This is a genomic window from Clostridium sp. (genome assembly GCF_030532265.1).
In the GTDB taxonomy this organism is placed as follows: Bacteria; Bacillota; Clostridia; order Clostridiales; family Clostridiaceae; genus Clostridium.
Genome location: NZ_JAUNLM010000011.1, coordinates 1 through 55,363 on the forward strand (window position 1 = coordinate 1; position 55,363 = coordinate 55,363).

The 55,363-nt window shown below is 27.1% G+C and carries 57 protein-coding genes and 1 other annotated feature; of the genes, 14 read left to right on the forward strand and 43 right to left on the reverse strand.

Annotated features, from left to right (window positions below; genetic code table 11):
• A partial coding sequence (locus Q4E08_RS04240; protein WP_303128816.1) for an SPFH domain-containing protein occupies positions 1 to 508 on the reverse strand: 508 nt, incomplete at its 3' end.
• A gap of 2 nt (positions 509 to 510) precedes the next feature.
• Positions 511 to 942, reverse strand: coding sequence for an NfeD family protein (locus Q4E08_RS04245; RefSeq protein WP_303128818.1), 432 nt, complete (start codon positions 940 to 942; stop codon positions 511 to 513).
• A gap of 274 nt (positions 943 to 1,216) precedes the next feature.
• On the opposite strand from Q4E08_RS04245, the gene Q4E08_RS04250 reads away from it, so the two are divergent.
• Positions 1,217 to 3,124, forward strand: coding sequence for an NAD(+) synthase (locus tag Q4E08_RS04250; RefSeq protein WP_303128820.1), 1,908 nt, complete (start codon positions 1,217 to 1,219; stop codon positions 3,122 to 3,124).
• Between the two features lie 138 nt (positions 3,125 to 3,262).
• Here the strand turns inward: Q4E08_RS04250 and Q4E08_RS04255 are convergent, their stop codons facing one another.
• Positions 3,263 to 3,640, reverse strand: coding sequence for a PH domain-containing protein (locus tag Q4E08_RS04255; RefSeq protein WP_303128822.1), 378 nt, complete (start codon positions 3,638 to 3,640; stop codon positions 3,263 to 3,265).
• 28 nt (positions 3,641 to 3,668) lie between these two features.
• On the reverse strand, positions 3,669 to 4,325 hold the full coding sequence (locus tag Q4E08_RS04260) for a deoxynucleoside kinase (protein WP_303128824.1): 657 nt from the start codon (positions 4,323 to 4,325) through the stop codon (positions 3,669 to 3,671).
• Positions 4,326 to 4,598: 273 nt separating this feature from the next.
• Between Q4E08_RS04260 and Q4E08_RS04265 the strand changes: the two genes are divergently transcribed.
• Positions 4,599 to 6,170, forward strand: coding sequence for a DEAD/DEAH box helicase (locus Q4E08_RS04265; protein ID WP_303128825.1), 1,572 nt, complete (start codon positions 4,599 to 4,601; stop codon positions 6,168 to 6,170).
• A gap of 319 nt (positions 6,171 to 6,489) precedes the next feature.
• Here the strand turns inward: Q4E08_RS04265 and Q4E08_RS04270 are convergent, their stop codons facing one another.
• From Q4E08_RS04270 to Q4E08_RS04295, 6 genes are all read right to left on the reverse strand, one after another.
• Positions 6,490 to 6,624: a hypothetical protein gene (locus tag Q4E08_RS04270; protein ID WP_303128827.1), complete on the reverse strand. Its 135-nt coding sequence runs from the start codon at positions 6,622 to 6,624 to the stop codon at positions 6,490 to 6,492.
• A 96-nt stretch (positions 6,625 to 6,720) separates the two neighbouring features.
• Positions 6,721 to 7,575, reverse strand: coding sequence for an NAD(P)/FAD-dependent oxidoreductase (locus tag Q4E08_RS04275; protein WP_303128828.1), 855 nt, complete (start codon positions 7,573 to 7,575; stop codon positions 6,721 to 6,723).
• Between the two features lie 10 nt (positions 7,576 to 7,585).
• Positions 7,586 to 7,900: a thioredoxin gene (gene trxA / locus Q4E08_RS04280; RefSeq protein WP_303128829.1), complete on the reverse strand. Its 315-nt coding sequence runs from the start codon at positions 7,898 to 7,900 to the stop codon at positions 7,586 to 7,588.
• Positions 7,901 to 8,052: 152 nt separating this feature from the next.
• Positions 8,053 to 8,724 carry an ABC transporter ATP-binding protein gene (locus Q4E08_RS04285; RefSeq protein ID WP_303128831.1) on the reverse strand — a complete coding sequence of 224 codons (672 nt, stop codon included), beginning with the start codon at positions 8,722 to 8,724 and terminating at the stop codon, positions 8,053 to 8,055.
• The gene (locus Q4E08_RS04290) at positions 8,717 to 9,478 is read right to left on the reverse strand and encodes an ABC transporter permease (RefSeq protein ID WP_303128833.1); all 762 of its coding nucleotides are present in this window, start codon (positions 9,476 to 9,478) and stop codon (positions 8,717 to 8,719) included. Before Q4E08_RS04290 ends, Q4E08_RS04285 begins: the two co-directional genes overlap by 8 nt.
• Positions 9,453 to 10,445, reverse strand: a complete 993-nt coding sequence (locus Q4E08_RS04295) for an ABC transporter substrate-binding protein (RefSeq protein WP_303128835.1) — start codon at positions 10,443 to 10,445, stop codon at positions 9,453 to 9,455. Before Q4E08_RS04295 ends, Q4E08_RS04290 begins: the two co-directional genes overlap by 26 nt.
• Positions 10,446 to 10,650: 205 nt before the next feature.
• On the opposite strand from Q4E08_RS04295, the gene Q4E08_RS04300 reads away from it, so the two are divergent.
• Entirely contained in the window at positions 10,651 to 13,263 is a 2,613-nt protein-coding gene (locus Q4E08_RS04300; protein WP_303128837.1) for a calcium-translocating P-type ATPase, PMCA-type, read from the forward strand.
• Between the two features lie 29 nt (positions 13,264 to 13,292).
• On the opposite strand, the gene Q4E08_RS04305 is transcribed toward Q4E08_RS04300, so the two are convergent.
• Positions 13,293 to 14,126, reverse strand: a complete 834-nt coding sequence (locus tag Q4E08_RS04305) for a S1 RNA-binding domain-containing protein (protein ID WP_303128839.1) — start codon at positions 14,124 to 14,126, stop codon at positions 13,293 to 13,295.
• A 13-nt stretch (positions 14,127 to 14,139) separates the two neighbouring features.
• A complete protein-coding gene (locus tag Q4E08_RS04310) occupies positions 14,140 to 14,640 on the reverse strand; it encodes a gamma carbonic anhydrase family protein (RefSeq protein ID WP_303128840.1) in 501 nt (166 codons plus the stop codon).
• Between the two features lie 119 nt (positions 14,641 to 14,759).
• Between Q4E08_RS04310 and Q4E08_RS04315 the strand changes: the two genes are divergently transcribed.
• Positions 14,760 to 15,746: a histidinol phosphatase gene (locus Q4E08_RS04315; RefSeq protein ID WP_303128841.1), complete on the forward strand. Its 987-nt coding sequence runs from the start codon at positions 14,760 to 14,762 to the stop codon at positions 15,744 to 15,746.
• Positions 15,747 to 15,774: 28 nt separating this feature from the next.
• Here the strand turns inward: Q4E08_RS04315 and Q4E08_RS04320 are convergent, their stop codons facing one another.
• Positions 15,775 to 16,098: a hypothetical protein gene (locus tag Q4E08_RS04320; RefSeq protein ID WP_303128842.1), complete on the reverse strand. Its 324-nt coding sequence runs from the start codon at positions 16,096 to 16,098 to the stop codon at positions 15,775 to 15,777.
• Between the two features lie 267 nt (positions 16,099 to 16,365).
• Here Q4E08_RS04320 and Q4E08_RS04325 point away from each other — a divergent pair, with 267 nt between their 5' ends.
• On the forward strand, positions 16,366 to 16,833 hold the full coding sequence (locus Q4E08_RS04325) for an Lrp/AsnC ligand binding domain-containing protein (protein ID WP_303128844.1): 468 nt from the start codon (positions 16,366 to 16,368) through the stop codon (positions 16,831 to 16,833).
• A 72-nt stretch (positions 16,834 to 16,905) separates the two neighbouring features.
• Positions 16,906 to 17,109, forward strand: coding sequence for a DUF378 domain-containing protein (locus Q4E08_RS04330; RefSeq protein ID WP_303128846.1), 204 nt, complete (start codon positions 16,906 to 16,908; stop codon positions 17,107 to 17,109).
• Positions 17,110 to 17,150: 41 nt separating this feature from the next.
• Here Q4E08_RS04330 and feoB (Q4E08_RS04335) read toward each other — a convergent pair whose 3' ends face one another.
• The 6 genes from feoB (Q4E08_RS04335) to Q4E08_RS04360 all read right to left on the reverse strand — a co-directional run bounded on the left by feoB (Q4E08_RS04335) (position 17,151) and on the right by Q4E08_RS04360 (position 22,839).
• Entirely contained in the window at positions 17,151 to 19,157 is a 2,007-nt protein-coding gene (gene feoB, locus Q4E08_RS04335) for a ferrous iron transport protein B (RefSeq protein ID WP_303128908.1), read from the reverse strand.
• Between the two features lie 17 nt (positions 19,158 to 19,174).
• Positions 19,175 to 19,390: a FeoA domain-containing protein gene (locus Q4E08_RS04340; RefSeq protein WP_303128849.1), complete on the reverse strand. Its 216-nt coding sequence runs from the start codon at positions 19,388 to 19,390 to the stop codon at positions 19,175 to 19,177.
• A 12-nt stretch (positions 19,391 to 19,402) separates the two neighbouring features.
• On the reverse strand, positions 19,403 to 19,621 hold the full coding sequence (locus Q4E08_RS04345; protein ID WP_303128851.1) for a FeoA family protein: 219 nt from the start codon (positions 19,619 to 19,621) through the stop codon (positions 19,403 to 19,405).
• A gap of 19 nt (positions 19,622 to 19,640) precedes the next feature.
• Positions 19,641 to 19,892: a hypothetical protein gene (locus tag Q4E08_RS04350; RefSeq protein ID WP_303128852.1), complete on the reverse strand. Its 252-nt coding sequence runs from the start codon at positions 19,890 to 19,892 to the stop codon at positions 19,641 to 19,643.
• Positions 19,893 to 20,112: 220 nt separating this feature from the next.
• Positions 20,113 to 21,858, reverse strand: a complete 1,746-nt coding sequence (locus Q4E08_RS04355) for a phosphoenolpyruvate carboxykinase (RefSeq protein WP_303128853.1) — start codon at positions 21,856 to 21,858, stop codon at positions 20,113 to 20,115.
• A gap of 267 nt (positions 21,859 to 22,125) precedes the next feature.
• A complete protein-coding gene (locus Q4E08_RS04360; protein WP_303128854.1) occupies positions 22,126 to 22,839 on the reverse strand; it encodes a 1-acyl-sn-glycerol-3-phosphate acyltransferase in 714 nt (237 codons plus the stop codon).
• 135 nt (positions 22,840 to 22,974) lie between these two features.
• Here Q4E08_RS04360 and Q4E08_RS04365 point away from each other — a divergent pair, with 135 nt between their 5' ends.
• Positions 22,975 to 23,844: a ComEC/Rec2 family competence protein gene (locus Q4E08_RS04365; protein ID WP_303128856.1), complete on the forward strand. Its 870-nt coding sequence runs from the start codon at positions 22,975 to 22,977 to the stop codon at positions 23,842 to 23,844.
• A 32-nt stretch (positions 23,845 to 23,876) separates the two neighbouring features.
• Here the strand turns inward: Q4E08_RS04365 and Q4E08_RS04370 are convergent, their stop codons facing one another.
• Together Q4E08_RS04370 and Q4E08_RS04375 are read right to left on the reverse strand one after the other, a co-directional pair.
• Positions 23,877 to 24,620: a ribonuclease H-like domain-containing protein gene (locus Q4E08_RS04370; protein WP_303128857.1), complete on the reverse strand. Its 744-nt coding sequence runs from the start codon at positions 24,618 to 24,620 to the stop codon at positions 23,877 to 23,879.
• A 14-nt stretch (positions 24,621 to 24,634) separates the two neighbouring features.
• The gene (locus Q4E08_RS04375) at positions 24,635 to 25,366 is read right to left on the reverse strand and encodes an HAD-IB family hydrolase (protein ID WP_303128859.1); all 732 of its coding nucleotides are present in this window, start codon (positions 25,364 to 25,366) and stop codon (positions 24,635 to 24,637) included.
• A 206-nt stretch (positions 25,367 to 25,572) separates the two neighbouring features.
• Here Q4E08_RS04375 and Q4E08_RS04380 point away from each other — a divergent pair, with 206 nt between their 5' ends.
• The 3 genes from Q4E08_RS04380 to Q4E08_RS04390 are packed head-to-tail and all read left to right on the forward strand — an operon-like array spanning position 25,573 to position 27,736.
• Entirely contained in the window at positions 25,573 to 25,794 is a 222-nt protein-coding gene (locus Q4E08_RS04380) for a ferrous iron transport protein A (protein WP_303128860.1), read from the forward strand.
• A 30-nt stretch (positions 25,795 to 25,824) separates the two neighbouring features.
• Positions 25,825 to 27,588, forward strand: coding sequence for a ferrous iron transport protein B (gene feoB / locus Q4E08_RS04385; protein ID WP_303128863.1), 1,764 nt, complete (start codon positions 25,825 to 25,827; stop codon positions 27,586 to 27,588).
• A 16-nt stretch (positions 27,589 to 27,604) separates the two neighbouring features.
• A complete protein-coding gene (locus Q4E08_RS04390; RefSeq protein WP_303128865.1) occupies positions 27,605 to 27,736 on the forward strand; it encodes a FeoB-associated Cys-rich membrane protein in 132 nt (43 codons plus the stop codon).
• Between the two features lie 34 nt (positions 27,737 to 27,770).
• Here Q4E08_RS04390 and Q4E08_RS04395 read toward each other — a convergent pair whose 3' ends face one another.
• Both Q4E08_RS04395 and argS read right to left on the reverse strand, forming a co-directional pair.
• Positions 27,771 to 28,889 (reverse strand): AI-2E family transporter, encoded by a 1,119-nt coding sequence (locus tag Q4E08_RS04395; RefSeq protein ID WP_303128866.1) that lies wholly within the window; start codon positions 28,887 to 28,889, stop codon positions 27,771 to 27,773.
• A gap of 190 nt (positions 28,890 to 29,079) precedes the next feature.
• A complete protein-coding gene (gene argS / locus Q4E08_RS04400; protein WP_303128868.1) occupies positions 29,080 to 30,774 on the reverse strand; it encodes an arginine--tRNA ligase in 1,695 nt (564 codons plus the stop codon).
• 55 nt (positions 30,775 to 30,829) lie between these two features.
• Positions 30,830 to 31,054 (reverse strand) — a binding site (T-box leader).
• Positions 31,055 to 31,201: 147 nt separating this feature from the next.
• Here argS and Q4E08_RS04405 point away from each other — a divergent pair.
• Positions 31,202 to 32,713 carry a Ppx/GppA phosphatase family protein gene (locus Q4E08_RS04405; RefSeq protein ID WP_303128870.1) on the forward strand — a complete coding sequence of 504 codons (1,512 nt, stop codon included), beginning with the start codon at positions 31,202 to 31,204 and terminating at the stop codon, positions 32,711 to 32,713.
• A 40-nt stretch (positions 32,714 to 32,753) separates the two neighbouring features.
• Here the strand turns inward: Q4E08_RS04405 and Q4E08_RS04410 are convergent, their stop codons facing one another.
• Both Q4E08_RS04410 and Q4E08_RS04415 read right to left on the reverse strand, forming a co-directional pair.
• Entirely contained in the window at positions 32,754 to 33,398 is a 645-nt protein-coding gene (locus Q4E08_RS04410) for a site-2 protease family protein (protein WP_303128871.1), read from the reverse strand.
• Between the two features lie 97 nt (positions 33,399 to 33,495).
• Complete coding sequence (locus Q4E08_RS04415; protein WP_303128872.1) at positions 33,496 to 35,007, reverse strand: LCP family protein; 1,512 nt, start codon at positions 35,005 to 35,007, stop codon at positions 33,496 to 33,498.
• Between the two features lie 250 nt (positions 35,008 to 35,257).
• Between Q4E08_RS04415 and Q4E08_RS04420 the strand changes: the two genes are divergently transcribed.
• Positions 35,258 to 36,220, forward strand: a complete 963-nt coding sequence (locus tag Q4E08_RS04420) for a biotin--[acetyl-CoA-carboxylase] ligase (RefSeq protein ID WP_303128875.1) — start codon at positions 35,258 to 35,260, stop codon at positions 36,218 to 36,220.
• A gap of 31 nt (positions 36,221 to 36,251) precedes the next feature.
• On the opposite strand, the gene asnA is transcribed toward Q4E08_RS04420, so the two are convergent.
• Both asnA and Q4E08_RS04430 read right to left on the reverse strand, forming a co-directional pair.
• Positions 36,252 to 37,265, reverse strand: coding sequence for an aspartate--ammonia ligase (asnA, locus tag Q4E08_RS04425; RefSeq protein ID WP_303128877.1), 1,014 nt, complete (start codon positions 37,263 to 37,265; stop codon positions 36,252 to 36,254).
• A 95-nt stretch (positions 37,266 to 37,360) separates the two neighbouring features.
• Positions 37,361 to 38,311, reverse strand: a complete 951-nt coding sequence (locus Q4E08_RS04430) for an L-lactate dehydrogenase (protein WP_303128878.1) — start codon at positions 38,309 to 38,311, stop codon at positions 37,361 to 37,363.
• Positions 38,312 to 38,515: 204 nt separating this feature from the next.
• Between Q4E08_RS04430 and Q4E08_RS04435 the strand changes: the two genes are divergently transcribed.
• Positions 38,516 to 39,130 (forward strand): 3'-5' exonuclease, encoded by a 615-nt coding sequence (locus Q4E08_RS04435; protein ID WP_303128879.1) that lies wholly within the window; start codon positions 38,516 to 38,518, stop codon positions 39,128 to 39,130.
• A 53-nt stretch (positions 39,131 to 39,183) separates the two neighbouring features.
• On the opposite strand, the gene pflA is transcribed toward Q4E08_RS04435, so the two are convergent.
• From pflA to Q4E08_RS04485, 10 genes are all read right to left on the reverse strand, one after another.
• On the reverse strand, positions 39,184 to 39,891 hold the full coding sequence (gene pflA / locus Q4E08_RS04440; protein WP_303128880.1) for a pyruvate formate-lyase-activating protein: 708 nt from the start codon (positions 39,889 to 39,891) through the stop codon (positions 39,184 to 39,186).
• Between the two features lie 124 nt (positions 39,892 to 40,015).
• Positions 40,016 to 42,244: a formate C-acetyltransferase gene (pflB, locus tag Q4E08_RS04445; RefSeq protein ID WP_303128882.1), complete on the reverse strand. Its 2,229-nt coding sequence runs from the start codon at positions 42,242 to 42,244 to the stop codon at positions 40,016 to 40,018.
• A gap of 208 nt (positions 42,245 to 42,452) precedes the next feature.
• Positions 42,453 to 43,136: an orotate phosphoribosyltransferase gene (gene pyrE, locus Q4E08_RS04450; RefSeq protein WP_303128884.1), complete on the reverse strand. Its 684-nt coding sequence runs from the start codon at positions 43,134 to 43,136 to the stop codon at positions 42,453 to 42,455.
• Between the two features lie 29 nt (positions 43,137 to 43,165).
• Positions 43,166 to 44,062 carry a dihydroorotate dehydrogenase gene (locus Q4E08_RS04455; RefSeq protein ID WP_303128885.1) on the reverse strand — a complete coding sequence of 299 codons (897 nt, stop codon included), beginning with the start codon at positions 44,060 to 44,062 and terminating at the stop codon, positions 43,166 to 43,168.
• Between the two features lie 14 nt (positions 44,063 to 44,076).
• Positions 44,077 to 44,817 carry a dihydroorotate dehydrogenase electron transfer subunit gene (locus Q4E08_RS04460; protein WP_303128886.1) on the reverse strand — a complete coding sequence of 247 codons (741 nt, stop codon included), beginning with the start codon at positions 44,815 to 44,817 and terminating at the stop codon, positions 44,077 to 44,079.
• Between the two features lie 11 nt (positions 44,818 to 44,828).
• The gene (gene pyrF, locus Q4E08_RS04465) at positions 44,829 to 45,701 is read right to left on the reverse strand and encodes an orotidine-5'-phosphate decarboxylase (protein WP_303128888.1); all 873 of its coding nucleotides are present in this window, start codon (positions 45,699 to 45,701) and stop codon (positions 44,829 to 44,831) included.
• A gap of 13 nt (positions 45,702 to 45,714) precedes the next feature.
• On the reverse strand, positions 45,715 to 46,911 hold the full coding sequence (locus Q4E08_RS04470) for a dihydroorotase (RefSeq protein ID WP_303128889.1): 1,197 nt from the start codon (positions 46,909 to 46,911) through the stop codon (positions 45,715 to 45,717).
• Positions 46,912 to 46,926: 15 nt separating this feature from the next.
• Positions 46,927 to 47,352, reverse strand: coding sequence for an aspartate carbamoyltransferase regulatory subunit (locus Q4E08_RS04475; protein ID WP_303128893.1), 426 nt, complete (start codon positions 47,350 to 47,352; stop codon positions 46,927 to 46,929).
• A gap of 1 nt (position 47,353) precedes the next feature.
• Positions 47,354 to 48,277, reverse strand: coding sequence for an aspartate carbamoyltransferase (pyrB, locus tag Q4E08_RS04480; RefSeq protein ID WP_303128895.1), 924 nt, complete (start codon positions 48,275 to 48,277; stop codon positions 47,354 to 47,356).
• Positions 48,278 to 48,526: 249 nt separating this feature from the next.
• Entirely contained in the window at positions 48,527 to 49,564 is a 1,038-nt protein-coding gene (locus Q4E08_RS04485; protein ID WP_303128896.1) for a TDT family transporter, read from the reverse strand.
• Between the two features lie 377 nt (positions 49,565 to 49,941).
• Between Q4E08_RS04485 and Q4E08_RS04490 the strand changes: the two genes are divergently transcribed.
• Complete coding sequence (locus tag Q4E08_RS04490) at positions 49,942 to 50,880, forward strand: polysaccharide deacetylase family protein (RefSeq protein WP_303128897.1); 939 nt, start codon at positions 49,942 to 49,944, stop codon at positions 50,878 to 50,880.
• A gap of 57 nt (positions 50,881 to 50,937) precedes the next feature.
• Here Q4E08_RS04490 and Q4E08_RS04495 read toward each other — a convergent pair whose 3' ends face one another.
• The 6 genes from Q4E08_RS04495 to Q4E08_RS04520 form a co-directional block, all read right to left on the reverse strand.
• Entirely contained in the window at positions 50,938 to 51,507 is a 570-nt protein-coding gene (locus tag Q4E08_RS04495) for a manganese catalase family protein (protein WP_303128898.1), read from the reverse strand.
• 12 nt (positions 51,508 to 51,519) lie between these two features.
• Positions 51,520 to 51,771, reverse strand: coding sequence for a spore coat protein CotJB (locus Q4E08_RS04500; protein ID WP_303128900.1), 252 nt, complete (start codon positions 51,769 to 51,771; stop codon positions 51,520 to 51,522).
• A 22-nt stretch (positions 51,772 to 51,793) separates the two neighbouring features.
• Entirely contained in the window at positions 51,794 to 51,937 is a 144-nt protein-coding gene (locus tag Q4E08_RS04505; protein ID WP_303128901.1) for a spore coat associated protein CotJA, read from the reverse strand.
• A gap of 132 nt (positions 51,938 to 52,069) precedes the next feature.
• Entirely contained in the window at positions 52,070 to 52,849 is a 780-nt protein-coding gene (locus tag Q4E08_RS04510) for a serine hydrolase (protein ID WP_303128902.1), read from the reverse strand.
• A 138-nt stretch (positions 52,850 to 52,987) separates the two neighbouring features.
• Positions 52,988 to 54,088 (reverse strand): 6-phosphofructokinase, encoded by a 1,101-nt coding sequence (locus tag Q4E08_RS04515; RefSeq protein ID WP_303128904.1) that lies wholly within the window; start codon positions 54,086 to 54,088, stop codon positions 52,988 to 52,990.
• A 308-nt stretch (positions 54,089 to 54,396) separates the two neighbouring features.
• Positions 54,397 to 55,257: an undecaprenyl-diphosphate phosphatase gene (locus Q4E08_RS04520; RefSeq protein ID WP_303128907.1), complete on the reverse strand. Its 861-nt coding sequence runs from the start codon at positions 55,255 to 55,257 to the stop codon at positions 54,397 to 54,399.
• Positions 55,258 to 55,363 lie beyond the last annotated feature (106 nt).

The following is a 55,363-nucleotide window of genomic DNA, read 5'->3' on the forward strand; positions in this document are numbered from 1 at the left end:
TTTCTGATGGTGGAATTATATTTTTTATTTCTACTGATAATATTTTAATACCATATGCATCTGTAATTTCATCTATTATAGTAAGTAATTCTTGATTTATTTTATCTCTTCCTGATAAAACTTCATCTAATGACATATTACCTATTAAATTTCTTATATTTGTTGTTGCTGAATAAATTATACCAGCTTTAAAATCTTCTATATTATAAACTGCATCTTTAGCATTTAAAAGTTTATAGAAAATAACATTATCTACTGAAATATTAACATTGTCTTTTGTTATAACATTTTGAGGTGGTACATCAATTATTTGTTGTTTAGTTGAAACTTTCTTTCTTACAAAATCAGCAAAAGGAATAGTAACATGCCAACCTGGTTCTAATACTCTATGGAATTGCCCGAATCTTTCTACTACGTATAAATAACCTGTATTTACAATCTTTATTGATGATAAAATAACTGTTAGTATTAATAATACTAATATTATAGAAACTATTATAATTCCCATAATTATTCCTCCTTAAATCCTTTTATTTTAAATTTATTTCCCTCAATACCTGTAATTATAAATTTTTCACCCTTTTTTATTTCATTTCCTTCATTTATAGCAGACCAATATACTCCCCCAACTTTTATCATTGCTGTTTCTGCTATATTTTTTTCTGCTTCAAATTTCATTCCAATATAAGTTTCCTCCATAGTTTGATTTTTAGTTAAACAAACTTTAAATTTTTTCTTAGCCCAAGGATATCCAATTCCAATTGCTATAACACTAACTATACCAAATATAATTATTTGTGCTAAAAAACTTATACTAAAAAGATTAGCAAACATAGCTACTATTGCTCCAAGTCCTATCCATGAAAATAAAAAAGCACTAGTTGCTAAGTCTATTCCCACCATAATAATAGCAATTATTATCCAAAATATAGTCAAAGCCATTAATATCCCTCCTTTTTTTAATTATATGTTTTTTAAAGTTAAATATCCTTAGGAATATATAATTTAATTATAATTAAATTATATATTCCTTATTACGTTTTTTCAATTTATAATAAACCTCTTTAAAGGTTATTAAATACTATTTAAAATATAATTCTAAATCATATCTTCTATTTTCATTGATTTTCTAATATTTTCATCTTATTATTGTTATATGTAAAGTAAAAACTAATATTAAATATTGAATATAAAATATATAACGGAGATGATAAATGTGGATTTTATAAAAGTAGCATCAGCATGTCCTAAGACTAAAGTTGCTGATGTTAATTATAATGTTAGTCAAATTATAAAATGTATGAAAATTGCTAAAGAGAATTCTGCTAAAGCTATTGTTTTCCCTGAACTTAGCATAACTTCATATACATGTGGAGATCTTTTTCTTCAAGATAGATTAATAAATGAATCTTTAAAAGGACTCGTTGAAATAATGCTTGAAACTTCTAATACAGATATGATTACTATAGTTGGTGCTCCTATTTTAGATAATTGTACTCTTTATAATTGTGCTGTGGTTTTATTTAAAGGTAAAATTCTTGGAATAGTGCCAAAATCATATATACCAAACTATAGCGAATTTTACGAAAAAAGATGGTTTACCGAAGGTGTTTCTATTATAAATAGAACTATAAGCTTACCATTTCAACAAGATATACCATTTGGTACAGATCTTATATTTACTTGTGATAATCTTAGTTTTGGATGTGAAATATGTGAAGACTTATGGGTAACTATACCACCAAGCTCATACCTTTCTTTGTTAGGAGCAAATGTAATATTTAATCTTTCAGCTTCAAATGAATTAGTTTCTAAGGCAGATTACAGAAAAGATTTAATCAAAAATCAAAGTGCTCGTTCAATTTGCGCATATGTATACTCATCAGCTGGAGTATTTGAATCAACAACTGACCTTTTATTTAGTGGTCACTTATTAATATCTGAAAACGGAACTTTATTAAAAGAAAATAATAGATTCCAAAGAGATAATGAAATTATTTATGCAGATATAGATACTTTTAGATTAAAATCAGAAAGAATGAAAAATTTAAGCTTTAGAGATTCTTCAAAATTTACTCCATTTAAAGCAAGAAAAATTTATTTTGATTTTGATTCAATAGAAAATAATAATTTCAATAGATTTATTGATAAACATCCATTTGTTCCTTCAAAAGAGTCTGAGATGGAAGCTAGATGCAAAGAAATATTTAATATTCAGTCAGCAGCTTTAGCTAAACGACTAGAACATGTTAATTCAACTAAAACAGTTATAGGTATTTCTGGTGGATTAGATTCAACACTTGCATTACTTGTTATTGTTAAAACTTTTAGACTTTTAAATATTGATAATAAAAATATTATAGCTATTACGATGCCAGGATTTGGTACTACAGATAGAACATATAATAATGCTTTAACTTTATGTAAAGAACTTGGATGTGATTTACGTGAAATAAATATAGTTAAAGCTAGCCTTCAACATTTTGAAGATATAGGTCATGATAAAGCTATCCATGATGTTACTTACGAAAATGTTCAAGCAAGAGAAAGAACTCAAATACTTATGGATTTAGCTAATAAAGAAGGTGCTATTTTAGTTGGTACTGGAGACCTTTCAGAACTTGCCCTTGGTTGGTGTACATATAATGGAGATCATATGTCAATGTACTCTGTTAATCCATCAATTCCAAAAACATTAGTTAGATATTTAGTAAATTATGTTGCTAATAATGAATCAACTGAAAAAGTTAAAGAAACATTGATTGACATATTAAATACACCAGTTAGTCCTGAACTTCTTCCAAAGGATAAAACTACTGGTGAAATAACACAAAAAACAGAAGATATAGTTGGTCCATATGAATTACACGATTTCTTCCTTTATCACTTTATAAAACATGGCTCATCTAAAGAAAGAATATTATTTTTAGCTGAACATGCATTTAAAGATGATTATTCAAAAGAAACTATAGAAAAATGGCTTGATAAATTCTTATGGAGATTTTTCTCACAACAATTCAAAAGAAGTGCACTTCCTGACGGTCCAAAGGTTGGGACAATTTCTTTAAGTCCTCGTGGAGACTGGAGAATGCCGTCTGATGCGTCAGTTAATTCTTTTAAATAAAAAAATATATTTTTAAATTATTTAACCTCTAAAAGTTATTCAAAAAAATAACTTTTAGAGGTTTATTTAAGTTATAAGTTTATTTTATTATATTTTCTTAAATTAATTTATTACTATTTATTTTTATACATATATTTATTATCTACAAACTACTTCTGCTAAAAGAGCTTGTATTTCATATATATTAACTCCCTTACTAAATTGTTTTTCTATAGGTTCTGCAATACCAGAAATCCAAATTTTCAATTCAGAATCTAAATCAAAATGACCTGATGATTCTACTGAAAAATGAGTTATACTTTTATAAGGTATACTATGATATTCTATCTTTTTCCCAGTAGCTCCTTGAACATCTATCATTATAAGCCTTTTATCAGTAAATATAAGTGTATCTCTTATAAGTTTATATGCTTTTTGTACAGTTTCACCATTCCAAAATAACTTTCCAAAATCTTTTATAACACTTTCTCTTGAAATCTCTGAAGCATTTCCTAATATTCCACCTAATAATCCCATATTAATTCATCCCCTTTAAATAATAAATTTATTCCTTTTCTCTAACTTCTTTTAACTTAGCATCTACTAATCTTATAAGTTCTTTTCTATCTTCTTCATTATTAACTACATCCATCTTATCCATGTCTATAATCAATACATCAGAAGCCTTATAGTAATTTTTAACCCAGCCATCATAATCTTTCCACAAGAACTCATAATATTCCTTTAAATCATCATCTATTTCAAATTCTCTTCCCCTAAGCTTAATTCTATTTAACACTGTTTCAAATGAACCCTTTAAATATACCATTATATCAGGAGCCTTTTTTGGTAACTCCTCTAATTCTTGCATCATATTATGTAAAAGATTTTCATATATTGACATTTCAAGATTTGATATTCTACCAAGTTCCATGTTTTTCTTAGCAAAATACCAATCTTCATATATTGATCTATCTAAAACATTATTATTATGAACTAATGCATCCTTTATACTTTTAAACCTAGTATTTAAAAAATATAATTGTAAAAGAAATGGATACCTTTTCTTTTGAATTTCTTCTTCACTTTCACTATAAAATAAAGGTAATATAGGGTTATCATCTACACTTTCATAAAATACATCTGAATTAAAATGTTCTCCTAATATTTTTGATACTGAACTTTTTCCAAGTCCTATCATTCCTCCAACAACTATCAACATATCTCACCTGTCCTTATAAATTTATCCTTACAAATTCTCTATGTTATTAAGAATACAAATTTTATCTTTTTAAGTCAATGTTTTTCATATTATATATCTTTAATGTATTATTTTCATACATTTTTATCCATGGATATTATGTAATAGATTACTTATTTAAATATTCTAAACTTCCTTTACAATTGTATGTTTTATAAGATATACTTAGTAGGTTGATAAAAATTGTACGGTACAAATATAAATATTCAAATTTACAAACGAAGGGAAATTTAAATGAACGATTTAAAATTTAAAGATTTAAACTTAAAAGAAAGTATACTAAAGGCTATAGATGATTTAGGATACGAATCACCATCACCAATACAGGCTCAGAGTATACCACTAGCTACGGAAGGATATGATTTAATCGGGCAAGCTCAAACAGGAACTGGAAAAACTGCTGCTTTTGCTTGTTCAATACTTAATACTTTCGAAAAAACTAAAAATGTTGGAGCTTTAATTCTTACTCCTACAAGAGAGCTTGCTATACAAGTTTACGAGGAACTTAACAAGCTTACTAAATATGATAAGATAAAAGTATTACCTGTATATGGTGGTGACTCAATAACTAAGCAAATAAAAGCTTTAAGCCAACATGTTGATATAGTTGTTGGTACTCCAGGTAGAGTTCTTGACTTAATTAGAAGAAAGAAACTTAACTTAAGTAAAGCTAATTACTTAGTTTTAGATGAAGCTGATGAAATGCTTAATATGGGATTCATAGATGATATTGAAAGTGTTATAAATGAACTTCCAGAAGATCGTCAAACACTATTATTCTCAGCTACAATGCCACCTCAAATAAAAAAACTAGCTAATAAATATATGAAAAAAGATGCTAAACACATAGAAATCAAAAAAGTTGCTATGACAGTATCTAAAATTAAGCAACATTATTTTGAAGTTAGTCCTAAAAATAAATTTGAAGCATTATGTAGAGTATTAGATTTCGATACACCTGAAATAGCTATAGTTTTCTGTAAAACAAAAAAAGGTGTTGATGAATTAGTTCAAGAAATGCAATCTAAGAACTATGTTGTTGAAGGAATGCACGGTGATATGTCTCAAGCACATAGAATGAAAACTTTAAAGAGATTTAAAGAAGGTTCGTTAAACTACTTAGTTGCAACTGATGTAGCTGCAAGAGGAATAGATGTTGAAGGTGTTACACACGTTATAAACTATGACCTTACTCAAGATGTTGAAAGCTATGTTCATAGAATCGGAAGAACTGGTAGAGCAAACAGAGAAGGTACTGCTTATTCATTTGTTACTCCAAGAGAATCTAGAATGATGAGAGATATAAAAAGAGTAACTAAAGCTAATCTTATTGAAGGTACTATCCCTACTGTTGATCAAATAGTAGAGAAAAAATTATTTAATAAGTTCTCAAATATAGAGGGAATATTACAAAATAAAGCTTATAAGAAGTATTTACCTTTAGCTGAGCAAATAGCAGAAAACTTTAATCCTGTAGATGCAATAGCAGCATTACTTAAAATGCAATTTGATAATGAAATGTCATTTGATTATAAAGAAAATGCTTTATCTACTCCAAAATCAGAAGATGTTAGATTATTCTTCTCAATTGGTAAAAGAGATAAATTAAATGCTAAAACATTAGTTAAATTTATTGTTGATAGAGCTAAAGTTAACGGTTCTAAAATAAATAAAATAGATATACTTGAAAACTTCTCATTTGTATCTGTTGAGCCTGATATATCAAAAAAAGTTATTACTAAATGTTCTGGTATAAAACTTAACGGTAGAAGAGTTAATATCGAAGTTGCTACAAAAAGAAAATAATATTTTAAGCGGTGATTTTTAATCATCGCTTTTTTTAATTTTATTACAGTATTTATAAATAATTATATATTTAACTTTTTAAACTTATTTTTATAACCTAACTATATACTGATTTTTATAATATATTTATCTAGTTACTTTTCTTAGTCTTATATTTTGTTTTTACTTAATCCATTTATTTAATATAATTAAATATTAGAATTTTATTGAATCATTTTTCCATATTCATTATTAAAATAAAAAAGAGTAGTTCTTAAAAATCTAACTACTCTCCTTCAACTCTGATATTCAATCATAAGTAAACCCTTTCTTTTTCAATTTATCCTTTTGTAGATAATTTTTCTGATAATTCTTTAAGTTCAAATAAACTTAATTTTGAAAGGTTTCTTCTACTATACATATTATTATTTGTAGCTTGTTTTATTTTTGAAATAAATTTTTCTCTATAATTCATTTATCTTCCTCCCTTCTAAACCCATTATAAAATATATTATACATACTAATATATTATCGTCAATAAAAAAAGCGCCAGAAATTCTGACACTTTTTTCTAGCCTAAATATGCTGCAGCACTAAGTGCTGCTATATTACCTTCTCCAGCTGACTTTATATATTGATAAGGCTTTCCTACACAATCTCCAGCTGCAAAACAGCCTTTTATATTTGTTTTCATAAGTCTATCAACCTTTATATGTCCATCTTCAATCTCAAGTCCTGGTACAAGTTGAGCTGGTGGTACTGCATTTTTTAATACAAACACACCATCTGTTTCTATTTCTTTATCTCCATTTAAAATAACTTTAGAAACTTTATTATCTCCAACAATTTCAACTGGTCTATCATCTACTATTGTTATATTATCATTAAGATTATATTCTCCTTTATACATAGGTATAAAGAATACTTCACTTGCTAATTCACTTACAAAATTAGCTTCCTCTTCGCCTTCTTTTGTATAACTTATAATAGTTACCTTTTTACCTTTATAAAGAGGTGCATCGCACGTTGCACAATAACCTACTCCTCTTCCTAAAAATTCAGTTTCTCCTTTTAAAGGTTTAGTATATTCAATACCAGTTGCTAATATTATACTTTTAGCCTCATACATCTTTTGATTAACCATTAAAGTGAAATAATCACCCATAGCATAAATATTATTTACTCTTTCATTAGTTATAGAAATTTCCATTTTCTCTAAATGATTTTTAAATTCATTTAAAAGATCTTTTCCAGTTCCCTTAGAAAATCCTAAATAATTATTTACTTTTGGTGCTTTTTCTAATTTATCACTTAAGTTATCATTACCAAATATTATAAATGATTTATTTCTTATTTTAGCATTTAATGCTGCTGATAACCCGGCTGGTCCACTACCTATTATTGCGATATCATATCTTTCGCTCATCTTAAGCCTCTTATTTATTTCTTTCTATTAAAGATTTAATTTGCTCTTTTGGTAAAAATCCAACAACAGTATCTACAACTTTTCCATCTTTAAATACTTTTAATGTTGGAATACTTTGAATTCCATATTGATTAGCTACTGATGGACTTTCATCTACATCTACTTTTACAAATTTTATATCTATCATTTCTGATTCTAAATCTTCTAATATTGGAGCTACCATTTTACATGGTCCACACCAAGTTGCAAAAAAGTCAACTAAAACTAATTCTTTTGAGTTTAAAACTTCTTCATTAAAATTATTATCTCCTATATGTTTTGGCATACTTTTTCCTCCTCATCATACCCCTAAGGGGTATCATCTTTTTTTCTTATAATACTCTTTTTTTCTACAATAGTCAATACTATTTTTAGCTATTTATTATTTATTATTCCAAAGAAAATTTATAAAAAAACTAGCCAGAATTATGACTAGTTCTATAATAATTTTATTATCTTTTCTTTATAGTTTTCTAAATCTTCTTCAAATACCCCTTTTACTTTTAATGGGGATTCACCTACCACTATAATTTTCCCTTGGAAATAAATACACTCATCAACATCATGAGTTACAAATATTATAATTCTTTTATCATTTTTAAATATTTCCTTAAACTCATGCATTATTAAGTATTTAGTTTTATAATCTAAAGATTTAAAGGGTTCATCCATAAGTATTAAATCTGAAGGCTTACCAAGCGCTCGTCCTATATTTATCCTTTGTTTCATACCACCACTTAAATTATCTGGATATAAATTTTTCCACTCTAATCCATCAATTTTTTTCAGTATTTCATTTATTTTTTCATCAAGCTCTTTTCCATTATAATAATTTATAAGTGATAATTTTAAATTCTCATATACTGTAAGCCATGGTATTAATCTATCTTCTTGAAATATATAGCTTACATTTTCTATATTTGATCCAATAACTTCTCCTTTATCAGCCTTTAAAAGACCTGAAATTATATTTAAAACTGTACTTTTTCCTTTTCCAGACTCTCCAATTAAACAATTAATTTTACTGTTATCAAAGCAAAAATTAAAATTATCTAAAACTACTTTATCACTAAACTTTTTACTTATATTTTTTAATATAACTTTATCCATCTCTTTGCCACCTATAAAATTTTCCTGTCAAAAACCTATTAAAAAGCTCAAATAAAATTGATATTATAGCTATAATAATTATCCAAGCAAATATACCTGGAGTATTAAAATTAACTTTTTCTAATTGAACAGCAGAACCTATTCCATATTTAGGTTGTCCATGAACTTCTCCAGCTATTACAACTTTAAAAGCCAAAGATATAGTTGGTACTAATATTTTTAATATATAGAATATTATATTAGGTATATATACCTTTCTTATTCTATATATTTTAGGAATTTCATATATTGTCATCATTTCTTCTAACTTTTTATCATTCTTAATTAATGTATTAACTATACCATCATAAAGTATAGGAAAAACTATGGCTATTCCAACAATAAATGGCGCATTATCTTTATCAAACCATATAAGAACTAAAACTACTAACACTAAAGTTGGTATTGTTTTTCCTATAGAATTTAGTGGCTTTAACATATTATTTATAAAGGGGTACATACTAGACAGTACCCCTATTATAATAGCTGCTAAAAGTGCTACAATAAAACTTATTATAGTTCTATAAAAGCTTGAAGCAACAATTAAAATAAAATCTTTTTGAATTATAATTTCTTTTAGTGATTTAATAACTTTCTGAAGTTTTGGAAGATAAATTTCATTATTAATATAAGTTGCAACTAATTGCCATATTATTACTAATAATACTCCACCTAATATAACTTGTAATTTAGTCTTCCATGTAAATTCCTTCATTTATAGCTTTTCCACCTACTGATTTTTTATCAAATTCATATAATTTTTTAAAGAATATATTATATTCATTTTTTGAATCATCAATTGATACATATTTTAAATTAGATTTTTCCATAGCTTTTCCTATTACATCTTTGTTAGTTGATACTCCTACTTCTGATGCAATTTGACCTATTGAATTTTTATTTTCTACTGCATACTCAACACTATCATCTAATTTGTCTAAAAATTCCTCTACAAATTCTTTATTATTCTTTATTAAATCTTCTTTTACTATTACAGTAGCTTGAGGAAATCCATATTTTGAATTGTTTTGTTTTTCCCATTCTTCATTTAAATTAAGAATTATGTTTAATTTTTTCTTAGCTAAAACACTGCTTAAGGCTGGTTCTGTAATTACTGCAAACTTAGCTTTTCCCGATAAAATAGTTGGTGCAAGTTCCTGAACACCATTTAAATAAGTAAATTCTAAGTCCTTATCTAAGTTAAAGCCTAATCCTTTTAATATATCTCTAGTTACTATATCAGGAGTAAGACCTTTTCCTATATTGTATATATTTTTTCCTTTTAGATCTTTTATATTTTTAATATTTTCTGTTGAAACTAAATAAAAAGAGCCCCATCCTGTTGTTGCTGCAATTTTATAACCTTTTTCTTTATTATATTGTATTGCTGCAAGATTTGAAGGAACTATTGCTATATCTGGTTCCCCTTTCATAACTGATGTTGATAAAGTTTCTGGTGTCTTCTCTATAGTATAAGTAACATTATATCCATCTTTTATTTTTGGATTATCTTTTATAAGTTTAGCTGCGCTAATAGCTGGTAATCCATCAGGAATAGCAACCTTTATTTCTTTAGTTTGTATTGGCTTTTCATCCTTAGCACTATTCTCACTTTTTCCACATCCAACTAATACAAAAATTGATAATACTGCTAATAACAATGCTGTAATTTTATTTTTCATATTATCTCCTCCTCACTTAATATTATTTGTTTTTAATATAAATAATATGCTTATATTTTAGAAAACTTTTCACTTTAAGTTAAATTATATCAAAGTTTTATTGTTTACTCTATAAAATTACCATGTATTTATTTTCATTATTTTGATTACCATATATTTAGTAGCTATTTTTATTTAAAATCATAGTCTGTATTGAGGTGATAAAATGTATAAAAAAAGTATTGATTCCATATTAAAGGAATTCTCTACTGATAAAAATAATGGTTTATCAGATGAAGAAGCTAAAAGACGTTTAGAGAAAAATGGACCTAATAAACTATCTTCTAAAAAACCCAAGACACTTTTTAATATTTTTCTCTCACAAATAAAAGATGCAATGATATATATCCTTATAGGAGCCGCAATAATTTCTAGCTTAATGGGAGAATATAGCGATTCTATAATAATACTTATAGTTATATTTATTAATGCAATTATTGGTGTAATACAAGAATCTAAAGCTGAGAAAGCACTTTCTGCACTTAAGCAATTATCTACTCCTAAAGCACTAGTTAAACGTGATGGCAATATAATCGAAATCCCATCAGAAGAAGTTGTAGTTGGTGATATTGTAATAATAGATGCAGGGAGATATATCCCTTGTGATTTAAGGTTAATTCAAACTGCTAACTTAAAAATAGAAGAATCAGCTTTTACCGGTGAATCATTACCATCTAATAAAAATGCCGATAAATTATTTTCTGAAGATATACCTATTGGCGATAGAACTAATATGGCTTATATGTCTACTCTTGCTACATACGGAAGAGGTATTGGTGTTTGTGTATCTACAGGAATGAATACTGAAATTGGTAAGATTGCTAAAATGATAGATGATGAAGATGAAGAATTAACTCCTCTTCAAAAAAAATTATCTGGTCTTGGTAAAGTACTTGGAATTGCTGCTATTATTATTTGTTTACTGATTTTTGGAATTGGAATAATTCAAGGAAGAGATTTATTTGAAATGTCTTTAACAGCAATAAGCTTAGCTGTTGCAGCAATACCTGAAGGTCTTCCTGCAATTGTAGCAATAGTTCTTGCACTTGGAGTTCAACGAATGATTAAGCAAAATGCAATAATAAAAAAGTTACCAGCCGTTGAAACATTAGGCTCTGTAAATATTATTTGCTCAGATAAAACTGGTACTTTAACATTAAATAAAATGACTGTAAGAAAAATATTTGATAATTCCACATTAATAGATGTTTCATCAATAAATAATTTAAATGATAACTTAAATCTATTATTTGAAGCAATGGTTTTATGTAATGATGCAACATCATCAGATAAAGGAGCAACAGGTGACCCTACTGAAATAGCTCTTTTAGATGTAGGATTAAAATTTAATATTTTTAAAGATGATTTAAACTCAAAATATACTAGAGTTGATGAAGTTCCTTTTGATTCTGACAGAAAACTTATGAGTACAATTAATAAATATGAAGATAATTATAGAGTTCATACAAAAGGAGCAATAGATTCTTTATTTAAAGTTTGTAATAAAATTCTATTAAACGGTGAAATTAGAAACTTAACTGATGAACTTAAAAATGAATTACTAAATAAATCAAATCAAATGTCAGATGAGGCCTTGAGAGTTTTGGGTGCTGCCTATAAGGATATTCCTTCTAAAAGTATAGAAATTGATAGTATAGAAAAAGATTTAATATTTTTAGGACTAATGGGTATGATTGATCCTCCGAGAGAAGAAGTTAAAGATTCAATTTCTCTATGTAAAACTGCTGGTATAAGGACAATAATGATTACAGGAGACCATAAAAACACAGCTTATGCCATAGGAAAAGAACTTGGAATATCAAATGATTTTAATGAATGCATTATGGGTAGTGAATTAGATACTATGTCTGATAAGGAACTTGAATCTAATATAAATAAGTACAGAATATTTGCTAGAGTATCACCAGAACATAAAGTAAAAATAGTTAAAGCTTTTAAAGCACATGGTAATATAGTTTCAATGACTGGTGATGGAGTAAATGATGCACCATCGTTAAAAGCTGCTGATATAGGCGTCGCTATGGGAATTACAGGAACTGATGTTGCTAAAGGTGCTGCTGATATGATATTAACAGATGATAATTTTACTACTATAGTAAATGCAGTAGAAGAAGGTAGAAATATATATGCAAATATAAAAAAATCTATATCATTCTTACTATCTTGTAACTTTGGAGAAATTATAGCATTATTTATTGCTATTCTGTTAAATTGGATAGCTCCACTTCAACCTATTCATATTTTGTGGGTTAATTTAATAACTGATAGTTTCCCTGCCCTATCACTTGGAGTAGATCCTTTAGATGATGATGTAATGAAAGATTCGCCACGAACTCCAAAAGAAAGTATTTTTACAAAAGATACAATAATTTCTTTAATTATAAATGGATTATCAATAGGTTTAGTTACATTAATAGCTTTTAAAATGGGACTTAATTACTATAAAAATTCAATAGTTCATGCTCAAACAATGGCATTTGTTGTACTTAGCGTATCACAACTTTTCTTATCTCTTTCAATGAGAAATAGCAGAAAGTCTATATTTGAAATTGGATTATTTAAAAATAAATATTTATTGCTTTCTATACTTCTAGGAATAGTTCTTCAAATAGCCATAATATCAATTCCTTTCCTAGCTTCTGTATTTAAAGTATATTCTTTGTCTATTAATGACTTTATTTTTGTATTTTTAATTTCTCTTGTACCTTTAGTAATTAATGAAATTGGAAAATTAATTTTACGTATTACAACTAAATAAAAAAGTGAGCAAAATTTTGCTCACTTTTTTTAATTCTTTAACTTAGTTCCTTCTGGAGTTTGTTCTATTAGACCTTCTTTCATTAATCCACCTAACGCCATCTTGAAATAATTTTTACTTGTCTTAAATATTTCTCTAATTTCTTCTGGATTAGACTTATCATTGTATGGCATAACTCCACCATTTTCATTTAAGTAGTCTAATATTAATTCTTTAATTTCTGATCTAGCATCTAATCTTTTTTTTCTAGTTGTAAGTCCAATTGTTCCATCTTCATATATTCTTTTAACTCTAGCCTTAAGAACTTGACCTGGATATATTGTTTCTATATGCTCATTTCCTAATATTATTCCCCTATACTTTCCATTTACAGCAACTTTTATAGTTGTTGATGATCCTTTACCATATGATATAACTTCTACTTCATCATCAACATTAAATCCTTCTCCTTGATCTAAATAATCATCAACATCTGTAGTTGCTGCAAGTCTTCCTGTTTTATCTATATATGCATAAAAAAGATACTTCTTTCCAACTAATAGCTTAAATCTTTGCTCCTTTATTGGAATAAATAAATCTCTTTCTAATCCCATATTACAAAAAGCTCCAAAATCATTTTGATGAACTACTTCTAAATAAGCAACTTTCCCAACTTCAATTAATGGTTTTTTCATAGTTGCAACAGGTCTATTATTAGAATCCATATATGTAAATACTTCTACTTCATCTCCTAAATTAACTTCTACACCATTTAATAGTGCCTTAGGTAATAATATTTCATTTCCTTTTTCATCTTTTAAGAAAAATCCAAAATCTCTTTCCTTTGCAACTTCAAGCTTATTATATTCTCCTATTTTTATCATTTTTCCTCCTAAGTTAAATATATTCTTTACTAATTTCAATATAATGTTTGGCTGATTTTCTTATACTTTCTATTTCTTCTTCTGTTAATTTTCTTACTGCCTTTGCTGGTCTTCCCATAATAAGAACACCTTCTTCAAAAGTTTTATTTTGAGTTACAAGTGAGCCTGCTCCAACAATAGAATTCTTAGATATTTTAGCTCCATTTAAAATTATAGAATGCATTCCAATTAAAACATTATCTTCTATATTACAGCCATGTACTATGGCTCCATGACCAACAGTTACACCATTACCAATAGTAATTGAATAGCCTGGATCCCCATGTAAAACGCAATTTTCTTGAATATTAGTTCTATTTCCAATTTCTATTTTACTCATATCTCCTCTTAATCTAGCTCCAAACCAAATATTACAATCTTCTCCGATAGTAACATCTCCTATTATATCAGTGCTTTCTGATAAATAAGCACTTTCATTTATTTTAGGTTCAATTCCTTTAAAACTTTTTATCATAATATTCTCATCTCCATTTTAAACATTTATTTTATTTTATCATTTAAATAAATTATTGTCATTATTTTATCATCTATATCACTATATATAACTATAATCAATTTTAAAGGTATTAAATAATGGGAAAAAAATCATATAATATTTTAAATCCAAAACAAATTAATATATTTTATGGCATACCAAATGCTTATACATCTTACTCTACTGGTAAAGTATCACCTTATGAGGCATTTAATTATTGTTATCATAATAAACTAAGTTTTTTAATTACTACAGATCAAAATAGCTTTTTTAAAGATGAACTTAAAAATTCTAACAAATGGCTATCCCTTCAAAAAATAAGTAATAAATTTTATAAAAAACATGAAAGTTTTATACCATTAATAGGTTTTGAAGCTAAAACCCTTCCTTACGGCGATATGTACATTGTTAATTCTAATTCTTATTTTTTAGGTGAAGTAAAAAATATAAATTTACTAATATTATGGATGCTTAGAAATCATGATGCATTTTTAATAATGAAAAATCCTATAAAAACAACTGTTTCATTGCCTTATAATTCTATTTTAAATAGCATAATAACTTCAGTCGAAGTTTGTAATGGTGAATTTGGTAAAAGATATATAAGAAGAGAAAAATATTATTTTATGCTTTTAGATAAAGGATGGAAGCTCGGGGCTGTAAATAGTCAAAATAATAAAACTTTAAATTTTGGAGACTTTGATAATTTAACTGGAGTTGTGTGTACAAAATTTAATAAAGAAAATTTAATAAATGCTTTTAGAAAAAGACATACATTTTCCTCAGAAAGTCGAAGCCTAAAACTTTATTTTTTTGCAAATAATACTTTTATGGGTGGAATAATAAATAAACCAATTTCTTCTTTAAAGTTTTCTATAATTTTAGAAGACCAATATTTTAAAATAGAAAAGATAGAAATAATAACAAACAAAGGTACTACTCTTCATTCAATAGATAATATAAAACTTCATAAAGTTAAATATCTTTATGAACATATTATTGAAAACTCTCAAAGCTGGTTCTTAATAAAAATATATCAAGAAAATAATAGGGTTGCTATAAGTTCCCCTATATTTATACAATAAAAAAATCCAAAGCCCTAACTTTGGATTTTTATTTTTTTAAATGTTTAGCTCTATTTGGCTTAGCCTTTGATTTAATAACTATTTTCTTTTCTATTTTAGGACCACCAGTTTGATGTATGTCCATAAACCATAAGAAAGCTACTATTATAATAACTGTTATACCTAAACCTACCCATTGGTTTTTCACAACACCTAACATTTGTACAATAAATAATACAATTGCTATAGCTAATGGTATAAACTTGTTTATACGAATTTTTGGAAATAAAAATTTCTTACAAAGAGCGTATACACCAAGTATTATTGCTATCATTACTACAATATATAATATTTGTAAAACTATATTTAGCATTTTGCTTGCCCTCCTATTTTTAACTATATAAATATCTTAATTTAATTTGCAAATCTTTTCAAGTATAAAGGTTAAAAGATTGCCTTTTTTCAATTTTATATTTAATCTATTTATAAACAGGTATTTTCTTATTAAAATAATAATATTCCTTTAAAATTTTAAACATTTATCATTTTTGCCTTTCTGAATTAAATGTTTTTTGATAAAATATAGTGTGACTATAGAGCAAATAAAAATTTATAGATTATTATCCAATGAGGTGGTTTAATGGCTGTAAATACACATTTACAATTAGATGATTTAGACTTACAAATATTAGATTTATTAATAAAAGATTGCAGAACACCATACCTAGAAATAGCTAGAATATGTCATGTAAGTGGTGGTACTATACACGTCAGAATGAAGAAAATGGAAGACATGGGTATAATAAAAGGAACTCGTATAATACTTAATCTTCCAAAACTTGGTTATGATGTTTGTTGTTTTGTTGGTATATATGTTGATAAAACATCTTCATTCGATACAGTTATAGATCAAATACAAAGCATAACAGAAGTTGTTGAACTTCATTTAACTACTGGTAATTATTCAATGTTCGCAAAATTATCATGTAAGAATATCGAAGATTTACAAAATATATTATTAAATAAAATTAATAATATATCAGGTATTCAAAGAACTGATACATTTATTTCTCTATCACAACCTATAGATAGAAATATAACTCTTTAAATTTTAGTATAATACTTCCTTAAATAGGTCAAAATATTATAGACAAAATTTATTTTGAAGGAAGTGTTTATTATGAAATTTCTTGATAGGTTAGCACTTTTATTAGTTATAATAGGTGCAATTAACTGGGGACTAATTGGATTCTTTCAATTTGATTTAGTAGCTGCATTATTTGGAGATATGTCTGCTATAAGTAGAATTATATATTCTTTAGTAGGTATTGCAGGACTTTATGCTATTTCTTTCTTTGCAAAAAGCAGATATATAAATGATTAATAAAAAATATATGAGAGGCTTTAAAGCCTCTCATATATTTTTTATCTAAATCCTAAAATCAAACCAACCTGATAAACTATAGTTGATACTATAAGTGCAACTAAAAACGTTCCTACAGCTGCAAATATAGTCCATTTCAATGAATTTGTCTCTCTCTTTATTGCTCCAAGTGCTGCAAGACACGGTGTAAATAAAAGTGTCATTACCATATATGACATTGCTGAAAGTGGTGTAAAATGTGCTGCTATTGCTGATGTAAGTTCTGCTCCTTCTGAAACTCCAGCATATAACATTCCTAGTGTCGCAACAACTGTTTCCTTAGCAATTATTCCTGAAAAAAGTGCTACTGAAGCCTGCCAAGTTGCAAAGCCTGCAAATGTATAAATTGGTGCTATAAAAGTTCCTATTCTACCTAAAATTGAAGCTTCTCCATATTGTTCAACTCCAAATGGAAGTACAGATAATACCCAAATAACTATAACTGCTGGAAAAATTATTACTCCTGCCTTTTTAGCAAAAGCACCACCTTTTTCCCATGTTAAAGTAAGTACATTCTTAATTGAGGGAACTCTATAACTTGGAAGTTCCATAACAAAATATGATGACTCACCTTTAAAAATAGTTTTACTTAATATTTTTCCACAAATTAATGCTATAATAATTCCTAATATATAAAGACTTACAAGTATAAGTGCTGCATGTGTTTGAAAAAAAGCATCAATAAATACTAAATATATTGGAAGTCTAGCTCCACAAGATACAAATGGATTTATAAGTATCGCAATCATTCTATCTTTCTTACTTTCTAAAGTCCTAGTTGCCATAATTCCTGGAACATTACAGCCAAATCCAATTATCATTGATATAAATGTTTTACCGTGAAGTCCTAATGATTTCATAATTCTATCCATTATATATGCAGCTCTCGCCATATAACCACTGTCTTCTAAAAGCCCCATTAATAAATACATAACCATAATTAGTGGTAAAAAACTAAGAACTGCTCCAACTCCTGCAAATACACCATCATTAACAAATCCTGTTAAAAATTCTGGTGCCCCCAAAGCTTCAAGTTTTCCTACAACAATTTCTCCTAAATCTCCTATTAAACCTCCAACCCACTCTTGTAAAAACCCTCCAACTTTAAAAGTAATAGCATATAAAATATACATAATTACAGCAAATATAGGTATTCCTAAAAATTTATTTGTAACTATCTTATCAATTTTATCTGATAATGTTTTTTTAGAATTTTTTGGTTTATTTAAGATACCTTTAGTTATGTTGCTTATATAACTATATCTATCATCTACGATAGCCATTTCTGGATCTATTCCCTCTAATTCTGTATATTCATCAATCAACTTATCTGATAAAGTAATAATATCCTTATATCCCTTATCTTCTATATAATCTTTTATATAATTATCGTTTTCTAATAATTTTAAAGCTATCCAATCTGATTCATAATCAAATTTAATATCATTAAAACTAATTTTATCTTTTATAATATTTACCTTATTTGATAATTTATCATTTAACTTTAAAATATTTTTTTTATCTTTATTTAAATTAACTGAACTCTCTATTAATTCCTCTATCCCTATTTTTTTAGTTGCAACAGTTTCTACTACTGGTATACCTAATCTTTTAGATAATTCTTTTGAATCTATATTTATTCCCTTTTCTTTTGCATTGTCCATCATATTAAGAGCTAATACTACATTTGCTCCAAGTTCTAATAATTGAACTGTTAAATATAGATTTCTTTCTAAATTTGATGCATCTACAACATTAATAACCACATCTGGTTTCTCTTTTATAATATAATCTCTTGCAACTATTTCATCTTCTGAATATGCACCTAAACTATATGTTCCTGGTAAATCAACAACAGTATATTCCTTATTTTTATATTTTAATATACCCTCTTTCTTTTCTACAGTTACTCCTGGCCAATTTCCTATATGTTGTCTTGATTTTGTTAAAATATTAAATATACTGCTTTTACCACAATTAGGATTTCCCGCTAAAGCTATTTTCATTATTTATATCCCCCTAAAAATTATTCTACAATTATCTTTTGTGCCATTATCTTACTTACTGCAAATCTTGATTCATTTACTCCTAAAATCATATATTCTCCATCATTTTTTATTATTTCTATTAAACTTCCTTTATTTATTCCCATTTCATTAATTCTTTTACTAAATTTATCATTAAGTTTAACATCTTTTACTTTTACTTTTTTTCCTTCTTCCACAAATGTTATTGGAATCATATACATTCCCCCTTATATTAAAATAGCATCAGCTTCTTCTTTCCTTAAAGTTAACTTATATCCCCTAAGTGATACCTCAATAGGATCCCCAAGTGGAGCCTTTCCTGTTACTTCTATAGAAACTCCAGGTGTTACTCCCATATCCATAAGCCTTCTTTTTATTGAACTATCTTTGTTGATACCTTTAACTATTATTTTATCTCCTACATTTAAATTTCTTATCTTATCCATAAATCCACCTCATTTAACCTTATATTATTAGTTTTAAACCCTTATCTGTAACTTCCCATTTTATTATTGGATTAAGTGTCTTTTCATTGCATCCACAACTACAACCTTTACATTTCTCAGTTGTACAACTTTCTCTTTTTATGTATCCTCCACTTTCTAATTTCTTTTTATATTCACTTATAATTTCTTCACTTATATCCAATACTTTAGATATTCCTTCAACTGAAAAATCATTATTTTTATACATATAATTAATTATCTCTTTAATCAAAAAAACACCTCCTTTTTTGATAATGATTATCACTATTTATAATATATTTATCTTCCATTTATTTGTCAATTTCTAAAATTACCAGTATATTTTAATTATCCTTTAAATACTCCTGTTAAACTATAAATACTTTATAATTTATATCAATTGAAATTTATTATCATTTATTCAAATAAAAAAACTTAGACTATATAAAATAGCCTAAGTTTTTTCTTATAATTTATAATTTTTTAATTTCTTCAAATAGTTCTAAAGCTGCTTTTCTAGGACCCTCTTTTTCTTGTCCTTTAACACCAAGACAAGTTCTTATTTGACCTACTTTAACATTTGATTTAAACATTGCATCAAAATATTTATCTAATAATTCATTAGTTTCATCTTGTTTTTGAGCTGGTCCAAATGGATTTGCAAAATATGATTCAACCAATCCTGTTTCTGATGTAGTTCCTTTTGCCATTCTTGCACCAGATCTAAATACATTTATAGCTTCTTTAGGTGTTTTGAAATAGCTTATTGATTTTTTATCATCTTCTACCTTTTCGTAATTATTAGCATAATAGAATAAATCAACTTTATATCCTTCAATAATAGCATTATATGGAGCTACAGGAACAACTAATCTTGCATTTATTTTATCTGGATTCATAAATATACTTCTATCCATTTCTTTAAATGCATAACCTTGATCTAAGTCATCAAGTCTAACGAAAGCACCTATTTCTGTTCCATAACCATATATATCTCCGTCTTTAAGCTTAAATGTTCCCATATCATCAAATATTATAGTCATATCTGATATATATTCCTCACTTAAAGTTCTAAATGCTTCTAAGCTTTCTGATTTTCCTGCACCACTATCTCCCATTATTGCTACATTAGCTGTTTTTCCATCTTTTAATACTATATTTACCATAGCTCCATGTATTGGAAGATTTCCTCTTTTTATCATTATTAAATTATGAAGAGTTAATGTCATCTTTTTCATATAGCCAAAATAATCAATTTCATCTGAATAGCTTACATATCCAAGCATTATATCATTTTTCTCATCATCATAAAATACAGTTTTAGGCTTCTTGTCTTCACCTTTTCCACCAAATATATAAATCATATCAGGCTTTCTTCCTCTGCATTCTTCTTTTCTTGCCATTTCAAAAAGGTTACATAAAGTAACTCCATGTTCCATAAAATCTCTATGAAAATATATATAAGCTAAAAGTTCTCCAACCTTTGCCGGATAACAGAACCAATGGTCTTTACTCATTCTAGAGTACTTCAATGGATTTTGTTTTGTTTCACTAAACATTCCTGTTCTAGTATTTCTCTTAGGATAAGTTATAAATGGCGTTTCTAATAAAATACTATCTATAAATGGTATATCTTCTAAAACTTCATATCCTTTTGGAATTGGCCATATTATATCATTTATCATAATACAAGAGTTTCCACCTGCTGGTATTTGTCTAAATACTTTAGGTTGAACTCCTAAAACATTTTTTTCTACCTTTCTATAGAAACGCAATATTAATTTTGATAATCCATCATTGGCTTCAGTAAAACTTACTTGAGCTAATCCATTCTCCACTTTTCCTCCATGAATTAATGTATATCTTTCAAGTCTTCTCCAAAATAAATAAAATTCTTCTACAAATCTTATAAATTCTTCTTTCTTTTCTAATAGCCCTTTATATTCACATTTAAATTCATATATTTCTTCTACACTCATAACAGTTAGAAATTTTAGTATTTTAGATAAATTATCTCTTAATACGCTAGTTTCTCCACTATTTAACTCTGTCTTTAAATATCTATAACTTAATGAATTTTTTCTTTTAGCTACTCTTAAATAAGATTCTAATACTCTTCTGAAGCCTTCACTTTCCAATAAGTCTTCAAACGTCTTACAATATTTAGCAGTAAAATTAATAATAACTTTATCATTGCTTATCGAAAATTCTTTTTGCATATAATTGCCCCCTTTATGCAATTTTATCTACATAAAAATTGCATTTTTTTATAAATTCCATTAATTTAAACTCATTATAACATACTTTTTGAAATTTTGGGAATAAAAATTTTTCATTTTTTATTTAAATTCGACAAAATACAGATTTTTTCTAAATTTCAAGCAATATTTTTCGTGTGTTTTTATTCACTTATTATATTAACTAATACTACATAAATTATGCATTATTTAAAATTTTGTTAAAAAAAGAGTTGTTTAAAACAACTCTTAACCTACTTTTATCATATTTTTTATAACTTCATTTCTAACTTTTTCTGTTAAACTTTTTTCTTCCTCTTTAGTTAATGAATCTGTATATATTGGTTTACCAAAAACAATAGTAACTTTTCCTGGAATAAACTTTCTATTATCTTCAAAACATTTTGATGTTCCATCAATTGAAAATGGAACTATAGGTGATTTTGCCTTAACAGCAAGTTTCATACTTCCTTTTTTAAATTCATGAACTTCACCATCTTTTGATCTTGTTCCTTCTGGAAATATAGCCATATTATGTCCTTTTTTTAAATATTCTACTCCTTTTGCTATAACTTTTATTGCATCTCTTGGATTAGACCTATCTAAAGCAACGCAATTCATATTTGCAACCCAAAATCCTAATACAGGAACCTTTAAAACTTCTTTTTTGGCAATAAAACCAACATCTCTTTTACTTGCATGTTTAAGTACAGGTATATCTAAAATACTTTTATGATTTCCTATAAAGGTACATGTTTCTTTTGGTATGTTTTCATATCCCTTTACTTCTATATTCATTCCTGTCATTTTTATAGTAAATTCACTCCATTTTCTAAATACCTCTTGTCCATATTTAAAAGCTTCTTCCTCACCTTTTGTTTTATATATATGCTTAAACTTAATTCCTTTTAATCTAACAAAAAGCATATATATACCATATTTAATAAATTTAAATATTTGCATAATTTCACCTCTTATAAAATTTATAAAAATATACATGTTTATTAAAATTTTTATATTATTTAATAAACTTATCCTTTATCATTATACAATATGATGATAAACTGATACAGTAAATATTAAGATTGGAGGAACAAAATGAAAAAATTATTAAAATCATCTCTTCTAATAATTATTTCTATGTTATCACTAACTCTGTTTGGATGTAAAGATTCTAATACTAACAATAAAACTTCAAATACATCTAATATGACTGTACATTATATAAATATCGGGCAAGGAGATGCTGAACTTATACAAGTAAACGGTAAAAATATGCTTATTGACTCTGGTTCTAGAACGAATGAAAAAGATTTAATTTCTTATTTGGATAAGTTAAAAATTAAAAAATTAGATTATGTAATTGCAACTCATCCTCATGAAGATCACATAGGAAATATGGATAAAGTTATAGATAAATATGAAATTGGTAGCTTTTATTCACCAAAAATTACTCATACAACAAAAAGTTTTGAAAATATGATAAATTCTTTAAAGAAAAAAAATCTAAAAATAAATGTAATTAAAGAAGGTATCGATTCTATAGACTTAGGTAAAAATACTAAGGTTGAAATATTTTCTCCTAAAAGTGGGGGGTATGGAAAAGATACTAGCATGAATAATTACTCACCTATAATGAAAATAACTTATGGTAAGAATTCATTCTTATTTACTGGAGATGCTGAGAAACTTGAAGAAAATTATGTTTTAAATAAAAATTATAACTTAAAATCAGACGTTCTTAAATTAGGACATCACGGTTCTTCAACATCAACATCTTATAAATTTTTAGAAAAGGTTGACCCTTCAATAGGAATAATATCCTGTGGAATAGATAATAAATACGGTCATCCTCATAAAGAAACTTTAGCAAATTTAAAGAAGTTAAAGGTTAAAATTTACAGAACAGATAAAGATGGTACTATAGTATTAGAAAGTAATGGAAATAAAATAACAAAAATAAATTAATAAAAATAATAAAGAAAACACTTAATGTTATTTTAAGTGTTTTCTTTATTTTCTATATTTATAATTTCTAAATTTTCCTCTATTTTTATATCTTGTTTAGTAATATCTTCTTCTAAATCTAATTCCTCATCTTCTATTTTTATATACTTTTTCCAATTAGTATATATGTAATAAAGATTTACAACGTCTTGTTCATTATAAAGAAGTATTTTTTCTATTTTTTCTTGTGGCATTCTTTTAACATAGTCGCTATCTTTCATAACTTTATGGAAAGTCTTAGCTAAGTTAGATCCACTTATAACCTCTCCTTGTCTATCTATATTAAATATCTTTTCTAGCTTTTTAAGCCCTATAGAGGTTTTCATATCCTTTTCATATGCTTTTTGAAGATCTATTGATATAAATTCTTCTTTAAAGTTATATGATATTTTATTTTTATTGAATAAGTAATTTATAACTGTAAAATCATTATTACCTGAAAAAGTAGATATTGCTTTTTTACCATTTTTCTTCATCTCTTCAAAATATCTTAATGCTAGATTCAATATATCAATACTTTCTCTCTTATTTTCTATCATATATTGAGTTACATAAAGAGCATTATTTTCTTTATTATATACACAAGCTCCAAAAACACCTATGCATTTAGGCTTCTTATAAACATAATGTTCTAAATCAAAGAAAATAATTTCTTCTGGTAAAATCTCTCCTTCTTCATATAAAAAATATTCTTTTTCAAATTTATCTACAGGTATAATGTTTTCCTTTATAATCACAGTATCACTCTTTCTTATTCAAATTGTATATTCCCTACATTAAGATTATACGTTACATCTTTTCTTTCTACAATAACATTTATCCTTTCTGATAACTCTTTATCTGATGTAACCTTTCTTAAAAGTTCTTTTGTTGGATTCATACAATATGGATTACCTACTTTACTAAGCATAGTATAGTCTCCTGCAGTATCTCCGTATGCATAACTTTTTTCTAAATCTATATCATATTTTTCTTGTAATTCTCTTATTGCTTTTTCTTTACTTTCACTATCCCACATTGGAATAACATCACCAGTATATTTACCTCTTTTATCTAATGTATATTCTGCTCCTCTATAATCATTAAAACCATGCTTTAATGACATCTCTTTAACTAATTCAATAGGTGAACCAGAAACTGTTATAAGAATATGTCCTTGTTCTTTATGCCACTTAATTCTATCTCTTGTAAAAGTATATACTCTATCACCTTTTTGCTTTATAACTTTTTTAGCTATAAATTCTATCTGATGCTTACTTAATCCTTTTATAGCATCCATATATACATCTATCATTTTTAATAAATATGTATCATAATCTCCCTGTCTTCTATCCCATTTTTCAAAATCTTTTCTAACATCATTATACCATTTTTCAGGTTCAATAATCTCATATCTTATCATCTTCTTAAATACTTCTGTTATTAAACCTTCTCTATATAATGTTCCATCAATATCAAAAAAAGCTGCTATATTTTTAGCCATAATAAGACCTCCTTTTTCTTAAGTTATATATTTCTTTATATTATACATATAATTGTATCTTTTGCAAAACATCTCCTATTAATCATTTATTTTTTGTCTTACCAAAATTTTTATGTATATTATTTTTACATTAAACATTGACTTCTAAATCCATATAATGATATTATAATTATATGATAATGATTTTCATTGCGAGGTGTTATTTTATGGAATTAATAAATTTAAAACCAGGTGAACATGGTATTATAGAAAATATTTTAGGTGATAATAAATTAACAAAAAGATTATTAGCTTTAGGTTGTATAGAAGGAACTGAAGTAACTTTAAAAACTGTTGCTCCTCTTGGCGATCCATTAGTTATTAATTTTAGAGGATTTGATTTAGCTATTAGAAAAAAAGACGCTAAAAACATAATTTTATCAGCTTAATATGGTTTATTGACTTTAGGAGGGACAAACATGAAAACTATAGCATTGCTAGGGAACCCAAATGTCGGTAAAACTACTCTTTTTAATGCACTAACAGGCTCAAAACAATACGTTGGTAACTGGCCAGGTGTTACTGTTGAAAAAAAAGAAGGTTATTTTGATGACTTAAAAATAGTAGATTTACCAGGTATTTATGCAATGGATACTTTTTCTCACGAAGAAAAAGTTGCAAAAAAATTTTTAGAAGAAGATAATGTTGATGTTATATTAAACATTGTAGATGGATCTAATTTATCCAGAAATCTTTATTTAACGACTCAACTTAAGCAATTTAACAAGCCAATTGTACTTGCTATAAATATGATTGATGTAGTTAATAATAAAGGATATGAAATTGATTATAAAATTTTATCAAAAGAATTAGGAGTTACTGTAATACCAATTATAGCTGCTAAAGGTGAAGGTATTGATTTAATAAAAGAAACATTAAATAGTAACGACTTTATAAAAACTACTGATAATTCTAAGTTCAAATTTGAAAATGAAAAAGAAACATATACTTTTATAGAAAATATTTTACATAAATGTGTTAAAAAGAAAGATACAAATAAAAAAGATTTAACTGAAAAATTAGATAAAATATTCTTAAATCCATTTTTAGCTTATCCACTTTTTATATTAATAATGGCGTTCATGTTCCAATTCACATTTTCATGGGTTGGACAACCTATTTCAGATTTGCTAGATGGATTTTTAAATGACTCACTTATTCCATGGTTGCATACAGTTTTAGCTTCTACATCTCCATGGTTCCAATCTTTATTAGTAGACGGAATTGTTGGTGGTGTTGGTGGAATACTAGTTCTTCTTCCAGTAATACTTGCATTATTTATATGTATAACATTTTTAGAAGACAGTGGTTACATGGCAAGAGTTGCTTTCTTAATGGATAAATTCATGAGAAAAATGGGGCTTTCAGGTAAGGCATTTATTCCAATGATAGTTGGATTTGGATGTTCAGTTCCTGCTATAATGTCTGCAAGAACTCTTGAAAGCGAAAAAGATAGAAAACTTACAGCACTTCTTGTACCTCTTATGTCATGTAATGCTAGACTTCCTGTATATGCATTATTTGCTTCAGTATTTTTCACTGAACATAGAGGATTAGTTGTTGCTTCATTATACTTGCTTGGAGTTATTATAGCATTCTTAATTGGTATGCTATTTAAAAATACTATATTTAAAAAAGATGAAGAGCCATTTATAATCGAGTTACCTAATTATAAGGTTCCTCAACTTTCATCAATTGCAAAACAAACTTATGATAAAGGTAAAGGCTTTATAAAGAAAGCTGGTACTATAATTTTTGCTATGAGTGTAGTTATTTGGTTCTTATCAAACTTCAATTTACATGGAATGGTTGAAAGTGTTGATCAAAGTATACTTGAAGCTATAGGTTCATTTATAGCACCAATTTTTGCTCCTTTAGGATTTGGAAATTGGCAATCATCAGTATCATTACTTAGTGGACTTTTAGCAAAAGAAACTGTTGTTTCTTCAATGGAAGTAATATTCAATGGTGACTTAAAGCTTATTTTACCTCAATTCTTTACAGCAATTTCAGCATATTCATTCTTAATATTTACTTTATTATATGTACCTTGTGTATCAACTGTAGGTACTATGAAAAAAGAATATGGTACTAAATTTACTATCTTCTCTGTTATATATCAATTAGTTCTTGCTTGGGTTGTAGCATTTATATTCTACAATGTGGCTTCCCTATTTGTTTAAAGGTAAGGTGATATAAATGGAAATTATTGTAACAATAGGAATTGCAGCTGTAGCTGCATATATAATATATAAAAATGTAAAAAAATCCTCAAAGGGTGAATGTAATTGTGGTTCTTGCCATAAGAAATGCCCTTCTAGGAAAAATTAAAAAAAGCTGCTTATATAAGCAGCTTTTTTATTTTCTATAAGGAATCTATTAAATCATCTACATCTTCATGCTTTGATTTAAACTTATTAACTAATCTATCATAGTATATAGTTATTGTTGCTACTGTTGGTGATGCTAAAAGCATTCCTAAAGCTCCAAAAAATCCGCCTCCAATAGTTACACCAAGTATTATCCAAAAAGGGCCTATACCAACCTTATTACCAACTAATTTAGGCTCTAAATACCAAGCATCAAATTGTTGAACTGCTAATAAAAATATAAATACTATTATAGCTTTCATTGGAGATACAAAAACTTCTACTAAAGCACATACAACCATACCAACAAATGGTCCAAAATAAGGAATCATGTTAGTAAATCCAACAAATATTGCAAGTAATATTGCATATGGAACTTTTATTATCATAAGACCAATAAGAGAAATAAATCCTATTATTGTTGAATCTATTGCTTTTACACCTATATATGTTCCAATCATTTGATTATATGTCTTAAATAAGTTAATTACAGTTATTCCCCATTTTTCTTTTAATACCATGATAACTATTAATTTTATTTGTTTTATAAAGTTTTCTTTATCTAATAACAAGTAAATTGATATTAAAAGTCCAAATCCAATTTGAATTACTCCTGTTGTTATACTTAAAAGAGAACCTACTGCACCTTCCAATGCTGTAATTGCAACTCCACCTACCTTGGATGAAATACTAGTTAAAGTTTTCAATACTCCTGCATCTTGCATAAGTGCATAAAACTTATCATTTTGAAGTGCATTATTAACCCAACCTTGTACAGTATTAACATAGTCAGGTATTTCTTTTGTTATTGATATTATACTATCTACTAAAGCTGGTATTCCGTAAAACCCTATTAAAAAAAGTACAATTAATATACATAAATAAGTAAGTCCTACAGCTGCACCTTTTTTTAATTTTAATTTCTTTTGAAAAAACTTCATTAAAGGATTTAAAATATAGGCAAATATTATTGCATAGAAAAACGGTGCCAATACAGATAATAACTTCTTAAAAATTGATAAATAAACATCATAATTATCAACAATCTTATAACCTATAATAGCTATAATAGCTATTATCAATACATTTTTATATATAGAGTTTCTTCTATTCATCTACTTCACCTCCATTTTTACTAATATTAAATTACTAACATTAAATATTTTAAATTATATCACATTTTATATTTAAAATTCTTAAATAAAAAGAAACTTTACATATATAGAAAACATTATTAAAACTATTTTAAATACTTTTATAAAAAAACTAGGAAACACATAATGAATCCTAGTTTCTTAATATTTATTACATTTTATCTACAACATCTATACCTAATAGAGCTAAGCCATTTTTAATAACTTGTAAACTTGCTTTAACTAAGCTAAGTCTTGCTTTCTTAAGCTCTTCATCTTCTAAATTTAATACTGAATGAGCATTATAGAATTTGTTAAATAATTTCGCTACATCTATTACATATCTTGTAATAACTGATGGTTCAAGTTTTTCTACTGCTGAGTGTATATTTTTCTTAAAGTTTTCTAATGCTTTTATTAATTCAAATTCTTCTTTTGAATTTAATTTACTGTAATCAACATTAGTTAAATCAATATCCCCAGCTCTTTCTAATATACTATTTCCTCTTGCATATGAATATTGAACATATGGACCAGTTTCCCCTTCAAATGAAAGTATTTCTTTCCAATCAAATATAATATCTTTTTCTCTTGAATTTTTAAGATAAGTAAATACAACTGCTCCAATACCAATTTTCTTAGCAACTTCTTCTTTATTTTCTAAATCTGGATTTTTTTCATTTATAACTTCTAAAGTTTTAGCTACAGCTTCATTTAATAATTCATCTAAAAGAATTACTTTACCTTTTCTTGTTGACATTCCACCATCTTTAAACTTAACTAATCCAAAGCCTACATGCACGCAGTCATTAGCCCAATCCTTTCCAGCAAGTTCTAATACTTTAAAGAATTGTTTAAAGTGTAATGCTTGTGGTGTTCCAACTACATATATTGATTTATAGAAGTCATAAGTATTCTTTCTATAGTTTGCAGCTGCTAAGTCTCTTGTTGCATATATAGTAGCTCCATCACCTTTTAATATTATACATGGTGGCATATTATATTCATCAAGCATAACAACTTGAGCTCCATTACTCTCAGTAAGTAAATTTTTATCTCTTAATTCATCGATTATAACTTGCATCTTATCATTATAGAATGCTTCACCTGCTAATGAATCAAATTTTATTCCTAAAAGATCGTATACTCTATTAAACTCTTTTAAGCTTAATTCTCTAAATCTTTCCCAAAGTGCTGTTTCTTCTGGTTCACCATCTTCTAGTCTCTTAAAGTGCATTCTTCCTTCGTCAACTAATGCTGGATTTTTTTCTGCTTCATCATGGAATTTAACATATATTCTTAATAATTCTCCTATTGGATCTTTTTCTAAAGCTTCTTCATCAACCCATCTATTATAAGCAGCTATAAGTTTACCAAACTGAGTACCCCAGTCTCCTAAGTGATTTATTCCAACTACATTGTAGCCTTCTTCTTGGAATAACTTATAAAGTGAATTACCTATTGAAGTTGAAAAAAGGTGTCCTACGTGGAAAGGTTTTGCTATATTTGGTGATGAATATTCAACACATACAGTTTTTCCTTCTCCAATCTTTGAACTTCCATATTTATCGCCTTCTTTTAATACAGTTTCAATTGTAGATTTAGTGAATGCAGCCTTATCTACAAAGAAGTTAACATATGGTCCTAAATTTGTTATTTTTTCAAAACCTTCTTTATCTAAATTTGAAGCTAATTCTTCAGCTATCATATTTGGAGCTTTTCTCATAACCTTTGCTAATTGAAAGCAAGGAAAAGCATAATCTCCCATTTCTGGCTTTGGTGGTGTTTCTATAAGTTTTTTTATTGTTTCTACATCTAAATCTACATGTTTGCTAATTAATTCTGCTATTATTTGTTTGTAATCCATTTTCTAATCCTCCTTAATATTTTCCGTAAAATATAAAAACCGCCTCTTATATAAAATAAGAGACGGAATAATATCATAAATTTCCGCGGTACCACTCTTTTTGCACAAAGTAATGCCACTCTTTTTTGTTAACGCAAATGATTTAAATTTGCGGCACTCCCTACTCATTTCAGGCGCTTCTCCAAGGCTCTCTTCAAGTAATCTATCTATAAGGCTTACACCAAACTCCTTATTCGCTAAAAAGAATTAATTACCCTACTCTCCTCTTCATAGAATTTATATTTTACTTTCTTTCATTATATTATACATATATAATTGTAATAATGTCAACAAATAGTTAAATATTATTATATATAACATATAATAAAAAAATGTTGTATAATGTATACTATATAAATATTTAAATCTTATTTTTAAGGAGTTTATTATGAGAAGAATTGGTGTTATTGAAATAGGCGCTAACTCAGTTACTTTAACATTAAACGAAGTTGAAGACGATGGTTATTTTAGACCGATTGATGAACTAAATACATCAATTAGACTGTGCCAAGATTTAGTATATGGAGATAAGTTATCACCTGATAAATTAAATACTGCTTTATCAACTTTAAGAACATTTAAGTCTATGTGCAAAATATCATGTGCCGAAAAAATAATTGCTATTGCTACTGAAGATTATAGAAATGCTTCAAATAGCTCTATGTTATTTAAATTAATAAAGGATGAATTAGGTATAGATATAACTGTATTAGATATAGAAAAAGAAATATATTTTAATTTCTTAGGTGTTTCAAATACAACTTACTTCGATAATTATCTTTTAGTTGATATAGAAGGATTATCAACTCATTTAGCTTGGGTTAAAGATGGCGAAATTAAAAATTGTTATTCACTTCCTGTAGGTACTTTAAACCTTACATATGAATATGAATTACAAGATAGAATATTAAATAATAATATTGAAAATGCAAAAAGTAAAATTATATCATGCTTAAAAGAATGTACTTGGATTAAATATTGCGATTCCCCTTCTATAGTTGGTGTAGGTGGTACTATTAAATGCCTTAGTAAAATAGACAGGTCTAGAAAACGCTATCCCCTTGATATAGAACATAATTATAATTTAAATGATATAGATGTTCAAGAAATATATAACTTATTAAAATGCAAATGTCTAAAGCAACGTTATCAAGTTTATGGGTTACCTAACGAACGTGCTGATATAATGGTTGCAGGACTTTGTATATTAAATAATATACAAAAGTATAGTGGAATTACAAATCTAGTAACTTCATCTAAAGGACTTAGCGAAGGTATTATGTATAAATATATAGATGAACATTATGACTATGAAAAAGATATGCTTACATTTAGTTTAAAAGGAATAATGAATAAACTTAATATAAATAAAAATCATGCAAAAAATGTTTATAACCTTGCAATGAATTTATTCGAAAATTTAAGACCAATTCATAAACTAAATGATAATTATAAAAAAATATTAAAAACTGCAGCATTATTACATGATTGTGGTATAAGCATAGATTATTATAATCATCATAAGCATAGCTTTTATGTTATATTAAATTCATCTATAAATGGTCTAAGCCATAAAGATTTATTGATAAGTGCTACTGTTGCTGCATCTCATAGAAATAATTCTTATCATATTCCTTATCCACAATTTAGTTCTATTATAAATAGAATAGATATTAATGCAATAGAATATTTAGGTTCTATAATAAAAATTTCTGAAAGTTTAGATAGAAGCTTAGGTGGGGCTGTTAAAGAATTAATCGTAGATATTTTACCTGAAACAGTTGTAATTAAATTAAAATCACCATTAGATTTAGAATTAGAAATTCGACAAGCAATGAGAAGCTCATATTCATTCAAACAAATATATGGAAAAGATTTATCAATTGAAAAAATAGATTAATGAAAAACAGTTAGCAATTAAAACATTGCTAACTGTTTTTTTAAAAAAATAATCCAAATATACTTCCTACAATACTTGATAATAAATTCATTATTAGATTTGCTGGTATTTTAATTATAGGGCCAGCTAAAAATATTACTGCTAAAAATATTACAAATTGATATCTATATATACTATCTGATATTTTATAAAAATGTTTAGGACTTATATCTCTAAGTATACTAAATCCATCTAAACCTGGTAATGGCAATAAATTAAAAACAAATAATATTACATTTATTCCTACTATTTGTGATGCCATACTAAATAAAACTGAAAATAATGTTCCTTCTAATACTCCTGAAGTTCCTAAAATAAATATTAACGTATAAAGGACCATTCCAAAGAATGCTACTATTAAATTTGCAATAGGACCAGCTAAGCTTACCTTCAAATCATCTTTATAATAATTTTTAAAAGCTGATGGATTAACTTGTACAGGTTTAGCCCAACCTATTCCGAAAAATAATATACATAAAGTACCTATAGGATCTAAGTGAGCAATTGGATTTAAAGTAAGTCTCCCCTGAAATCTTGGTGTTTTATCTCCAAGTCTATCTGCCATTTTAGCATGAGCATATTCATGAAAAGTAAATCCTATAAGTATAGCAGGTAACATTAATATTTTACCTAATAAAAATTCCATTTAAAATTCTCCTTTTCCATTTTATAGTATTATAACATAAAACACAGCTTTTAAAAATAAGCTGTGTTTTGTTTATTATAAAGTTATTTTATTAATTTTATATATGTTTTTGTGTATTTGATACTTTATCTGAATTCTGATCGTTTGTTCCATTTCCTAAGCCTGATTCGTTTCCTGAATTAGGCTTATTTCCTGATTCTACATTACTACCTGATCCTGTATTGTTATTATTATTATTATGATTTGTATTATTTCCAGGATTCTTATCTGTATTTGTTTGATTATTACTATTAGTATTACCACTTCCTGAAGTTGAACCACTTGATGGTTTCTTATTTGGAGTTGTTCCGGAATTAGTATTTCCTGAAGTTGAACCACTTGATGGTTTCTTATTTGTATTTGAATTTGTACTTGGCTTTTTGTTGTGATTTATTGAACTATTTGAATTCCCACTTCCACTACCAGTATTATTATTTGGTTTTATTTCTGTTTTTGAATTACTAATAGGTGGAATGTAATCTTCATCTTTTTCTTGAAGTGGTCCATTATCTTTAATATGCTCTTCATTAGCTCCCATATATTGTTCAAGTTTAGATTTCCACTTTTCTATATTATAACTATCTTTTGTTGGCTTTTTATTATTAAATATAAAATCATCCATAATCTTTGAACATTGTTCTTTATCTATAATTAAAACCCAACCTTTATCTTTATAAAGTCCTCCCCATGAAATATCATCACTTACAGGGATTCTTAATTGTTCAAATGTAAGGCTTGGAAACTTAGAAACAGTGTATGCATAATTTAATATCATCGCTGGTTCTATATTTGTTTTTACATATGGTAATAACTCACCCATAACTGATGGATATTTAATAACACTTAAATCCTTAAATTTCTGTGTTACTAAATCTATTACCCTTCTTTGCCTTTCTGTTCTTTCATAGTCCCCATCTCCAACTTTTCTTATTCTAGCATAAGCTAAAGCCTGTTGACCATCTAAATGTTGCATTCCTGGTTTTTCTATTTTTGGAGATTTAACCTTTTCGTATTCTCCAATAAACTTATTTAATTCTTTTATTTCATAATCGTGTACATCTACATCAATACCTCCAACAGCGTTAATTATTGATGTAAAACCATTAAAGTTAACCATTACATATTTATTTAATGATAAATTAAAATTTTCCTTTATTGTCTTCATTAGTAAATCTGGTCCACCAAATGCTAATGCAGCATTTATTTTTTGCTCTCCATGTCCCGGTATGTTTACTAAAGTATCTCTCATAATTGAAGTAAGTTTTAATTTTTTATTATTATTATCAATTGTTGCAATAATAATAGCATCTGCTCTTGCAGCCTCATTTAATTTACGAGCATCAGTTCCTATAAGTAATATATTTGTTATTCCTGGTTGCTCCTCATAAGTCACTTCTTCTCCACTAGTATTTCCTTGATATATATGACCTCTTATATACATATAAGTTCCACCAATACCTAGAATAATAAGAAGAAAGACAATTCCAACTGAAAGCAATATTTTTTTCTTTTTAGGCATTTTCTTTTTTTCAGTAGAATTTGTTTTTTTCTTATCTCCCTTTTGTTGCATATTTTACCTCCCTAATAAATTTAAGAATTTTTATTAAACATAATTTTTATTAAATTAACATTTTGTTAAATTCAGTTAACTAATAACATTATAATAGACTTTTTGACATAAAACCAGTATATTCGAACTTATAAAATTACAAATTCATTACATTTTATATATTTTTATTACATTTTAAGTTATTTTTTATTATTTTGGCCACTTTTTGTCTATAATATAGATTATTAATAAAATTTTCTTGGAGGAAATTATGAAGAAAAAAATATTAGATTTATTAATGTCTAATAATGAATATATGTCTGGTGAATATATAAGTAACCTTTTAGGTGTATCTAGAAATTCTATATGGAAACATATAAATGCTCTAAAAAAAGAAGGCTACTTAATAGATGCTATAAGAAATAAAGGATATAAATTAATAAAATCTCCTGATATATTAGATATTAAAACTATAAATAAGCTACTAGAAACAAATTTTTTAGGTAAGAATTTATTACACTATAAAGAAACGACCTCTACAAATTTAGTTGCAAAAAAACTAATACAAGAAAATTGCAAAGGTGGAACAGTTATTGTAGCTGAAACTCAAACTAATGGTATTGGCAGATTTAATAGAAGTTGGCAATCTCCATTAGGAGGACTTTGGTTCTCAATGATACTTAAACCAAACATCTCTCCAAATGACGGAAATAAAATAACATTAATAGCTGTTGCTTCCATGATAAAAGTTTTAAATAACCTTAATATAAATTGTAAAATAAAATGGCCAAATGATATTTATATAAATAATAAAAAGCTTTGTGGAATATTGACTACAATGAATGCTGATATGGATAAAGTAAATTATATTATAGTTGGACTAGGACTTAATATAAATATTGATAAAAAAGATTTTATAAATGATTTAAATACCGCTACATCTTTATTATTAGAAACAGGTAATGAATTTAATAAATCTGAAATATTAGCATATTTCTTAAATACTTTTGAATACTATTATAATAAATTTGTAGATGATGATGATTTATCTGAAGTAATTTATATATGTAAAAATTATTCTATGCTAATTAATAAAAAGGCAACTTTAATAACATTAAGAAAAGAAGAGACCGTAACATGTCTTGGAATAGATGACTTAGGTGAACTTATAATAAAAGATTCTAAAGGAAACATAAAAAAAGTTTTAAGTGGAGAAATAACATTTAATAAATAAAAAAGATTGCTATAATAGCAATCTTTTTTATTTATAATAAGTCTATTCCATTTTCACTACAAATTCTATAATTTTTATCATCCCAAACTGATGATTGAACTTCACCAATATGCGCTTTTCTTAAAAAGTACATACATATTCTTGACTGTCCAATTCCTCCACCAATAGTTTGAGGTAATTCTCCATTTAATAATGATTTATGGAAATCTAGTTCTTTTCTTTCTTCGCATCCTGCTTCATTTAACTGACGTTCTAAAGACTCTTCATTTACTCTTATTCCCATTGATGATAATTCAATAGCACTATCTAATATATTATTCCAAAATAATATATCACCATTTAATTTCCAATCATCATAATCTGGTGCTCTACCATCATGCTTTTCACCAGAATTTAACTTATCTCCTATTTGCATTATAAAGACTGCCCCTTTATCCTTACATATAGCATTTTCTCTTTCTTTAGGTGATAAATCTTTATACATATCTTCTAATTCTTGTGATGTTACAAAAAATATTTCTTCTGGTAATTCTTCTTCAATGTCTAAAAGATTTTCCTTAACATACTTTTCTGTATCTTTAAATACACTATATATTTTTTTAACTATACCTTTTAAAAAGTCTAAATTTCTATCTTCTTTATTAATTATAAGTTCCCAATCCCATTGGTCTACATAAATTGAATGTATATTATCTAACTCTTCATCTCTTCTTATAGCATTCATATCTGCATATAGACCTTTTCCAACTGGAAATTTATATCTATGTAAGCTCATTCTTTTCCATTTAGCAAGTGAATGTACTATTTCAACATCTTGATTAGTTGCTAAAACATCAAATTTAACTGGTCTTTCTACTCCATTTAAATTATCATTTAATCCTGACTTTACATCAACAAAAAGTGGTGCAGAAACCCTTATTAAATTTAACTTATCAGCTAAATTTTTTTCAAAGAAATCCTTAATACTTTTTATATGTACTTCTGTTTCAATTAGTGTTGTTTTACTTCTATAATCTTCTGGAATTATTACTCCTTCTACTTTCATGAATAGCCCTCCTTTGATTTTAAATATTATTATATACAAAAAAAACAAAAAAATAAAGTACTCTTTTAAATTAAAGAGTACTTTATTGTTAATTTTTAAATGTGACACTTATTTAAGTGTGATTTTAATATTTCAGCAGACTTTTTAAGCTTTTCTTCTTCGGATTTAGCTAAAGGTATTTCTATTATTTCTTTAGCCCCTTTTCTATTAACTATAGTTGGTATAGCTAAATACATATCATCTATTCCATATTGTCCTTCAAACAATGAACCAACTGTTAATATACTATTTTCATCTCTAAATATAGCCTCAACTATTCTGTTTACTGCAAGTGCTACTGCAAAATATGTTGCCTTTTTTCTATTTATTATTTCATAAGCAGCATTTTTAACATCTTCTTCTATTACCTTCTTTGTATCTTCATCCCAAGCAAGATCTGTTTGTTTAGCATAAATATCAAAGTCTTCTCCACCAATTCTTCCATTACTCCAAGTTACAACTTCACTGTCACCATGCTCACCAACTACATAACAATGAATATTGCTGTTATTTACACTAAAATATTTACCTAAAACATACTTTAATCTTGATGTATCTAAAACTGTACCTGAACCAATTACTCTTTCTTTTGGGAATCCTGATAACTTATAAGTTATATAAGTTAATACATCAACTGGATTTGACACTACTAAAAGTATGGCATTTGGACTAAGCTTAGCTAGTTCTGGAACAAACCCTTTAAATATTTTGTAATTTTTATCTATAATATCTAATCTAGTTTCTCCTTCTTTTGGTCCAACTCCTGCAGTAATTATAACTATATCTGAATTTTTTGTTTCTTCTAATGAACCTGCATATATATTAACTGGCTTAACAAAGGATGTACCATGAACTAAATCCATTACTTCTCCCATTGCCTTATCCATATTTATATCATAAATACAAATATCTGTTGCTATACCACTATTCATTAGTGCATATGCTGTTGTAGCTCCTACAAATCCAGCTCCGATTATAGATACTTTTCTTTTTCCTTCTACTAGCATGTTTTATCACTCCTAATTAATTTATATTTAATCTCATATTATCTTTCTCTTTTTCTACTCTTTATATTCCATATTATACTATAATTAATAATCACTTTCAATTAATTCTTAGTATTTTAATATGATTTATTTTTTATTTTATTGTTAATAGATATGTTATATAATAATTATTATACTCAAAGAGACTTAGGAGGATATCTTAAAATGAAACTGTTATTTTTCGATACAGAAACAACTAGCATACGCCCAGGACATATATGTCAGCTAAGCTATATAATCGTTGATACAAGTACAAAACCTCAAAAAACAGAAGGTAAAAACTTTTTCTTTACAGTAGATGAAATGGATCCAAATGCAGAAGCAGTTCATGGTTTTTCTTTAGAAAAATTATATGAACTATCAAATGGAATGTATTTTGAAGATGTTGTTGGAGAGTTTATAGATGATTTTATGGATGCTGACTTTGTAATAGGCCATAATGTTAATTTCGATGTAAAATTTTTACACAGCGAGCTTATATTTTTAGGTGCTAATTATGAACCTAAAAGAACGTTCTGCACAATGGATTATTATAGAGATATATGTAAAATTTTAAAACCTAATGGAACATATAAAAATCCAAAACTTGAAGAGGTTATTTCTTACTTAAATATAACAAAAGATCAAATAGAATCTAAAGCTAAACAACTATTTGGAGGAAGTGGAGACTATCATGATGCTAGATTTGATACAGCAGCAACTTATTTAGTAGTTATTGAAGGGTTAAAGAAAAAACTTATTCCTCATGGTTATTTTACTAAAATAGCAAATTCTAATTAATAAAATTTAAAGGTATATAGTAATATTTGTATTTCTATATACCTTTAACTAATTTATTCATTTATTATATCATAATATTTTTTTATTAATTCTTTATCCATTGCTTCTACACCTTCTAATGGATATTTAATATTAAGTTTCTCATACTTATTTACTCCAAGTAAGTGATAAGGTAAAAGCTCTACTTTTTCAACATTATTAAATTCTTTAATAAATTCTTTAAATCGTCTTATATGTTCTTCTCCATCAGTAAGTCCAGGTACAACTACATGTCTTAACCATATTTTTGTTCTATTTCTTTTCATGGCTTCTATAAACTTAAGTGACTCGTCTATATTAACTAATGTTACATTTTTATATCCTTCCTCAGTAATATCTTTTACATCAAAAAGAACTAAATCAGTATATTTTAATATCTCATCATACATTCCAATACCAGATCCTGCAGTATCAATACATGTATGAATACCTTCTTTCTTACAAAGTTTTAAGGCTTCTATTAGAAATTCTGGTTGTCTTAAAGGTTCTCCCCCTGAAAAAGTTACTCCACCATTTGATGTATCAAAATATGCTTTATACCTTTTTATCTTTTTAACTAATTCTTCTGGTGTAACCTTTTCTCCTACTCCATATTCCCAAGTATCAGGATTATGACAATACTTACATCTTAATGAACATCCTTGCATAAATACAACAACTCTTATTCCTGGTCCATCAACAAGCCCCATAGTTTCCATTGAGTGAATTAATCCTGTTGTCATTATGTGTACCTCCTAATTTATAATTTTAAATAAACAATTTATTATACTAACTTATTTATTTAAAATTATAATACATATCCTCTGCTAAATATATTAGCAGAGGATACTTTTAAGTTAAATTACATTACATTTTTGAATGGAATGTTCTGTTTATAACATCTAATTGTTGCTCTCTAGTAAGCTTAATGAAGTTTACAGCATATCCTGATACTCTTATAGTTAATTGTGGATACTCTTCTGGTCTTTCCATTGCATCTAATAAAGTTTCTCTATTAAATACATTAACATTTAAGTGATGAGCTCTTTGTCCAAAATATCCATCCATTAAGTTACTTAAATTTGATATTCTTTCTTCAGGTGATTTTCCTAAAGCATCTGGAATTATTGAGAAAGTATTTGAAATTCCATCTTGTGAATGCTCATATGGAAGTTTAGCAACTGAATTTAATGATGCAAGTGATCCACTTGAATCTCTTCCATGCATTGGATTAGCTCCTGGTGCAAATGGCTCACCAGCTTTTCTTCCACATGGAGTTGTACCTGTTTTCTTACCATATACTACGTTTGATGTTATAGTTAAAATTGATTGAGTGTGATATGCATTTCTATAAGTTTTGTTCTTTCTGATTTTATCCATCATATTCTTAACAAGATATACAGCTATTTCATCAACTCTATCATCATCATTACCGTATTTAGGGAAATCTCCTTCAACTTCAAAATCTACAGCTATTCCTTCTTCATTTCTTATTGGTTTTACCTTAGCATATTTAATAGCTGACAATGAATCAGCACATACTGATAAACCAGCTATACCACAAGCCATTGTTCTAAATACATCTCTGTCATGTAAAGCCATTTGTAATGATTCATATGAATACTTATCATGCATATAGTGAATACAATTTAATGTATTTACATAAAGATTTGCAAGCCACTCTGTCATTACATCAAACTTTTCCATTACTTCATTATAATCTAAATATTCACTAGTTATTGGCTCTAATTTAGGTCCTACTTGTACTCCTGATTTCTCATCTTTACCTCCATTTATTGTGTAAAGTAAAGTCTTAGCTAAGTTAACTCTAGCACCAAAGAATTGCATTTGCTTTCCAACTCTCATTGCTGATACACAACAAGCTATAGCATAATCATCTCCCCAATACTCTCTCATTAAATCATCATTTTCATATTGCACTGAACTTGTATCAATTGAAACTTTTGAACAGAAATCTTTAAAGTTTTGTGGTAGTTTAGTTGACCATAAAACTGTTAAATTTGGCTCTGGTGATGGTCCTAAAGTATAAAGTGTATTAAGTACTCTAAATGAGTTTTTAGTAACTAATGTTCTTCCATCTATACCCATACCTGCAATTGATTCAGTAACCCAAGTTGGATCTCCTGAAAATAAATCATTATATTCTGGAGTTCTTAGGAACTTAACTAATCTTAGCTTCATAACGAAATGATCCATAATCTCTTGAGCTTCTTCTTCTGTTATAACTCCTGAGTTTAAATCTCTTTCTATATATATATCTAAAAATGTTGATGTTCTTCCAAGTGACATTGCTGCACCATTTTGTTGCTTAATTGCTGCTAAGTATCCAAAGTATAACCATTGAACAGCTTCTCTTGCATTACTAGCTGGTACTGATATGTCTAATCCATAACTTAAAGCCATAGATTTAAGCTCTTTTAATGCATTTATTTGATCTGTTATTTCTTCTCTTAGTTGAATAATATCAGAATCAATTGTTCCTACTTCTAAACTCTTTTTTTGTTCTAGCTTGTCTTCTATTAATCTATCAACACCGTATAGCGCAACTCTTCTGTAATCCCCTATAATTCTTCCTCTACCATAAGCATCTGGAAGTCCAGTAACTATACCATATTTTCTAGCTAATTTCATTTCATCTGTATATACATCAAACACACCTTGATTATGTGTCTTTCTATACTTTGTAAATATTTCAGATATTTTTGGATCTACTTCATATCCATAAGCTTTAGCTGCATTTTCAGCCATTCTTATACCACCTTGTGGCATAACAGCTCTTTTAAGAGGAGAATCTGTTTGTACTCCAACAATCTTTTCGATTGCTTTATCTATATATCCTGGCTCGTAAGCATCGATACCTGATACTGTTTTAGTGTCAACGTCTAAAACCCCATTTTCTCTTTCTTTTTTAAATAATTCACTAACTTCATTCCATAATTTTTTAGTATTTTCTGTAGCTCCTGCTAAGAATGAAGAATCTCCTTCATATGGAGTGTAGTTATTTTGTATGAAATTTCTAACGTCTATTTGTTCTTTCCAGCTTCCATCTTTAAAGCCTTCCCATTGATTAAACACTATACGTCGCCTCCCTTTCAATTAATAATATATTTAGATTATATATGATAAAAATTTAACAGTCAATAATTATTTTCAACTGATATAAATTCTCACAATATATTTCTTCTTCCACTTATTATTTTAAATTAAAAAGGACTAAATGTAAATTTTTTTTTAACATAAAGTCCTTTTGATTAACAAATTTTAGTATTTTGTTATTTATTATTTATTTTTTATTATTAGCGCCATACTTCTTATAATAATCATTTATTCGTTCTAACATCTCATCATCAATTAATATATTTCCATTTATCTCTCTATTATATAAATATTTTATAACTTCCTCCATAGTAACTATTGCACATGTTTTAAAATTAAATTTTTCTCTAATCTCTTTTAAAGCAGATGATTCTCCTTGCCCTCTTTCCATTCTGTCTACAGAAATTATAAGTCCCTCTACTTTTATATTACCTTGTTCCTTTAAAATAGGCATTGTTTCATATATTGATGTACCTGCTGTTGTTACATCTTCTACTATTAAAACTTTATCTCCATCTTTTAATTTTGCTCCAAGAAGTATTCCCTTATCTCCATGATCTTTCACTTCTTTTCTATTTGAACAATAATCTACGTCTATATTGTAAAGCTCTGATAAAGCTATTGATGTTGTTACTGTTAAAGGAATTCCTTTATAAGCAGGTCCAAATAAAACAGTATAATCATTATCAAAATTTTCCTTTATAGCCTTTGCATAAAACTCTCCAAGTCGTTTTAATTGACTTCCTTTTTTATAGTTTCCAGTGTTAACAAAAAATGGAGTTTTTCTTCCGCTTTTAGTTACAAAATCTCCAAAAGTAAGCACACCGCACTCTACCATAAATTCAATAAACTCTTTTTTATATTCTTTCATATTGAAAACCTCCAAAATTTCGTTAATTTTTAGACAATTCCGATAATTTCATTTATATCCTTTATACCTTCTTTTAAAAGAAAATCTTCTATTCCTTGAACTATTTCTTTTCCAGCTAATGGATTATTAAAATTAACCGTTCCTATTTGTATGGCCCTTGCACCAGCCATCATAAATTCTATCGCATCCTCTGCAGTACTTATTCCACCAAGCCCTATAACAGGTATATTTACAGCTTTTGATACTTCATGAACCATTCTTAAAGCTATTGGCTTTACTGCTGGTCCTGAAAGTCCTGCATATATATTATCAAATACAGGCTTTCTCTTATTTATATCAATAGCCATACCTTTTATAGTATTTATTAATGAAATAGAATCTGCACCTGCTTTTTCACATTGCAAAGCCATATCCACTATATTTTCAGCATTTGGAGATAGTTTAACCATTAAAGGCTTATTTGTTATCTTTTTTATTTTATCCACAACTTCAAATGCTACATTAGATTTTATTCCAAATGCCATCCCACCAGATTTTACATTAGGACATGATATATTAAGTTCTATCATATCTATATCAGTTTCATTTAACTTGCTTACTGCTGTTTCATAGTCTTCTATACAACCGCCACCAACATTTGCAATTATATTTGTATTTAATTTTTTCATATCTTTTAATTCATACTCTATGAAATGATCTACTCCAGGATTTTGAAGACCAACTGAATTCATCATTCCACCTTTTGTTTCATAAACTCTTATTCCAGTATTTCCATCCTTTTTCCTTAAAGTTAAACCCTTAGTGGATATCCCCCCCAAAATACTAACATCATAAAAGTTATTGTACTCTTGTCCAAATCCAAATGTACCTGAGGCTGCTATAACAGGATTTTTAAAATCTACTCCATTTATATTTACATTCAACATAATGATTTTCCTCCTTAAAGCTCCACATAATATCCATCAAAGACAGGACCATCTTTACAAGTTCTTTTATGACCATCTTTCGTTTTACAAGTGCAAACAAGACATGCCCCAACTCCACAGGCCATATGTTTTTCCATTGATACATATACTTTAATACCTGCATCTTTACATAATTCTATAACCTTTTTCATCATTATTTCAGGACCACAGCATAATACTACATCATATTTTTTAGCATCTAAAATATCCGTTACAACCCCTTTTATCCCATGCTTTCCTGTATTAGTTGCTAAATTTATATTATCAACATACTTTTCAAAATCATTTATTAAGTATACTTCATCTCTAAATCCTGCATATAAATCTATAACTTCACTATTTCCATTTTGTTTTAATTCCTTAGCAACTTGAAGCATAGGTGCTATTCCTATTCCTCCCGTAACTAATGCAACTTTTCCAAGCTTTTCATTTACATTGAATCCATTTCCAAGGGGACCTGTAATATTTATTTCTTCATTCTTTTTTAATTTACTTATTTCTTTTGTTCCCTTTCCAACTACTGAATAAAGAAAAGTTAAATTATTTTCACTCTTTTCACATATACTTATAGGTCTTGGAAGTAATGCACAGTCAACCTTAAGCATATAGAATTGACCACATTTTATATCTTGGTTTTCTTCTATTACTAATTTAAATATCCCTTTTGATATTTCATCATTGCTTATTACTTTAGCTTTTTTGTAGTTTATGCCCATTAAATTTCCTCCTATCTGTTGCAAGCTAATCTTATCTCATCTCTCATTTTCATCGCTTCTTCTCTTGCACATTTAGCAAAATTTCTTTCATCTTCACCTTTATTTTTGTATGCTAAAAGAATTCCTCTTGATGAATTTACAACTCCTCCATTACCATTATTTAAATACATGGCAACATCTTTAGCTTTTCCACCTTGTGCTCCATATCCCGGTATTAAAAAGAACATATCTTTTAGATTTTCTCTAATTTTTGCACCTTCTTCTATATGAGTACAACCTATAACTCCTCCTATAGGTGTATATCCACATTCTCCTTTAAAAGGCTCTCCTAATTGTAAGACTTTTTCTCCAACTATATCATAAACATTTCTTCCTGATTTAGCTTTTATATACTCTATATCAAATGCTCCCTCATTAGAAGTTCTTACTAAACTAAATATACCTTTGTTTCCACTTTCTATATATGGAATATATGGTGCTATACTATCCATTCCCATATAAGGATTTAATGTTATAAAGTCTGCTTCAAAATCTCCTTCAAAATGAGCTTTGGCATACATTTTTGCTGTTGCTGCTATATCCCCTCTTTTTATATCTGCAATTATTATCTCATCTAAACTTCTAAGATATTCTAATGTTTCTTTGTATGCTTTTAAACCTTCTATACCTAAAGCTTCATAATATGCTATTTGAACTTTAAAGCATGCAACAACATCTCTTGTTGAATCTATGATAGCTTTATTAAATTCAACAATCGCCTCTTTATCACTTTTCCCTTCTCTTATAAATGATGGTATATAATCAAGTGCTGTATCAAGCCCAACACAAACTACTCCTCTTTCTAAAACTCTATCATATAATTTATCTATAATCTTACTTTTCATAATTTGACCCTCACTACTTTTTATATAAAACTTTTCCACCTTTTATAGTCATTACAACTTCTCCATAAAAATTCATTCCTTCAAATGGAGTATTTTTCCCCTTTGATTGAAAGTCATCTGAATTTACTACTATCTCTTTATTTAAATCTAATAAAACAACATCTCCATCTAATCCTATACTAATATTTCCTTTATTCATCCCTAAAATATTAGCTGGATTTCTTGACATCATTTCTGATAACTTGTTTATCGAAATAATTCCATCCTTAACTAATTTTGTATAACATATAGGAAATGCAGTTTCAAGCCCTACCATTCCTGGAGATCCATTTTCCTTATCTTTCTTTGTATGCGGTGCATGATCTGTACCTATACAATCAACATCTCCATGCTTTATAGCCTTTAATAAAAATTCTACATCTTCATGTTCTCTTATAGGTGGATTAACTCTATAATTATTTACATCATTAGTAAGCGCTATATGATGTGGTGTTACCTCGCAAGTTACATTCACACCTTCACATTTTCCATCAATTATATACTTCATAGCTTCTTTTGTACTTACATGAGCCATATGAAGTTTTGCACCTGTAACTTTTGCTAATGTTATATCTCTCCAAGTCATCATATTCTCAGCAAGTCTCATATCTATATCTGAAAATTCACCTGATTCTGCGTGAGACATAACTACCCAATTATTTTCTTTTGCAATTTTCATAGCTTCCATCATAACTCTCGAATCTGACACTCCAACACCATCATCTGAGATAGCCTTCACTCTATCATCATTTTTAAAACACTCTAGATGTGATATTGTTTTGCCATCAAAATTTTTTGTTATAGTTACACATTGATGTAAGTCTATAAGATTTAAAGTTTTTTCTTTATCTTTTACATAATCTAATACTTCTTTAGTAGAACATACAGGATTTGTATTTCCCATAAGGCAAACCCCTGTATATCCTCCTCTCAATGCAGCCTTTGATCCAGTTTCTAAATCTTCTTTATAAGTAAGTCCTGGATCTCTAAAATGTGCATGTGTATCTATAAACGCTGGCATTAATGTTAATTCTTTAGCATCAATAACTTCTACTCCATCTATATTTATTTCTGTTCCTATTTCCTTTATTTTCCCTTTTTCTATATAAATATCTCCATAAAAGTTTTGACATGAATCTATTATATTTGCATTTTTTATTAATATATTCAAATTAAACACCTCATCTTATTTAAGTGTCATTATATGATCACAATATTCACATTTATAAGTAGCTTCGCTTCTATCTACTAAATTGAATATTTGAGGGACATACTTTTCATCACTTGTTATACATCTTACATTATCACAAGTTATTATTCCTTCAACTGTTTGAGGTAATTCTGGTATTATCTTATTAACTATTTTTTCATTTCTAATTTCATTTACTGTAACATTAGGAGAAAGCATAGCTAAAACTTCGTAATTTATTTTTTCTATATCTTCAATCTTTATAATATCTTTTTTTCCTGATCTATTACTTGGGACATTCATTATTAAGGCTACACTTAAATCTGATTTTTCTAGGTTTAAATGATTAAATATTTTAATTCCAACTCCAGCTTTTATGTGATCTATAACTAATCCATTTTTTATACTTGTAATTTCTAACATATTAACATACCCCCAAAAGTTTACATATTAATGCCATTCTTGCATACATTCCATACTCAGCTTGCTTAAAATAAGCTACTCTTTTATCACCGTCAACTTCTACAGCAATTTCATTCACTCTTGGAAGTGGATGCATAACTATCATATCCTCTTTTGCAAGGTCCATTTTTTCCATATCTAAAATATAACTATCTTTAAGTCTTAAATATTCTTCTTCATTGAAAAATCTTTCTTTTTGAATTCTTGTCATATAAAGAATATCAACTTCTTCTATTACATCTTCTAATCTTTCAACTTCTTTAAATTCTATATTATTTTTCTTTAATACTTCATCTCTTATATAATCTGGAATTCTAAGTTCTTTTGGAGATATCAGTACGAATTTATTGTTTTCATATCTTGACATTGCTTTTATTAAAGAATGTACTGTTCTTCCATATTTTAAGTCTCCACATATACCTATAGTTTTATTTTCAAGATTACCTTTTAATGTTTTTATTGTTAATAAATCTGTTAGTGTTTGAGTTGGATGTTGGTGTCCACCATCACCAGCATTTATAACTGATACATCTGAATACATACTTGCTACTCTAGCAGAGCCTTCTTTTGGATGTCTCATTGTTATAATGTCTGAATAAATTGATACCATTTTTATTGTATCTGCAAGTGTTTCACCTTTTGATGCTGAACTTGAATTTGGCTCTGAAAAGCCTAAGATATTTCCGCCTAATCTCATCATAGCTGCTTCAAAGCTAAATCTTGTTCTTGTACTAGGCTCATAAAATAGAGTTGCTAAAATTTTTCCATCACATATCTTTGAATATTTTTTTGGATTTTCTATAATTTGATGTGCTAAATTGAAAATTTCTTCTAATTCACCTACAGTAAAATCCATAGGATCTATTAAATGTCTGTCTTTTAACATAATATCACTCCTTCTTAACCTCTCAGTGTTAAATTTAAAGGGAAATACGTTCTTGTAATTATATACTTGTCTAAAAAAACTTTTAAAAAAAGCCTTCCTTAAATACTAAGGAAGGCGTAATTATCCCATATATAACTACATTACTATTACTTCCTTAATGACCTCTCTGGATCAAATTAAAGGTTATCTTGTTTGTAAGAATACCACTAAAAAGATAATCTGTCAATAATTTAAAGAAGTAATTATTTATTATTTTGTTAAATCTTCAACTTCAGAATCTGGTAAAATTTCTTCTTTAACAGTTGTTTCAAGTAAACTTTCTTCTTTTTCTAAATCTTTTTCTAATCTTGGATTTATTGCTTTAATAAATAATAATAAGAAATTAAATACAACATATAAAATAACACCTGTACCTATAAATATTTCAATATCACCTATTGTTTTAAATACAGATTGCCATATGCCACTTCCTAAATATTTACTTACTTTATATGCTGCCATTACACTTATAGCTAATGGGAAAGTTAACGCTGCATATGTTGGCGCAAATCCTTTCTTTATAAATCCTATTATATAACTATAAACTATAATTAAATTTATAAATGATATAATTACTAAAACCCAAAGTATTACTGGATTTATAACTGTAAATGCTGAAGTATATCCTACTATACAAAGACTTGCAGGTGCTGCCATTACTCCTATTGTTGGTAGTTTATGTTCTTCAATAGCTTTATGATTATATACTCTATATAACATTATTGGCCATGTAATTATATATAATACAAATCCAAAATAAAATAATAATCTAGCTAAGCTATCATGCCCCATTCCAGGACTTGTAACGCATGCTACAACTACACCAATCCATATTACAAACCAACTTGGAACCATATCTTCTAATTTAAAATTTTTAAATCTAAATATTGAAAATACTATAAATAGTATAAAATGTACTGCTACACATAAAAGCCATACAGTTTCTGCTATTTTAGGAGCTACATCTAAAAAATATGCTGCTATTAACATAAGAGCCATATCTATAGTTGGATAAAAACTACCTAAAACAGGATGTTTTAATTCCTCTAAAATTTTCTTTGGAAATTTCACTATTCTTAAAAACATTAATGCTAAAGCTATAATTGAAAATATAATTGCTACTGGCTTAAAAAATTTTATATTATTTAATTGCCAAGCAGATCCAATAGTTATTAATCCTAGTGAAGTACCGCATATTCCTATTGGATAATTCTCTAATTTATTTAATAAATTATTTTCAACCTTCATATATACACCTCCATTGATCTTTACAAGATTGATTATATATACAAATTTCAAATAAGAGAAATATTTATATTTTATATTTAACATAGGTATTTACTTATTTTAAAATTTTATATAAAATTCATCTATATTTTCCCATTTAAATATGTAAAGTATTAAATTTATTATTTATTATTTATTAAATTTTAATATTAATTAATCTCAATTTTAATAAAAACATACAAGGTATTTTAACATAGAAATTATCTTATATCTATAATTTATTAATTTACATTTTTTAAATTTTTATTATATATTTGTTATTATTTTATATCCGAATAAAAATTTAATTAAGAACAATACTAAAAGTAATTAATTAAATTAACTAAGGAGGATTAAATATGAGTGAAAATAATAAAAATAAAAAAATAGTATTCTTTATTTTAGTAATATTACTTATTTTTATAATACCTGTATTATATTTTTCAAATTTTAAATCTACTAAACCTAAAGTTGCCAAAGCAGAAAATACAGGCACAAAACAAGAAACTAAAAATGAAGTAAAAAACGAAGTGAAAAATGAAGTGAAAAAAGGATCAGTTAATAATAACTACTTACAATTAAAAGATGATCCTAACGCAGATGATGCCTTAGTTATTTCTAAAAATACAAATGAATTAATAAAAGGTTCTATTCATTATCCCGTTAGAACAGATAGAAAAAAAGTTGTTTATTTAACTTTTGATGATGGACCATCAACAACAAATACTCCAAAAGTACTTAATATTTTAAAAAAACATGATATTAAAGCAACTTTTTTTGTAACTGGAAAATCTATCATAGCAAGTGATGAATCAAAAGCTTTATTGAAACAAATTGCTAATGAAGGACATGCCATAGGTAACCATACTTACAGTCATAATTATAATTATCTTTATCCTTCTAGAACAATAAATGTTGATAATGTAATATCCGATTTAAAAAAGAATGATAAATTAATGAAAGATATTTTAGGAAAAGACTTTTATACTAGAATCATAAGATTACCAGGAGGATATCGTTCTTGGAATGGTAAAGAAAATTTTAAAAATAAAATGAAGGAACTAGGTATTAGAAATATTGATTGGAATGCTTTAAATGGTGATGCAGAAGGTAAAAAGAAAAACTCTAAAGAACTAGTTTCTTATTTAAAAAATAGTGTTAATGAACTAGGAAAAGATGCAGATAGTATTGTAGTACTAATGCATGATACATATGGTAAAGCTGAAACTACAAAAGCTCTACCAGAAATAATTAAATACTTTAAAGATAAAGGTTTTGAGTTTAGAACAATAAAATAAAATTTTACAATATAAAAAAGAGCCTTTAACAAAGGCTCTTAATTTTTCTATTCTAAATTAATTATATTTACATTTATAGTTATCTTGAACATCCATTAATGCTTCACCAAATCTTTGGTAATGAACAACTTCTCTTTGTCTTAAAAAACGTAATATTTCTTTTATATCTTGATCATCTGTCAAATCTATAAGCCATTCATAGGTTGCTCTAGCTTTTTGTTCAGCTGCCATATCTTCATTTAAATCTGCAATAACATCACCTTTTGCTTGAATATAAGTTGCTGTCCATGGATTTCCTTGAGCATCACTATAATATAATGCTTTTCCGTGATCTGTATAATGAGCAGCAAGTCCAGCATTTTTCAAATCTTCAATAGAGGCATTTTCCATTAATTGATAAATCATAGTAGCAATCATTTCTACATGAGCTAATTCCTCTGTTCCTATATCAGTTAATAAGCCTTTAGCTTTATTTGTTGGCATTGTATATCTTTGATTTAAATACCTAAGAGCAGCACTTAATTCACCGTCTGGACCTCCATATTGTGACATTAAAAATTTTGCCATCCTAAGATCATTACATTTTAAATTTATAGGATATTCTAAAGTCTTAACATAGTACCACATAACTAAATCCTCCTAATATTTAATTTCCCAAGGCCATGGTTGATTGACCCACTCTAATGGATTTTCCACATAAGCATCTCCAAAGTTTCTTATAGGTCCATATTTTAATTCATATTCACTAATTAAAGCGTCTAACTTTCTAGAAACTTCTTTATAGTCACTTATAGCTTCTTTATCATTAGGGAAATTATCAAGATAAAGATTTAGTTCTACTGCATAAAACTGTATCTTTTGTATACTATTCAATAATTCAATTTCTTTCATAATTTTACCTCTCTATTATCTTCTATTTATAAGGTTTATATAGATCTTTAAATATAGTTCCTCTACAAAGACCTTCATAAACTGAATATAAATTTTCGTATTTTTGAGGTAATATATATGCACGTGCATACTCTAAATCAAAACATTTATTAGCACAATAAGACATACATATCATCCTTTCTTCTATAAATATATTAATATGTTATGTATGTTAAAAAGAAAATGTTACATATTTCATGTTTAATTCATCAAAAAAGAGAATTCTAAATATTTAGAACTCTCCTTTGAAATCTACATATTAATTCCAATTATTAATTATATTATCCCACATCATCTTTCCACATTTAGCTAATGTAACAGTTCCATAAACACTATTTGGAACTTCTGTAGATAACACAGTAAAGGTAAATGTTCCTTTAGAAAGTTGTATTAATGCTGTATCATTTTCAACACCTGTTTTATCTCCAGTTTTACTTGATATTTCATACTTTAAATCATCAGGTATATATAATGCTAATTTATTTTTTATCTGCTGTCTTCTGAGAATATCTATAAGCATGGTACTATTTTCTTCGGTTAAATAAGTTGCTTTGTATAGATGCTTCCATATCTTTGATAAGTCTTTTGCTGATGTTAAATTTTCTATGTCAATTTTACCTGTTCTTTCATCCGCAGTCTTTCTATTTAATTTAGTGTTCTCTAATCCCATTTCTCTTATATCTTCATTTATTCTATCCATTCCAATAATATCAATAATTTTATTTGCAGCTGTGTTATCACTTTGAATAAGCATAGCCACTAAAAGTTCAAAAACCGTATAATCTCTTGAATTAAATTCATGAATTATTCCTGTTCCATACACTTTATCGACACCATCGATTCTAATCTTATCCATAAAAGTTATTTTTCCTCTTTCAACATCTTTTATTAAAGAGACTGCTATTGGAAGCTTCATACATCCCGCCGCCGTCATTTTAACGTTTTCATTATATCCATAAACAAATCCACTTTCTAAATCTTCAAAGAAAAAACTATAAGTACCAATTCTTGATTCTAAATATCTTTTAACCTCTTTCATAATACCCTCCAGCTTTTTATTTTAAGTATGAACTTAATTTTAATAATATTTTGTTAATAAAATTATAACATATTTACATATATTTTGAAAATATAATTAAAGGATTTAGCATTATGCTAAACCCTTGATATATATTAATTAATCACCAAATGATATTCCTATCTTTTTAGCTATTGTAACCAATTCACAACTAGGATCAACTTGTTTAGTATGTTGCCCAATAACATTTTCTAGACTATCATATGTTATTTTATCACCTTTTAAACAAACCATATTCCCAAATAATCCTTCATTAATCATTTCTACTGCAGCTACTCCATATCTTGTTGATAATATTCTATCAAAGGTTGATGTGTTTCCACCTCTTTGAATATGTCCAAGAACAGTACATCTAACTTCATGGTCTTTTATTATTTTTTCTAAATCATCAGCTAATTTATTTCCAATTCCACCTAACCTTATTGGATCTGGACTATCTTCTACTATTTTTGATATTACTACATCTCCATCTTTTGACTTTGCACCTTCTGCTACTACTATTATAGTAAACATTTTTCCTTCATCTTTTCTTTCATTAATTTTTTCTACGATTTTATTTATATCATAAGGTATCTCAGGTAATAATATAACATCTGCAGATCCTGCAATTCCTGATTCTAATGCTATCCATCCTGCTCCTCTTCCCATTACCTCACAAAGCATTATTCTATGATGTGATTCAGCAGTTGTATGAAGTCTATCTAAAGCTTCTGTTGCAACATCTATTGCAGTATTAAATCCAAAAGTTACATCAGTTGAAGCTAAATCATTATCTATAGTTTTTGGAACTCCTATAACTTTTATTCCTTTTCTTGAAAAATCTCTAGCTGAAGTTAAAGTTCCATCTCCACCTATTACTATAAGAGCATCTACACCTTCCTTTTTAAGATTTTCCACTGCTACATCTGAAACATCTTTCTTAATAAATTTACCATCCTCTTCTATAGCATAATCAAAAAGATTATCCTTATTAGAACTATAAAGAATAGTTCCCCCTCTATGAAGTATTCCAGATACAGATTCTAATGTTAATGGTATAAAATCATTTTTATAAAGGCCTCTATATCCAAACTTATATCCTATAACCTCATACCCATAATTTAAAATAGCGGCTCTAGTTACAGATCTAATTACAGCATTTAATCCTGGGCAATCACCACCACCAGTTAATAAAGCTATCTTTTTAACCTTTTTCATCATCTAATAAATCCCCCTCTATTCTTTTAATGTTCCCCGCTCCTATTTTTTAACATTAAACTTATAAAATCTTATTTAACTTTAGTAAACCCTTTTGATTATTTTTCCTTTTAAGTAAAATATTTACCATTTTTATGATATCATATTTTTTTCTTTATATAAAGATAAATTTATTATTATTTTAAAAATCAAGTTAGTTTTATATTAAAATTATATTTTTAAAATTTTATCTTAATAAATATAAATATTTACATAATAAAAAAATCAGCCAAATAAAATTCTTGACTGATTTTTTTATTATTTATTTAATTTTATAATGGTGGTAAAGTCATTAATCCAGCAAATACTAATACTGCAAGTATAACTCCTACAACTATTCTATAAACTGCAAATACCCTCATAGGTTTCTTCTTTAAGTAGTTTACAAACTTATTCATAACAATAAGAGCAACTATAAATGCCACTACAAATCCTACTGCTAAAGCTATCCAATCAGTTGTTGTCATAATTGAATAATCAAACTTTAACATATCAAGTCCAGTTGACCCTACCATAGCAGGTATTGCTAAGAAAAATGAAAATTCAGCAGCTACAGGTGTTGAAAGTCCAGCAATCCATCCACCCATTATTGTAGATGCACTTCTTGACATTCCAGGCCACATTGCAAAACACTGAGCAACACCAACTATTAAAGCTTCTTTAGGTGTAATTGCATCAATATCCCTTGCTTTTGCTCTTCTTTTTCTATAAATATTTTCTATAACTATTAATAGTATACCTCCAACTATAAATCCATATATTACAGCTCTTGGAGTAAATAATGATTTTATTTTATCATGAAGAAGTAATCCCACTATAAGTGCAGGTATTGAACCAACTATTACATTAATACCAAATCTAAAACCTGTTTCTCCTTCTCTTCCTTTAGTAAATATAAATTTAAAAAATTCCACAACGCTAGTGCTTATTTTAGTCCAATATAATACAACAACGGCAAGTATTGCTCCAAGTTGTATTACAACCGTAAACATATCTGCAAACGCTCCAGTAAAGTTTATTAAATTACCAACAAGAATCATATGTCCTGTTGATGAAACTGGAACGAACTCCGTTAGACCTTCTACTATAGCAACAATAATTGCCTTAAGTATTAATAGCAAATCTATTCCCACTCATTCTCACTCACTTTCTAAAAAATTTCTGACTTTTTAATTATAAGTTTATTATAATGACTTGTCTATATATTACAATTTAATTAATCTAATTTTAAGAAAATAA

What these genes read in the sequence shown, in the direction of transcription:
- Q4E08_RS04325 (WP_303128844.1), top strand. Translation starts at nt 16,366, where the DNA reads ATGGCTGTAAATACACATTTACAATTAGATGATTTAGACTTACAAATA.
- Q4E08_RS04260 (WP_303128824.1), bottom strand. Translation starts at nt 4,325, where the DNA reads ATGTTGATAGTTGTTGGAGGAATGATAGGACTTGGAAAAAGTTCAGTA.
- Q4E08_RS04315 (WP_303128841.1), top strand. Translation starts at nt 14,760, where the DNA reads ATGGGAAAAAAATCATATAATATTTTAAATCCAAAACAAATTAATATA.
- Q4E08_RS04510 (WP_303128902.1), bottom strand. Translation starts at nt 52,849, where the DNA reads ATGAAAGAGGTTAAAAGATATTTAGAATCAAGAATTGGTACTTATAGT.
- Q4E08_RS04330 (WP_303128846.1), top strand. Translation starts at nt 16,906, where the DNA reads ATGAAATTTCTTGATAGGTTAGCACTTTTATTAGTTATAATAGGTGCA.
- pyrF (WP_303128888.1), bottom strand. Translation starts at nt 45,701, where the DNA reads ATGAAAAGTAAGATTATAGATAAATTATATGATAGAGTTTTAGAAAGA.
- Q4E08_RS04460 (WP_303128886.1), bottom strand. Translation starts at nt 44,817, where the DNA reads ATGGGCATAAACTACAAAAAAGCTAAAGTAATAAGCAATGATGAAATA.
- Q4E08_RS04505 (WP_303128901.1), bottom strand. Translation starts at nt 51,937, where the DNA reads ATGTCTTATTGTGCTAATAAATGTTTTGATTTAGAGTATGCACGTGCA.
- Q4E08_RS04380 (WP_303128860.1), top strand. Translation starts at nt 25,573, where the DNA reads ATGGAATTAATAAATTTAAAACCAGGTGAACATGGTATTATAGAAAAT.
- Q4E08_RS04490 (WP_303128897.1), top strand. Translation starts at nt 49,942, where the DNA reads ATGAGTGAAAATAATAAAAATAAAAAAATAGTATTCTTTATTTTAGTA.
- pflA (WP_303128880.1), bottom strand. Translation starts at nt 39,891, where the DNA reads ATGACAACAGGATTAATTCACTCAATGGAAACTATGGGGCTTGTTGAT.
- Q4E08_RS04395 (WP_303128866.1), bottom strand. Translation starts at nt 28,889, where the DNA reads ATGAATAGAAGAAACTCTATATATAAAAATGTATTGATAATAGCTATT.
- Q4E08_RS04415 (WP_303128872.1), bottom strand. Translation starts at nt 35,007, where the DNA reads ATGCAACAAAAGGGAGATAAGAAAAAAACAAATTCTACTGAAAAAAAG.
- Q4E08_RS04420 (WP_303128875.1), top strand. Translation starts at nt 35,258, where the DNA reads ATGAAGAAAAAAATATTAGATTTATTAATGTCTAATAATGAATATATG.
- Q4E08_RS04410 (WP_303128871.1), bottom strand. Translation starts at nt 33,398, where the DNA reads ATGGAATTTTTATTAGGTAAAATATTAATGTTACCTGCTATACTTATA.
- Q4E08_RS04270 (WP_303128827.1), bottom strand. Translation starts at nt 6,624, where the DNA reads ATGAATTATAGAGAAAAATTTATTTCAAAAATAAAACAAGCTACAAAT.
- Q4E08_RS04455 (WP_303128885.1), bottom strand. Translation starts at nt 44,062, where the DNA reads ATGTTGAATGTAAATATAAATGGAGTAGATTTTAAAAATCCTGTTATA.
- Q4E08_RS04475 (WP_303128893.1), bottom strand. Translation starts at nt 47,352, where the DNA reads ATGTTAGAAATTACAAGTATAAAAAATGGATTAGTTATAGATCACATA.
- Q4E08_RS04515 (WP_303128904.1), bottom strand. Translation starts at nt 54,088, where the DNA reads ATGATGAAAAAGGTTAAAAAGATAGCTTTATTAACTGGTGGTGGTGAT.
- Q4E08_RS04365 (WP_303128856.1), top strand. Translation starts at nt 22,975, where the DNA reads ATGAAAAAATTATTAAAATCATCTCTTCTAATAATTATTTCTATGTTA.
- Q4E08_RS04310 (WP_303128840.1), bottom strand. Translation starts at nt 14,640, where the DNA reads ATGATAAAAAGTTTTAAAGGAATTGAACCTAAAATAAATGAAAGTGCT.
- Q4E08_RS04320 (WP_303128842.1), bottom strand. Translation starts at nt 16,098, where the DNA reads ATGCTAAATATAGTTTTACAAATATTATATATTGTAGTAATGATAGCA.
- Q4E08_RS04275 (WP_303128828.1), bottom strand. Translation starts at nt 7,575, where the DNA reads ATGAGCGAAAGATATGATATCGCAATAATAGGTAGTGGACCAGCCGGG.
- Q4E08_RS04390 (WP_303128865.1), top strand. Translation starts at nt 27,605, where the DNA reads ATGGAAATTATTGTAACAATAGGAATTGCAGCTGTAGCTGCATATATA.
- Q4E08_RS04340 (WP_303128849.1), bottom strand. Translation starts at nt 19,390, where the DNA reads ATGATTCCAATAACATTTGTGGAAGAAGGAAAAAAAGTAAAAGTAAAA.
- Q4E08_RS04495 (WP_303128898.1), bottom strand. Translation starts at nt 51,507, where the DNA reads ATGTGGTACTATGTTAAGACTTTAGAATATCCTATAAATTTAAAATGT.
- trxA (WP_303128829.1), bottom strand. Translation starts at nt 7,900, where the DNA reads ATGCCAAAACATATAGGAGATAATAATTTTAATGAAGAAGTTTTAAAC.
- feoB (WP_303128863.1), top strand. Translation starts at nt 25,825, where the DNA reads ATGAAAACTATAGCATTGCTAGGGAACCCAAATGTCGGTAAAACTACT.
- Q4E08_RS04300 (WP_303128837.1), top strand. Translation starts at nt 10,651, where the DNA reads ATGTATAAAAAAAGTATTGATTCCATATTAAAGGAATTCTCTACTGAT.
- Q4E08_RS04485 (WP_303128896.1), bottom strand. Translation starts at nt 49,564, where the DNA reads ATGAAGGTTGAAAATAATTTATTAAATAAATTAGAGAATTATCCAATA.
- argS (WP_303128868.1), bottom strand. Translation starts at nt 30,774, where the DNA reads ATGGATTACAAACAAATAATAGCAGAATTAATTAGCAAACATGTAGAT.
- Q4E08_RS04355 (WP_303128853.1), bottom strand. Translation starts at nt 21,858, where the DNA reads ATGCAAAAAGAATTTTCGATAAGCAATGATAAAGTTATTATTAATTTT.
- Q4E08_RS04360 (WP_303128854.1), bottom strand. Translation starts at nt 22,839, where the DNA reads ATGCAAATATTTAAATTTATTAAATATGGTATATATATGCTTTTTGTT.
- Q4E08_RS04405 (WP_303128870.1), top strand. Translation starts at nt 31,202, where the DNA reads ATGAGAAGAATTGGTGTTATTGAAATAGGCGCTAACTCAGTTACTTTA.
- Q4E08_RS04245 (WP_303128818.1), bottom strand. Translation starts at nt 942, where the DNA reads ATGGCTTTGACTATATTTTGGATAATAATTGCTATTATTATGGTGGGA.
- pyrE (WP_303128884.1), bottom strand. Translation starts at nt 43,136, where the DNA reads ATGAAAGAATATAAAAAAGAGTTTATTGAATTTATGGTAGAGTGCGGT.
- Q4E08_RS04290 (WP_303128833.1), bottom strand. Translation starts at nt 9,478, where the DNA reads ATGAAGGAATTTACATGGAAGACTAAATTACAAGTTATATTAGGTGGA.
- Q4E08_RS04295 (WP_303128835.1), bottom strand. Translation starts at nt 10,445, where the DNA reads ATGAAAAATAAAATTACAGCATTGTTATTAGCAGTATTATCAATTTTT.
- Q4E08_RS04265 (WP_303128825.1), top strand. Translation starts at nt 4,599, where the DNA reads ATGAACGATTTAAAATTTAAAGATTTAAACTTAAAAGAAAGTATACTA.
- Q4E08_RS04435 (WP_303128879.1), top strand. Translation starts at nt 38,516, where the DNA reads ATGAAACTGTTATTTTTCGATACAGAAACAACTAGCATACGCCCAGGA.
- Q4E08_RS04285 (WP_303128831.1), bottom strand. Translation starts at nt 8,724, where the DNA reads ATGGATAAAGTTATATTAAAAAATATAAGTAAAAAGTTTAGTGATAAA.
- Q4E08_RS04500 (WP_303128900.1), bottom strand. Translation starts at nt 51,771, where the DNA reads ATGAAAGAAATTGAATTATTGAATAGTATACAAAAGATACAGTTTTAT.
- Q4E08_RS04375 (WP_303128859.1), bottom strand. Translation starts at nt 25,366, where the DNA reads ATGGCTAAAAATATAGCAGCTTTTTTTGATATTGATGGAACATTATAT.
- Q4E08_RS04255 (WP_303128822.1), bottom strand. Translation starts at nt 3,640, where the DNA reads ATGGGATTATTAGGTGGAATATTAGGAAATGCTTCAGAGATTTCAAGA.
- Q4E08_RS04305 (WP_303128839.1), bottom strand. Translation starts at nt 14,126, where the DNA reads ATGATAAAAATAGGAGAATATAATAAGCTTGAAGTTGCAAAGGAAAGA.
- Q4E08_RS04345 (WP_303128851.1), bottom strand. Translation starts at nt 19,621, where the DNA reads ATGGATAAGATAAGAAATTTAAATGTAGGAGATAAAATAATAGTTAAA.
- pyrB (WP_303128895.1), bottom strand. Translation starts at nt 48,277, where the DNA reads ATGTTAAAAGACAGACATTTAATAGATCCTATGGATTTTACTGTAGGT.
- asnA (WP_303128877.1), bottom strand. Translation starts at nt 37,265, where the DNA reads ATGAAAGTAGAAGGAGTAATAATTCCAGAAGATTATAGAAGTAAAACA.
- Q4E08_RS04430 (WP_303128878.1), bottom strand. Translation starts at nt 38,311, where the DNA reads ATGCTAGTAGAAGGAAAAAGAAAAGTATCTATAATCGGAGCTGGATTT.